The sequence below is a fragment of the Pseudoblastomonas marina genome, assembly GCF_014641655.1.
In the GTDB taxonomy this organism is placed as follows: domain Bacteria; phylum Pseudomonadota; class Alphaproteobacteria; order Sphingomonadales; family Sphingomonadaceae; genus Alteriqipengyuania_A; species Alteriqipengyuania_A marina.
Window position 1 is genome coordinate 2,520,163 of record NZ_BMID01000001.1, and the last position, 53,468, is coordinate 2,573,630.

At 66.1% G+C, this 53,468-nt stretch carries 63 protein-coding genes and 1 tRNA gene (2 of these 64 only partly in view); 27 read left to right on the forward strand and 37 right to left on the reverse strand.

The features are described from left to right. The 10 genes from IEW49_RS12410 to IEW49_RS12455 all read left to right on the forward strand — a co-directional run. Positions 1-1,753, forward strand: partial view of a DUF885 domain-containing protein gene (locus IEW49_RS12410; protein WP_188642955.1) — the 3' portion only. It extends 83 nt beyond the left edge of the window; 1,753 of the gene's 1,836 nt are visible here — the last part of the coding sequence; the start codon falls outside the window, past its left edge; its stop codon occupies positions 1,751-1,753. Between the two features lie 340 nt (positions 1,754-2,093). Next, positions 2,094-2,504 (forward strand): SUF system Fe-S cluster assembly regulator, encoded by a 411-nt coding sequence (locus tag IEW49_RS12415; protein ID WP_188642956.1) that lies wholly within the window; start codon positions 2,094-2,096, stop codon positions 2,502-2,504. Next, positions 2,501-3,997, forward strand: a complete 1,497-nt coding sequence (gene sufB, locus IEW49_RS12420; protein WP_188642957.1) for a Fe-S cluster assembly protein SufB — start codon at positions 2,501-2,503, stop codon at positions 3,995-3,997. Before IEW49_RS12415 ends, sufB begins: the two co-directional genes overlap by 4 nt. Further along, complete coding sequence (locus IEW49_RS12425; protein WP_188642958.1) at positions 3,994-4,539, forward strand: endonuclease domain-containing protein; 546 nt, start codon at positions 3,994-3,996, stop codon at positions 4,537-4,539. The genes sufB and IEW49_RS12425 overlap by 4 nt, the downstream gene beginning before the upstream one ends. Then, the gene (locus IEW49_RS12430; protein WP_188642959.1) at positions 4,536-4,868 is read left to right on the forward strand and encodes a hypothetical protein; all 333 of its coding nucleotides are present in this window, start codon (positions 4,536-4,538) and stop codon (positions 4,866-4,868) included. Before IEW49_RS12425 ends, IEW49_RS12430 begins: the two co-directional genes overlap by 4 nt. Positions 4,869-4,955: 87 nt before the next feature. Beyond that, a complete protein-coding gene (gene sufC, locus IEW49_RS12435) occupies positions 4,956-5,705 on the forward strand; it encodes a Fe-S cluster assembly ATPase SufC (RefSeq protein ID WP_188642960.1) in 750 nt (249 codons plus the stop codon). After that, positions 5,702-6,472: a SufD family Fe-S cluster assembly protein gene (locus tag IEW49_RS12440; protein ID WP_188642961.1), complete on the forward strand. Its 771-nt coding sequence runs from the start codon at positions 5,702-5,704 to the stop codon at positions 6,470-6,472. Before sufC ends, IEW49_RS12440 begins: the two co-directional genes overlap by 4 nt. Then, positions 6,469-7,686 carry a cysteine desulfurase gene (locus IEW49_RS12445; protein ID WP_188642962.1) on the forward strand — a complete coding sequence of 406 codons (1,218 nt, stop codon included), beginning with the start codon at positions 6,469-6,471 and terminating at the stop codon, positions 7,684-7,686. Before IEW49_RS12440 ends, IEW49_RS12445 begins: the two co-directional genes overlap by 4 nt. Next, a complete protein-coding gene (locus IEW49_RS12450; RefSeq protein WP_188642963.1) occupies positions 7,683-8,192 on the forward strand; it encodes an SUF system Fe-S cluster assembly protein in 510 nt (169 codons plus the stop codon). Before IEW49_RS12445 ends, IEW49_RS12450 begins: the two co-directional genes overlap by 4 nt. Before the next feature lie 9 nt (positions 8,193-8,201). After that, the gene (locus IEW49_RS12455) at positions 8,202-8,558 is read left to right on the forward strand and encodes a HesB/IscA family protein (RefSeq protein WP_188642964.1); all 357 of its coding nucleotides are present in this window, start codon (positions 8,202-8,204) and stop codon (positions 8,556-8,558) included. Between the two features lie 197 nt (positions 8,559-8,755). Here the strand turns inward: IEW49_RS12455 and IEW49_RS12460 are convergent, their stop codons facing one another. Then, entirely contained in the window at positions 8,756-9,142 is a 387-nt protein-coding gene (locus IEW49_RS12460; RefSeq protein ID WP_188642965.1) for a hypothetical protein, read from the reverse strand. Next, a complete protein-coding gene (locus IEW49_RS12465; RefSeq protein ID WP_188643212.1) occupies positions 9,139-9,819 on the reverse strand; it encodes an EI24 domain-containing protein in 681 nt (226 codons plus the stop codon). Before IEW49_RS12465 ends, IEW49_RS12460 begins: the two co-directional genes overlap by 4 nt. A gap of 104 nt (positions 9,820-9,923) precedes the next feature. Here IEW49_RS12465 and IEW49_RS12470 point away from each other — a divergent pair, with 104 nt between their 5' ends. After that, complete coding sequence (locus IEW49_RS12470; RefSeq protein ID WP_188642966.1) at positions 9,924-10,907, forward strand: adenosine kinase; 984 nt, start codon at positions 9,924-9,926, stop codon at positions 10,905-10,907. 43 nt (positions 10,908-10,950) lie between these two features. On the opposite strand, the gene IEW49_RS12475 is transcribed toward IEW49_RS12470, so the two are convergent. Both IEW49_RS12475 and purD read right to left on the reverse strand, forming a co-directional pair. Next, positions 10,951-11,463 carry a nuclear transport factor 2 family protein gene (locus tag IEW49_RS12475; RefSeq protein WP_188642967.1) on the reverse strand — a complete coding sequence of 171 codons (513 nt, stop codon included), beginning with the start codon at positions 11,461-11,463 and terminating at the stop codon, positions 10,951-10,953. A 94-nt stretch (positions 11,464-11,557) separates the two neighbouring features. Further along, entirely contained in the window at positions 11,558-12,844 is a 1,287-nt protein-coding gene (gene purD / locus IEW49_RS12480; RefSeq protein ID WP_188642968.1) for a phosphoribosylamine--glycine ligase, read from the reverse strand. Between purD and xseA the strand changes: the two genes are divergently transcribed. The 3 genes from xseA to IEW49_RS12495 are packed head-to-tail and all read left to right on the forward strand — an operon-like array spanning position 12,843 to position 15,452. Continuing rightward, on the forward strand, positions 12,843-14,315 hold the full coding sequence (xseA, locus tag IEW49_RS12485) for an exodeoxyribonuclease VII large subunit (protein ID WP_188642969.1): 1,473 nt from the start codon (positions 12,843-12,845) through the stop codon (positions 14,313-14,315). The genes purD and xseA overlap by 2 nt on opposite strands. A gap of 25 nt (positions 14,316-14,340) precedes the next feature. Further along, the gene (locus IEW49_RS12490; RefSeq protein ID WP_188642970.1) at positions 14,341-14,547 is read left to right on the forward strand and encodes a DUF2093 domain-containing protein; all 207 of its coding nucleotides are present in this window, start codon (positions 14,341-14,343) and stop codon (positions 14,545-14,547) included. Then, positions 14,544-15,452: a M23 family metallopeptidase gene (locus IEW49_RS12495; RefSeq protein ID WP_188642971.1), complete on the forward strand. Its 909-nt coding sequence runs from the start codon at positions 14,544-14,546 to the stop codon at positions 15,450-15,452. Before IEW49_RS12490 ends, IEW49_RS12495 begins: the two co-directional genes overlap by 4 nt. 18 nt (positions 15,453-15,470) lie before the next feature. Here the strand turns inward: IEW49_RS12495 and IEW49_RS12500 are convergent, their stop codons facing one another. Beyond that, positions 15,471-15,983 carry a hypothetical protein gene (locus tag IEW49_RS12500; protein ID WP_188642972.1) on the reverse strand — a complete coding sequence of 171 codons (513 nt, stop codon included), beginning with the start codon at positions 15,981-15,983 and terminating at the stop codon, positions 15,471-15,473. Between the two features lie 222 nt (positions 15,984-16,205). Here IEW49_RS12500 and IEW49_RS12505 point away from each other — a divergent pair, with 222 nt between their 5' ends. Continuing rightward, positions 16,206-19,139, forward strand: a complete 2,934-nt coding sequence (locus IEW49_RS12505) for a TonB-dependent receptor domain-containing protein (RefSeq protein ID WP_188642973.1) — start codon at positions 16,206-16,208, stop codon at positions 19,137-19,139. 105 nt (positions 19,140-19,244) lie between these two features. On the opposite strand, the gene IEW49_RS12510 is transcribed toward IEW49_RS12505, so the two are convergent. From IEW49_RS12510 to IEW49_RS12520, 3 genes are read right to left on the reverse strand one after another with little or no spacing between them, the layout of a single operon-like run. Next, entirely contained in the window at positions 19,245-20,147 is a 903-nt protein-coding gene (locus IEW49_RS12510; RefSeq protein ID WP_188642974.1) for a class I SAM-dependent methyltransferase, read from the reverse strand. Beyond that, complete coding sequence (locus tag IEW49_RS12515) at positions 20,144-21,820, reverse strand: 2OG-Fe(II) oxygenase family protein (RefSeq protein ID WP_188642975.1); 1,677 nt, start codon at positions 21,818-21,820, stop codon at positions 20,144-20,146. Before IEW49_RS12515 ends, IEW49_RS12510 begins: the two co-directional genes overlap by 4 nt. Then, positions 21,817-22,554 (reverse strand): 2OG-Fe(II) oxygenase, encoded by a 738-nt coding sequence (locus tag IEW49_RS12520; protein ID WP_188642976.1) that lies wholly within the window; start codon positions 22,552-22,554, stop codon positions 21,817-21,819. The genes IEW49_RS12515 and IEW49_RS12520 overlap by 4 nt, the downstream gene beginning before the upstream one ends. A gap of 85 nt (positions 22,555-22,639) precedes the next feature. Between IEW49_RS12520 and IEW49_RS12525 the strand changes: the two genes are divergently transcribed. Continuing rightward, positions 22,640-23,611, forward strand: coding sequence for an esterase-like activity of phytase family protein (locus tag IEW49_RS12525; protein WP_188642977.1), 972 nt, complete (start codon positions 22,640-22,642; stop codon positions 23,609-23,611). Between the two features lie 79 nt (positions 23,612-23,690). Here the strand turns inward: IEW49_RS12525 and rpmB are convergent, their stop codons facing one another. Next, positions 23,691-23,978, reverse strand: a complete 288-nt coding sequence (rpmB, locus tag IEW49_RS12530; RefSeq protein ID WP_188642978.1) for a 50S ribosomal protein L28 — start codon at positions 23,976-23,978, stop codon at positions 23,691-23,693. Between the two features lie 156 nt (positions 23,979-24,134). Between rpmB and IEW49_RS12535 the strand changes: the two genes are divergently transcribed. Both IEW49_RS12535 and IEW49_RS12540 read left to right on the forward strand, forming a co-directional pair. After that, positions 24,135-24,380 carry a lipoprotein gene (locus IEW49_RS12535; RefSeq protein ID WP_188642979.1) on the forward strand — a complete coding sequence of 82 codons (246 nt, stop codon included), beginning with the start codon at positions 24,135-24,137 and terminating at the stop codon, positions 24,378-24,380. Positions 24,381-24,461: 81 nt separating this feature from the next. Further along, a complete protein-coding gene (locus tag IEW49_RS12540; RefSeq protein WP_188642980.1) occupies positions 24,462-24,917 on the forward strand; it encodes a nucleoside deaminase in 456 nt (151 codons plus the stop codon). 10 nt (positions 24,918-24,927) lie between these two features. Here the strand turns inward: IEW49_RS12540 and IEW49_RS12545 are convergent, their stop codons facing one another. The 5 genes from IEW49_RS12545 to IEW49_RS12565 form a co-directional block, all read right to left on the reverse strand. Next, positions 24,928-25,653 carry a T2 family ribonuclease gene (locus IEW49_RS12545; protein WP_188642981.1) on the reverse strand — a complete coding sequence of 242 codons (726 nt, stop codon included), beginning with the start codon at positions 25,651-25,653 and terminating at the stop codon, positions 24,928-24,930. Next, positions 25,650-26,111 (reverse strand): hypothetical protein, encoded by a 462-nt coding sequence (locus IEW49_RS12550; protein WP_188642982.1) that lies wholly within the window; start codon positions 26,109-26,111, stop codon positions 25,650-25,652. The genes IEW49_RS12545 and IEW49_RS12550 overlap by 4 nt, the downstream gene beginning before the upstream one ends. Before the next feature lie 64 nt (positions 26,112-26,175). Further along, on the reverse strand, positions 26,176-27,036 hold the full coding sequence (gene nadC / locus IEW49_RS12555; protein WP_188642983.1) for a carboxylating nicotinate-nucleotide diphosphorylase: 861 nt from the start codon (positions 27,034-27,036) through the stop codon (positions 26,176-26,178). A gap of 81 nt (positions 27,037-27,117) precedes the next feature. Next, a complete protein-coding gene (locus tag IEW49_RS12560; RefSeq protein WP_188642984.1) occupies positions 27,118-27,912 on the reverse strand; it encodes a LytR/AlgR family response regulator transcription factor in 795 nt (264 codons plus the stop codon). Beyond that, entirely contained in the window at positions 27,909-29,123 is a 1,215-nt protein-coding gene (locus IEW49_RS12565; protein WP_188642985.1) for a sensor histidine kinase, read from the reverse strand. The genes IEW49_RS12560 and IEW49_RS12565 overlap by 4 nt, the downstream gene beginning before the upstream one ends. 96 nt (positions 29,124-29,219) lie before the next feature. Here IEW49_RS12565 and IEW49_RS12570 point away from each other — a divergent pair, with 96 nt between their 5' ends. Continuing rightward, the gene (locus IEW49_RS12570) at positions 29,220-29,843 is read left to right on the forward strand and encodes an HD domain-containing protein (protein ID WP_188642986.1); all 624 of its coding nucleotides are present in this window, start codon (positions 29,220-29,222) and stop codon (positions 29,841-29,843) included. On the opposite strand, the gene IEW49_RS12575 is transcribed toward IEW49_RS12570, so the two are convergent. The 10 genes from IEW49_RS12575 to IEW49_RS12620 form a co-directional block, all read right to left on the reverse strand. Beyond that, complete coding sequence (locus tag IEW49_RS12575; protein WP_188642987.1) at positions 29,818-30,786, reverse strand: M48 family metallopeptidase; 969 nt, start codon at positions 30,784-30,786, stop codon at positions 29,818-29,820. The two genes, IEW49_RS12570 and IEW49_RS12575, sit on opposite strands and share 26 nt — an antisense overlap. A 4-nt stretch (positions 30,787-30,790) precedes the next feature. After that, positions 30,791-31,498: a DsbA family protein gene (locus tag IEW49_RS12580; RefSeq protein WP_188642988.1), complete on the reverse strand. Its 708-nt coding sequence runs from the start codon at positions 31,496-31,498 to the stop codon at positions 30,791-30,793. Positions 31,499-31,507: 9 nt separating this feature from the next. Continuing rightward, positions 31,508-32,881: a M48 family metalloprotease gene (locus tag IEW49_RS12585; RefSeq protein ID WP_188642989.1), complete on the reverse strand. Its 1,374-nt coding sequence runs from the start codon at positions 32,879-32,881 to the stop codon at positions 31,508-31,510. 44 nt (positions 32,882-32,925) lie between these two features. After that, positions 32,926-33,828: an alpha/beta hydrolase gene (locus IEW49_RS12590; RefSeq protein WP_188642990.1), complete on the reverse strand. Its 903-nt coding sequence runs from the start codon at positions 33,826-33,828 to the stop codon at positions 32,926-32,928. 17 nt (positions 33,829-33,845) lie between these two features. After that, complete coding sequence (locus tag IEW49_RS12595) at positions 33,846-34,937, reverse strand: phosphatase domain-containing protein (protein ID WP_188642991.1); 1,092 nt, start codon at positions 34,935-34,937, stop codon at positions 33,846-33,848. 49 nt (positions 34,938-34,986) lie between these two features. Continuing rightward, a complete protein-coding gene (locus IEW49_RS12600; protein ID WP_188642992.1) occupies positions 34,987-36,777 on the reverse strand; it encodes a PAS domain-containing protein in 1,791 nt (596 codons plus the stop codon). Between the two features lie 128 nt (positions 36,778-36,905). Further along, on the reverse strand, positions 36,906-37,355 hold the full coding sequence (locus tag IEW49_RS12605) for a DUF2141 domain-containing protein (RefSeq protein WP_229658196.1): 450 nt from the start codon (positions 37,353-37,355) through the stop codon (positions 36,906-36,908). Beyond that, complete coding sequence (locus IEW49_RS12610) at positions 37,322-38,002, reverse strand: sterol desaturase family protein (protein WP_188643213.1); 681 nt, start codon at positions 38,000-38,002, stop codon at positions 37,322-37,324. The genes IEW49_RS12605 and IEW49_RS12610 overlap by 34 nt, the downstream gene beginning before the upstream one ends. Before the next feature lie 71 nt (positions 38,003-38,073). Further along, positions 38,074-38,562 (reverse strand): MmcB family DNA repair protein, encoded by a 489-nt coding sequence (locus IEW49_RS12615; protein WP_188642994.1) that lies wholly within the window; start codon positions 38,560-38,562, stop codon positions 38,074-38,076. Between the two features lie 64 nt (positions 38,563-38,626). After that, entirely contained in the window at positions 38,627-39,010 is a 384-nt protein-coding gene (locus IEW49_RS12620) for a hypothetical protein (protein ID WP_188642995.1), read from the reverse strand. 105 nt (positions 39,011-39,115) lie between these two features. Between IEW49_RS12620 and IEW49_RS12625 the strand changes: the two genes are divergently transcribed. After that, positions 39,116-39,192: transfer RNA gene (locus IEW49_RS12625), tRNA-Arg, on the forward strand. A 7-nt stretch (positions 39,193-39,199) separates the two neighbouring features. On the opposite strand, the gene IEW49_RS12630 is transcribed toward IEW49_RS12625, so the two are convergent. The 13 genes from IEW49_RS12630 to flgB all read right to left on the reverse strand — a co-directional run bounded on the left by IEW49_RS12630 (position 39,200) and on the right by flgB (position 49,205). Further along, positions 39,200-40,069 carry a flagellar motor protein MotB gene (locus tag IEW49_RS12630; RefSeq protein WP_188642996.1) on the reverse strand — a complete coding sequence of 290 codons (870 nt, stop codon included), beginning with the start codon at positions 40,067-40,069 and terminating at the stop codon, positions 39,200-39,202. Between the two features lie 3 nt (positions 40,070-40,072). Continuing rightward, the gene (motA, locus tag IEW49_RS12635; RefSeq protein WP_188642997.1) at positions 40,073-40,936 is read right to left on the reverse strand and encodes a flagellar motor stator protein MotA; all 864 of its coding nucleotides are present in this window, start codon (positions 40,934-40,936) and stop codon (positions 40,073-40,075) included. A gap of 114 nt (positions 40,937-41,050) precedes the next feature. Then, the gene (locus IEW49_RS12640) at positions 41,051-41,896 is read right to left on the reverse strand and encodes a flagellin (RefSeq protein ID WP_188642998.1); all 846 of its coding nucleotides are present in this window, start codon (positions 41,894-41,896) and stop codon (positions 41,051-41,053) included. A 22-nt stretch (positions 41,897-41,918) separates the two neighbouring features. Beyond that, the gene (locus tag IEW49_RS12645) at positions 41,919-43,250 is read right to left on the reverse strand and encodes a flagellar hook-associated protein FlgK (RefSeq protein ID WP_188642999.1); all 1,332 of its coding nucleotides are present in this window, start codon (positions 43,248-43,250) and stop codon (positions 41,919-41,921) included. Beyond that, positions 43,247-43,546 carry a rod-binding protein gene (locus IEW49_RS13145; RefSeq protein ID WP_229658197.1) on the reverse strand — a complete coding sequence of 100 codons (300 nt, stop codon included), beginning with the start codon at positions 43,544-43,546 and terminating at the stop codon, positions 43,247-43,249. Before IEW49_RS13145 ends, IEW49_RS12645 begins: the two co-directional genes overlap by 4 nt. Further along, positions 43,543-44,643 (reverse strand): flagellar basal body P-ring protein FlgI, encoded by a 1,101-nt coding sequence (locus tag IEW49_RS12655; RefSeq protein WP_188643000.1) that lies wholly within the window; start codon positions 44,641-44,643, stop codon positions 43,543-43,545. The genes IEW49_RS13145 and IEW49_RS12655 overlap by 4 nt, the downstream gene beginning before the upstream one ends. Continuing rightward, positions 44,643-45,314 (reverse strand): flagellar basal body L-ring protein FlgH, encoded by a 672-nt coding sequence (locus IEW49_RS12660; RefSeq protein ID WP_188643001.1) that lies wholly within the window; start codon positions 45,312-45,314, stop codon positions 44,643-44,645. The genes IEW49_RS12655 and IEW49_RS12660 overlap by 1 nt, the downstream gene beginning before the upstream one ends. Positions 45,315-45,331: 17 nt before the next feature. Then, positions 45,332-46,120, reverse strand: coding sequence for a flagellar basal-body rod protein FlgG (gene flgG, locus IEW49_RS12665; protein ID WP_188643002.1), 789 nt, complete (start codon positions 46,118-46,120; stop codon positions 45,332-45,334). A gap of 24 nt (positions 46,121-46,144) precedes the next feature. Then, entirely contained in the window at positions 46,145-46,888 is a 744-nt protein-coding gene (locus IEW49_RS12670; protein ID WP_188643003.1) for a flagellar basal body rod protein FlgF, read from the reverse strand. 56 nt (positions 46,889-46,944) lie between these two features. Continuing rightward, entirely contained in the window at positions 46,945-47,775 is an 831-nt protein-coding gene (locus IEW49_RS12675; RefSeq protein ID WP_188643004.1) for a flagellar hook-basal body complex protein, read from the reverse strand. 36 nt (positions 47,776-47,811) lie between these two features. Continuing rightward, a complete protein-coding gene (locus IEW49_RS12680) occupies positions 47,812-48,447 on the reverse strand; it encodes a flagellar hook assembly protein FlgD (protein ID WP_188643005.1) in 636 nt (211 codons plus the stop codon). Between the two features lie 2 nt (positions 48,448-48,449). Next, positions 48,450-48,854: a flagellar basal body rod protein FlgC gene (gene flgC / locus IEW49_RS12685; RefSeq protein ID WP_188643006.1), complete on the reverse strand. Its 405-nt coding sequence runs from the start codon at positions 48,852-48,854 to the stop codon at positions 48,450-48,452. Positions 48,855-48,857: 3 nt separating this feature from the next. Beyond that, positions 48,858-49,205: a flagellar basal body rod protein FlgB gene (flgB, locus tag IEW49_RS12690; RefSeq protein ID WP_188643007.1), complete on the reverse strand. Its 348-nt coding sequence runs from the start codon at positions 49,203-49,205 to the stop codon at positions 48,858-48,860. Between the two features lie 208 nt (positions 49,206-49,413). On the opposite strand from flgB, the gene IEW49_RS12695 reads away from it, so the two are divergent. From IEW49_RS12695 to flhA, 7 genes are all read left to right on the forward strand, one after another. After that, on the forward strand, positions 49,414-50,121 hold the full coding sequence (locus IEW49_RS12695; RefSeq protein ID WP_188643008.1) for a MotA/TolQ/ExbB proton channel family protein: 708 nt from the start codon (positions 49,414-49,416) through the stop codon (positions 50,119-50,121). Beyond that, positions 50,118-50,582, forward strand: a complete 465-nt coding sequence (locus IEW49_RS12700; RefSeq protein ID WP_188643009.1) for an OmpA family protein — start codon at positions 50,118-50,120, stop codon at positions 50,580-50,582. Before IEW49_RS12695 ends, IEW49_RS12700 begins: the two co-directional genes overlap by 4 nt. Before the next feature lie 63 nt (positions 50,583-50,645). Next, on the forward strand, positions 50,646-51,173 hold the full coding sequence (locus IEW49_RS12705) for a flagella basal body P-ring formation protein FlgA (protein WP_229658198.1): 528 nt from the start codon (positions 50,646-50,648) through the stop codon (positions 51,171-51,173). Positions 51,174-51,255: 82 nt separating this feature from the next. Beyond that, positions 51,256-51,534 (forward strand): flagellar biosynthesis anti-sigma factor FlgM, encoded by a 279-nt coding sequence (flgM, locus tag IEW49_RS12710; protein WP_188643010.1) that lies wholly within the window; start codon positions 51,256-51,258, stop codon positions 51,532-51,534. 2 nt (positions 51,535-51,536) lie between these two features. Then, positions 51,537-51,830: a hypothetical protein gene (locus IEW49_RS12715; RefSeq protein ID WP_188643011.1), complete on the forward strand. Its 294-nt coding sequence runs from the start codon at positions 51,537-51,539 to the stop codon at positions 51,828-51,830. 165 nt (positions 51,831-51,995) lie between these two features. Continuing rightward, the gene (locus IEW49_RS12720) at positions 51,996-52,796 is read left to right on the forward strand and encodes a transglycosylase SLT domain-containing protein (RefSeq protein ID WP_229658199.1); all 801 of its coding nucleotides are present in this window, start codon (positions 51,996-51,998) and stop codon (positions 52,794-52,796) included. Positions 52,797-52,804: 8 nt separating this feature from the next. Next, positions 52,805-53,468 carry the 5' end (the start) of a flagellar biosynthesis protein FlhA gene (gene flhA / locus IEW49_RS12725; RefSeq protein ID WP_188643012.1) on the forward strand. The gene runs 1,454 nt beyond the window's last position, so the window shows 664 of its 2,118 coding nt (coding positions 1-664); its start codon is at positions 52,805-52,807; the stop codon falls past the right edge of the window.

Consider the following 53,468-nt stretch of genomic DNA (forward strand, 5'->3'; position numbering starts at 1 on the left):
CACTGCGGATACCATCGCCGACGCCGTGGTCGATGCGATCGACGGCGACGAGGACGAGCAGAGCGAGGAACTCGCCGCGTTCTTCGAGGCCTATGACGAAGCGCAGCTCGAAATGTCGCCGATCTCGAAATCCTATCGCGGCATCATCGACGAGGATTACGGCAAGTGGGACGATGTGTCCGATGCCGCCGAGATCCGGGCCGAACGCCTGCAGCAGGATTACGCCGCGCGGCTGGCGCGCGAGTTCGACCTTACCGATCTCGAAGGGCAGGATGCGCTCAGCTATCGCCTGTTCCTCGCCCAGGCGGCGCGCTCGGCCTCGCTGTTCCCGTTCCGTGACAACGGCTACATCTTCAACCAGATGTTCGGCGCGCAGTCGCAGGGTCCGGCCTTCCTGATCAATATCCACCGGGTCGCGAACCGCGACCATGCCGAGGCCTATGTCAGCCGCATCGCGGAAATGGGCGACGCACTCGATACGTTGACCGCCGAATCGCGCGAGCGCGCGGCCAATGGCGTCATGCCGCCCAAATTCGTCTACGCCTACGTCATCAGCGATATCGAAAACCTGCTCGGGGCGGGCGACGACAACGCGATTCTCGAGGATTTCGCGGGCAAGGTCGACGCGCTCGAAATCTCCGCTGCAGACAAGGCCGAACTGAAGGCTCAGGCGCTTGCGGCTTGGCACAGCGAAGCGCACCCCGCCTATGAGCGCGTCCTCGCCGAAATGGAGCGCCAGCAGGCGATCGCGGGCACCGATGACGGTATCTGGCGGTTCGATGACGGCGCAGCCTATTACGATGCGCTGCTTGCCAGCTACACCACCACCAACCTCACCGCCGACCAGATCCACAATATCGGCCTGCGCGAAGTGGCCCGCATCCACGGCGAGATGCGCGACATCATGGACCAGGTCGGGTTCGAGGGCAGCCTCCAGGACTTCTTCGAATACACCCGTACCGACGACCGCTTTTTCTACGACACGCGCGAGGAATACCTGGCCGATGCGCGCGCCGCGGTCGATCGGCTGACCGAGAAGCTGCCCGAATATTTCGGCACGCTTCCCGAAGCCCCGTTCGTCATCAAGCCGGTCGAGGCGTTTCGCGAGAAGAGCGCGGGCAAGGCGTTCTACCAACGCCCGGCGCCCGACGGTTCGCGCCCCGGAACCTATTACGTGAACCTCTACAATCTGAAGGACATGAGCAAGAACGAGCTCGAGGCGCTCGCCTATCACGAGGCGATCCCCGGGCATCACCTCCAGCTCGCAATCCAGACCGAGCTCGAGGGCCTGCCCGCCTTCCGCCAGTTCGGCGGCGTGACCGCCTATTCGGAAGGCTGGGGCCTCTATTCGGAGGAACTGGGCAAGGACATGGGCTTCTACACCGACCCCTATTCGGACTTCGGTCGGCTGGGGATGGAACTGTGGAGAGCCTGTCGACTGGTGGTGGATACCGGCATCCACTCGAAGCGCTGGAGCCGCGAACGGGCGATCCAGTACCTCAAGGACAACACCCCCAATCCCGACGGCGACATTCGCAAGGCGATCGAGCGCTATATCGTCATGCCGGGCCAGGCGACCGCCTACATGATCGGCAAGCTCAAGATCATGGAACTGCGCGAACGTGCCCGCACCGAACTGGGCGCCGACTTCGACATTCGCGGATTCCACGACGTCGTGCTGACCAACGGCCCGGTGCCGCTGAGCATCCTCGAGGAGAATGTCGACGCGTGGATTGCGGAGCAGAAGCGCTAGAATCGTTTGTTTTGTCCCTCAGGCGCCGGGCGCGAGCCATCCGGCCCGCTTGGCTTCGCGGCATAAGCCGCGGCGTGCGGTCGCACGCGTGCGCGCTACCGCGCACAAATCGAGGGCGGATATTGCGGCCTGGCACCAAACGTACACGACCGAGACGGCCGTCCGCAGGGCGACCAGCGCAAGGCAAGGCCGACGGCCGCCCGCAGGTGCCTCGCAGCGCAGCGGAGGGGTCAGCACCGAGGATGCACGCGCGGATGCGCGGGCGGAGGACTAAACGCTAACGACTCGCAACAGGCGGGTTTTGGTTGAAATCGGACGGTTTCGCTCCGATTTGGGCTGCATGCGCCTCAGCAACCTTGCAGATTACGCCATCGTCACGATGAGCGCCGCGGCCCGCCATTGCGGCGGGGGGCGGACGTCTGCGGGCGAGCTGGCGGCGGAAACCGGGCTGCCGGTCCCCACGGTGCAGAAGCTCGTGAGCAAGCTTTCGTCCGCGGGATTGCTGCGATCGACGCGTGGCGCGGGCGGCGGGTTGCAGCTCGCGCGCCCGGCGGCGGCGATCACGATGGCCGATATCGTCGAGGCGGTCGAAGGCCCGATCGCGCTCACGGCCTGCGTCGAAGGCGAGGACTGCGCGGTCGACCACACTTGCTCCGTCCGCCCCCACTGGCCGCTGATCAACGAGGCCCTGCGCGGCGCGCTGGCCGATATTCCGCTGACGCAACTCGCGCAGCAGAGAGAAATTGCATGACCGAAGAAACCCAAGTCCAGGACCGCCCCGAGCAAGACCGGGAAGCGAAGGAAGCCGCCGCGAAGGCCGCCGAATACGAATTCGGCTGGCATTCGGACATCGATACCGAATTCGCGCCCAAGGGCCTCACCGAGGACACGGTGAAGTACATCTCCGCCAAGAAGAAAGAGCCCGAATGGATGCTCGAATGGCGGCTCAAGGCGTTCCGCCTGTGGCAGGAGATGGAAGAGCCCAACTGGGCCAAGCTCGGCTATCCTAAGATCGATTACCAAGACGCCTATTACTACGCCGAACCGAAGAAGAAGCCCGAGCTCGAATCGCTCGACGAGCTCGATCCGGACATCAAGTCGGTCTACGACAAGCTCGGCATCCCGCTTGCCGAACAGGAAGTGCTTGCCGGGGTGAAGGGCGCGCGCAAGGTCGCGGTCGATGCGGTATTCGACAGCGTCAGCGTCGCCACGACCTTCCGTGAGGAGCTGACCAAGGCCGGCGTGATCTTCATGTCGATCAGCGAGGCGATCCGCGAATATCCCGAGCTGGTGAAGAAGTGGCTCGGCAAGGTCGTGCCGCAACGCGACAACTACTTCGCCACCTTGAATTGCGCGGTCTTTTCCGACGGCACCTTCGTCTACGTTCCCGAGGGCGTGCGCTGCCCGATGGAGCTCTCCACCTATTTCCGCATCAATGCCGAGAATACCGGCCAGTTCGAACGCACGCTGATCGTCGCCGAGAAGGGCTCCTACGTGTCCTATCTCGAAGGCTGTACGGCCCCGATGCGCGACGAGAACCAGCTCCACGCCGCGGTGGTCGAGCTGGTCGCGATGGACGATGCCGAGATCAAGTATTCGACCGTGCAGAACTGGTATCCCGGCAATGCCGAGGGCGTCGGCGGGATCTACAATTTCGTCACCAAGCGCGGGCTGTGCCAGGGCGCGCGCAGCAAGATCAGCTGGACGCAGGTCGAAACCGGCAGCGCGGTGACGTGGAAATATCCCTCCTGCGTGCTCAACGGCGTCGACAGCGTCGGGGAATTCTATTCGGTCGCGGTGACCAACAACCACCAGCAGGCCGATACCGGGACCAAGATGATCCACAATGCCAGCGGTACGCGCAGCACGATCATTTCCAAGGGGATCAGCGCGGGCCAGTCGCAGAACACCTATCGCGGACGCGTGGCGGTGGCGGCCAATGCCGAGAACGTGCGCAACCGCACCGAATGCGATTCGCTGCTGATCGGCGACCGCTGCGGCGCGCACACCGTGCCCTATATCGAGGTCAAGAACCCCAGCGCCCAGATCGAGCACGAGGCCACCACCAGCAAGATCAGCGACGACCAGTTGTTCTACGCCATGCAGCGCGGGCTCGACGAGGAGCAGGCGATGGCGCTGATCGTCAACGGCTTCGCGAAGGAGGTGCTGAAGGAACTGCCGATGGAATTCGCGGTCGAGGCGCAGAAGCTGCTCGCGATCTCGCTGGAAGGGAGCGTAGGATGACCGACCGCAAAACGCTCCAGCTCCGCGATCCCTCCGAGCAGTCCGACGACACCCCCGCGATCAAGAAGAAAGGTCGCGGCTGGGAGATCTCGGAGAAGCGGCTCGATGCGCTGCATGAGCGGGCGCGCGAGATGCGGCGCTTCTCCAGCCCAGCGCACAAGGCGTTGGCGAAGCGCTTCGCCGAGGCGGACTTGGGGCCGTATACGTTCAAGCGGCACGCGGTGGTCGGCTCGGCGATCGTCGATTTCGCCTGCCACAAGCTCGGCATGGCGATCGATATCGACGAGGAAGGCGAGAACGAGACGCTCGCCAAGCGCCGCGACAAGAGCCTCGAAGCGGTCGGCATCCGCGTGATGCGGATCAAGGCCGAGGACATCCTCGAACGGATCGACGACGTGCTCCCGCGCATCACCGCCTGCATGCGCATGCGCATCGCCGACAAGCGCGAAGCCCGCGCCGCGCACCGGGCGCAAGGCAAGCGCGACCGCCCGGCACCCGAAAGTCCAACCCAAGCCACCGACGAGAGCGGGGGCGAGCAATGAAACGCCTTATGCTCTTGCTCTCTGCGGCTCTGGCGGCGAGCGTCGCCGTCCCCGCATCGGCGACCGACAATACGCGCGCAGAAGAGCGGTTGCGGGGTTGCCTCTCGGCCGGTTCGATCAATCATCCGCACACCGAGCTGCTCGCCGCCATCGTCGCGGTGCGAGCGCTGTGCGGGGTCGAAATCAAGCGCGTGCGCACCGAACGCGTGACCAGGGCGCGCAAGGGTCTGGTCGGCAGGCAGGCCGAACGCGCGGAACGCCAGGCGATCCGCAATCTCAACGACGAGATCGCCGTCGCGATCGCCAATTTTACCGGGCTGCGCGGATGACACCGAAGACCATCGCCATCGTCCTCCCACTCCTCGCCATCATCGCGACCACCGTCGCGATCGCGATGGCGCACAAGAAAGATTCCGATGCTCAAGATTGAAAACCTCCACGCCGAAATTGACGGCAAGGCCATCCTCAAGGGGCTGACGCTCGAAGTGCAGCCGGGCGAGGTCCATGCGATCATGGGCCCCAACGGCGCGGGCAAGTCGACGCTCGCCTATGTGCTGGGCGGCCGCCCGGGCTACGAAGTGACCGAGGGTTCGGTGACGTTCGGCGGCAAGGACCTGCTCGATCTCGAACCGCACGAGCGCGCCGCCGCCGGCCTGTTCCTCGGCTTCCAGTACCCGGTCGAGATTCCCGGCGTCTCCAACGTCCAGTTCCTGCGCGAGGCCTTGAACGCCCAGCGCGAGGAGCGCGGCGAGGAGAAGCTGACCGGCGGGGAGTTCCTCAAGCTCGCCAAGGAGAAGGCGGGGCTGCTCAAGCTCGACATGGACATGCTCAAGCGGCACGTGAACGTCGGCTTTTCGGGCGGCGAGAAGAAGCGCGCCGAGATGGTCCAGATGGGTATTCTCGACCCGCAATTCGCCGTTCTCGACGAGACCGATAGCGGGCTCGACATCGATGCGCTGCGCGTGGTGGGCGATGGGATCAACGCGATCATGCGCCAGCCCGACAAGGGCGTGCTGCTGATCACCCACTATCAGCGCCTGCTCGAAGTGGTGAAGCCCGACAAGGTCTCGATTCTAAGCGACGGGCGCATCGTGCGCACCGGCGGGCCCGAACTCGCCATGCAGCTCGAGGAAGAGGGCTACGATCGGGTCATGGAGACGGCATGACCGAAGCCCTGATTCTCCCCACCACTCGCGACGAGGCCTGGCGCTATTCCGATGTCGCCGCGCTCGAAGGGATGGACCTGTCCACCTTCGACGACTGGCGCGACATCGAGGTGCCCGCGGGCGAGAGCTTCCGCGACGTCATAGCGATCACTGACGAGAACACCGGTCCCGACGAGACCGTGCTGCATCGCCTTCGCGTGCGGCTCGGCGAAGGCGCGCGCTGCGAACTGTTCGGACTGATTGCGGCCGGGCGGCTTGGCCGCGTCGAAGTGGTCGTGACGCTGGCGCGAGGGAGCCATTTCGAGCTCGGCGGCGTGACCGTCGGCGGGCGCGAGACGACGCGCGAATTCGTCACCCGGATGGCGCATGAGGAACCCGAGGCGACCAGCAACCAGACCGTGCGTTCGGTCCACTGGGGCAAGGGCACGGGCAATTTCCTCGGCCGGATCGACGTCGTGCGCAATGCGCAGAAGACCGACGCCGCGCAAAGCTTCAAGGGCCTGCTGCTTGAAAAGGGCGCGAGCGTGAACTCGGTGCCGCAGCTCGAGATCTTCGCCGACGACGTCAAATGCGCCCACGGAGCCGCGATCGGCCAGCTCGACGAAAGCGCACGCTTCTACATGGCTTCGCGCGGGCTCTCGCCCGATCTTTCGCGGAGGCTGCTGGTGCAGGCCTTTATCGGCGACGCCTTCGTCGCGCTCGACGACGAGGAGCAACGCGAGGCGCTGATGCAGGCCGCGCTCGACAAGCTGGACCGGCACCTGTGAGCAACGCCCCCGTCCTCGACCGCAAGGCGGATTTTCCCGGCCTCGTCACCGCGGGCGGCAAGCCGTGGCACTATCTCGACACCGCCGCCTCGGCGCAGAAGCCGCTGGAGGTGATCGACGCGATGAGCCGGGCGCTGGGAAGCGATTACGCCACCGTCCATCGCGGGGTCTATAATCGCTCGGCGCAGATGACGCTGGGCTACGAAGCCGCGCGCAAGCGGGTGGCGGACTTCATCGGCGCCAAAAGCGAGAACGAGATCGTGTTCGTGCGCGGCGCGACCGAGGGGATCAACCTCGTCGGGCAGACGTGGGGTGCGGCCAATATCGGCGCGGGCGACCGGATCATGCTATCCACGCTCGAGCACCATTCGAACATCGTCCCGTGGCAGATGCTCGCCGAGCGCGTCGGCGCGCAAATCGACGTCTGCCCGCTGACCGAGGACGGGTTGATCGACCTCGATTGGCTCGAAGCCAATTTGACCGAGCGCCACAAGCTCGTCGCGCTCGCCCATGTCTCCAACGTGCTCGGTTCGGTGCTCGGCGCGAAGCGCGCGGCGAAGGCTGCGCATGCGGTCGGCGCGAAGCTGCTGCTCGACGGCTGCCAGGCCGCGCCGCGGATGCGGCTGGCAATGGATAAGCTCGACTGCGATTTCTACGTCTTTTCGGGCCACAAGCTCTACGGTCCGACCGGGATCGGCGTGCTCTGGGCGCGCGAGGAACTGCTCGACGCGATGCCGCCGTGGCACGGCGGCGGCGCGATGATCGACAAGGTCTCGTTCGAAAAGACCACCTATGCCCCGCCGCCGCAGCGGTTCGAGGCGGGTACGCCGATGATCACCGAGGCGATCGCGCTCCACGCGGCGATCGATTATGTCGACGCGCTCGGCATGGAACGCCTGTTCGAGCATGAAAGCGACCTTGCAACCAAGGCGCGCGCGGCGCTGCGCGACACCAACAAGGTGACGCTGTTCGGCCCCGAAAAGAGCGCCGGGATCGTAAGTTTCGCGCTCGATGGGGTTCACCCGCACGATCTGGGCACCATATTGGACGAGGAAGACGTCGCGATCCGTGCCGGCCATCATTGCGCGCAGCCGCTGATGGAACATCTCGGCGTCAGCGCCACCGCGCGCGCCAGTTTCGGCCTCTACAACGACGAAAGCGATATCGACGCGCTGATGCGCGGGATCGAGAGAACACTCAGGATTTTCGGATGAGCGACAACAAGGATTACGTCGCGGCGCCCTCGCCGCTCGACCAGGCGGACATGATGCCGCCCAAACCGCCGCGTGCACGCGTTTCGGATGCGGTCGACGACGCGCCCTCGGAGAGCGCGGGTGAGAAGCTCGAGCGCAAGCGCGATTACCTCGCCGGCTTCCTCGACAAGCAGCCCGAAGCCGCGCCGACCACAGGCGATGGCGGAGAGTTGCAGCAGAAGGTCGTGGACGCGCTCAAGGAAATCTACGACCCCGAAATCCCGGTCAACATCTACGATCTCGGCCTGATCTACGGTGTCGAAGTTTCGGACGAGTCGGACGTAAAGGTGATCATGACGCTCACCACGCCGAATTGCCCGGTCGCGGAGACGATGCCGGGCGAAGTCGAACTGCGCGCGGGCTCGGTCCCCGGTGTGCGCCATGCCGAGGTCGATCTCGTCTGGGATCCGCCTTGGGGCCCAGACAAGATGACCGACGAGGCGCGCCTCGAACTCGGTATGCTATAAGGTGCTGTCATGACCGACACGAAAACCCGTACCCGCCCTGCCGCCGTCATCCTGACGCCCGCCGCCGAACAGCGCGTCGCCGAGCTGATGGCGAAGGCGCCCGAAGACGCGATCGGGGTCAAGCTCTCGACCCCGCGCCGCGGCTGTTCGGGCCTCGCCTACTCGGTCGACTACGTGACCGAGGAGCAGGGCTTCGACGAGAAGATCGAGACCCCGGGCGGCACCTTCTACATCGACGGCGCGAGCGTGCTCTATCTCGTCGGCAGCACGATGGACTGGGTGGAAGACGATTTCACCGCCGGGTTCGTGTTCGAAAACCCCAACGCCAAGGGCGCGTGTGGGTGCGGCGAGAGTTTCATGGTCTAAGCTCACGCTGGGCCGACATCCGTGCCACGGCAGTACGATCCCCGGCGGATAAAGGCAGCCCTTGCCGGGCCTCACGGTTGGGTGCTCGAACAAATAGTGGGCCGTTCCGATCTCGATCGGACGGCCGTGCCCGCCGTTCCGCCCAATGGCCCGCGACCCAAGCAGGGCGGGGCCGAAGCGCCGCTCGATTTCGGCGACTAGCGACCCAGCGCCGCGATGCAGCCGGCGGGATCGACCGATTCACCGGCGGTATTGCGAGCATCGACCCAGGTCGCGCGGCGTTCGCCGCCCCCTGCGAGCGTGTAGAGATAGACGTCGAGCAGGCAGGCCTGGCCGGCGAATTGCAGCTTGCGCGCATCGCCTTCGGCGAGGTCGAGCCGCGGCTGGCCGAAGCGCGCCACTAGCTGTGCGGCGGTGGCGTCGACCACCCCTTCCAGCCCGCGACCCGTCATCCGGGTCGGCGTCGAAGGCGGCGGCGGGGTCGCGCTGCGCGTGACCGGTTGCGGCGGGATCCTCGGTGAAGTCGAGCCGCCGGCACATCCGGCGAGGGCCAGCGCAAGGAGCAGGGCGGCGTGGAATCTCATCGTGTCTTTCCGTGAACGAGGTGGGTTGCCATCGCGGCCCCCAGGAAGGGAGCCAGGAAGTTTACGCCCGGCACCGCAAACAGTGCCGCGACGATCCCGCCCATGACGAAGCGCTCGCCGCCACCGAGCGGCTTGGGCCCAAGTTCGACCTCGTGCCGCGCGGCGACCATCTCCATCAGCTCGCGCCCCAGCAGCAGGGCGTTGACCAGCCAGAATACCGCTGCCGCGCCGACTCCCGTCACTAGCAGGACGAGCGCGAAGGGCAGCGCGACGAGGTTGAACAGCAACGCGCGGCCCGCCCCCTTGAGCCCGCGCCGCGTCTCGCGCGCGAAACCGAGATCCCGGGCCTGCGCCGCGCGGTCGGGATAGAATTTCGCCTCGACCGCCTTGACCACTTCGTCGGCAAAGAACTGCAGCGCCGCCATCGCGACGATCCGCCACAGCAGCCATGCGCCGATCACCACGCCGAGCACCGACAGCGCCCCGCGCACGCCCTGCGCCCCGGCGAAGGCCCCGTCCTGAAGGCCTGCCGCGCCCAATCCCCAGTCGAGCGCGATCCAGCCCGCGGTGCCGAGCGCGACAAAGGCGACCAGCGCCAGCCCCACGCTCTTGAGCAACAGGGCGAGAACCCGCCGGTCGGCGAGCTGGCGGACGGCAAGGGCGAGCGCACGCAACATCGCCAGCACGAATCGGGCGCTACCTGCCCGCTGTCAACGCTTGGCAGGGCGCGGACGAACCGTTAGGCGCGCCCCCACACCATTTACGCCCTACAGGATTTTTCATGACCGAACCCCGCTACGACGTGATCGCGATCGGCAATGCCATCGTCGACGTGATGGCCCCGTGCTCCGACGAGCTGATCGACGAACTCCAATTGAACAAGGGCGGGATGACGCTTGTCGACGACGAGGGGGCCGCCATGCTCTACGACGCGATGGGACCGGCACGCGAAATCTCGGGCGGCTCGGCGGCAAACACGCTGGCCGGCATGGCCGCGCTCGGCGCGCAATGCGCGTTCATCGGCCAGGTCGCGAAGGACCAGCTCGGCGATGTCTTCAGCCACGATATCCGCGCCGTCGGCATCGATTACGACACGCCCGCGCGCGAGGGCGACCCGGCCACGGGGCGTTGCCTGATCTTCGTCACCCCCGATGGCGAGCGCACGATGAACACCTTCCTCGGCGCGAGCACTTACCTGCCCAAGGAAGCGCTCGACGAGGACCTGATCGCCAGCGCCGGCGTGCTCTATCTCGAAGGCTATCTGTGGGATCCCGAGGAACCGCGCCGCGCCATGCGTCGCGCGATCGAGGTCGCGCGTGCGGCCGGCCGCAAGGTCGCCTTCACCGCGTCGGAAAGCTTCGTAATCGATCGCCATGGCGACGATTTCCGAGCGCTGATCGAAGACGGCCTGGTCGACATCATGTTCGTCAACGAGAGCGAGCTCGCCACGCTGACCGGCGAGGACGATTTCGAAGCGGGCCTCAAGGCGCTCGACGGCAAGCTGCCGATCCTCGTCGCGACCCGCAGCGAAAAGGGCGCGGTCGCCATCGCCCACGGCACCCGCGCCGAAGTGCCCGCGGCCCCGGTCGACGAGGTGGTCGACACCACCGGGGCAGGCGACCTCTTCGCCGCCGGATTCCTCACCGGCCACGTGCGCGGCGAGAGCCTCGAGCGCTGCCTGGAAATGGGCGCGATCTGCGCCGCCGAGATCATCTCACACTACGGCGCGCGGCCCGAGGCGGACCTGCAGGAATTGGTGGGATAGGAAAACTCGCCGCCCCGGCCTGAGCGAGGTAAAGAAGGCGGTATCAATCCCCTTGGTCGGTCTCGAGCGGCGAATTGTGCTCGTGGACGATTTTCCAGCCCTCAGCCGTGTCGACGAACACGAGGGTCAGCTGCCGGTTGGCCGTCACCACGTCTTCGCCGAACACCAGCTCGACGTCCGGGTGTACCGTTGCAACCGCGACGTCACCGTAGACCGACACTTTCGGATCGTCATACTCGAAGCGATTCACGCTGGTGGCATTGCCGAAGAACGCGCGTTCGTTTGCCTCATTTTCCGATGCGCCGGTACGACGACCTCCTTCCTGAAAATCGCTGAATTTCGGACTATAGGCATGGTGCGCTATGAGGCGGTCGATATCGCCTTCACGGATTGCGAGCTCGATGTCGTCCAGCACAGCTTGGATTTCGCCGACCTTTTCTGGATATTCTGTCGCAATCAGATCCTTGCTTTGGCCGGTGTCAGCCTCGCTGGGTTCTTGAGCGCTGCAGCCCGAAAGCATCGCCAGCGCAGCAATCGGATAGATTAATCTATTCATGAATTCCCCCCATTCGCCGAAATGGAATGGGGGCATTCTTTCGTGCTGACCGCAATTCGGGCGCGCAAGCACGCTCGTCTGCAACGCCGATCGCTTACGAAGTACGCTCCCGCTCGAGTTCGCGCCAGCCGATATCGGTGCGGCAGAAGCCGGTATCGAAATCGAGGCTCATGATCGCCTCGTAGGCGAGGTTGCGCGCGGTGGTGACGTCGTCGGCGAGCGCGGTGACGTTGAGCACCCGGCCACCATTCGCGACCAGCTGTCCCTCCTCGTTGCGCTTCGTGCCCGCGTGAAAGATTTTCGCGCCCGTCTGCTCGGCCGCGCCGACCTTGCAGATCGTGCCGCCCTTTTCGGGCATGCCGGGATATCCCGCCGCCGCCATCACCACGGTCAGTGCGGCGGATTTCTTCATCGCGATTTCGTCCACCTCCGAGAGCGTGCCGTTGGCGCAGGCGAGCATCAGCTCGACCAGGTCCTCGTCGAGGCGCGCCATCAGCACCTGGCACTCGGGATCGCCGAAGCGGACGTTGTATTCGATCAGCTTGGGGCCCTCGCTGGTCAGCATGAGGCCTGCGTAGAGCACGCCCGAAAACGGCGTGCCGCGCGCTTTCATCGTCGCGACCGTCGGTTCGACGATCCGCTCCATCACCTCGCGCTGGAGATCGAGGGTCAGGATCGAGGCGGGACTGTAGGCGCCCATTCCCCCGGTATTGGGGCCGGTATCGCCATCGCCGACGCGCTTGTGGTCCTGCGCGGTGCCGAAGGCGCGGACGGTTTCGCCGTCGGTCAGCGCAAAGAAGCTCGCTTCCTCGCCGGTGAGGAATTCCTCGATCACGACTTCGGCGCCGGCCTCGCCGAACCTCCCGCCGAACATGTCGGCGAGCGCGCTGTCGGCCTCGGCGCGGTTGGCGGCGATCACCACGCCCTTGCCCGCCGCGAGGCCATCGGCCTTGAGTACGTAGGGCGGTTCGAAGCGGCCGAGCGCGGTGCGCGCCTCGTCGAGCGAGCTGGTGTGGGCGTAGCCGGCGGTGGGAATATCCGCCTCGTCGCACAGCCGCTTGGTGAAGGCCTTGCTGCCTTCGAGCTGGGCGGCTTCGGCCGAGGGGCCGAATACGGGGATGCCCGCCTCGCGCAGGCTGTCGGCAAGTCCGTCGACCAGCGGGGCCTCGGGCCCGATCACCACGAGCGCGATGTCGTTATCGCGGCAATGTGCGATCACGGCAGCATGGTCGCCGACGTCGAGCGCGACCGATTGTGCGCCGTCATCCTCCATCCCCGGATTGCCGGGAGCGGCCTGGAGATTGTCGCAACGCGGCGATTGCATCAGCTTCCACGCCAGCGCATGCTCGCGCCCGCCCGATCCGAGTAGAAGGATATTCATGCCCGCAAATCCGCCTTTCGATGACACTGAAGACAACAGTAACGCTCCCGGCCTCGTAGCGAGCGCTCGCGCGGGCGACAACGCCGAGCCGTTTTCGGTCAGCGAGATTTCCGCCCAGCTGAAGCGCACGGTCGAGGACCGGTTCGGGTTCGTCCGCATTCGCGGCGAGCTGTCGGGGGTGAAGCGGGCGGCGTCGGGGCATCTCTACGCCAGCCTCAAGGACGACAAGGCGCGGATCGATGCGGTGATGTGGCGCGGCAGCGTCGACCGGCTCGCCTTCCAGCCCGAGGACGGGCTCGAAGTGGTCGCGAGCGGCAAGCTGACGACCTATCCAGGGCGCTCGAACTACCAGATCGTGATCGAGCGGATGGAGGTCGCGGGTGAGGGCGCGCTGCTCGCGCTGCTCGAGAAGACCAAGCAGAGGCTCGGTGCCGAGGGGCTGTTCGATGCCGAGCGCAAGCGGCGCCTGCCACTATTGCCACGCACGATCGGCGTGGTCACCTCGCCCACCGGCTCGGTGATCCGCGACATCCTCCACCGCCTCGCCGATCGCTTCCCGAGCCACGTGATGGTCTGGCCGGTGATCGTCCAGGGCAAGGGTTCGGCCGAACAGGTCGCGGCGGCGGTGCGCGGGTTCGGGGCGATCGAACCCGGCGGCGCGCTGGCGCGACCCGACGTGCTGATCGTGGCGCGCGGTGGCGGGTCGATCGAGGATTTGTGGGGCTTCAACGAGGAAGTGGTCGCGCGCGCGATCGCCGAGAGCCCGATTCCCGTGATCAGCGCGGTCGGGCACGAGACCGACACCACGCTCGCCGACTTCGCCGCCGACACGCGCGCGCCCACCCCGACGGCGGCGGCCGAAATGGCGGTGCCGGTGCGGGCCGATCTGGCTGGCTGGATCTCCGAGCTCGGCCAGCGCCAGCGCGCCGCGACGGGGCGTACGATCGATCTCGGGAAAGAACGGCTCGCGGCGCGCGCCGAGCGACTGCCCGACAGCGAATCGCTGCTCCAGCCCTATGCCCAGCGGCTCGACGAATTGGCCGAAAGGCTGCGCCGCGGGCTGGTCGACCGGGCGCGAACCGGGCGTGAGCGGCTGGCGGGCCTGCGCCTCTCGCCGGCCGTGCTCGAGGGGCACCTGCGCCAGGCTCGGCACGCGCTGGCCGCGCAACGGCTGGCCCCGCAACTGGTGCTCGGCCCGCTGGCGCGGCGGCGCGAAAGCCTGGCCGCGCTCGCCCGGCTTGCCGAGCAGCTCCATCCCGACAAGCCGCTGGCGCGTGGTTATGTCCGCGTGATGGCGGGCGACGGCGCGACGCTCACCAGCGCTGCCGGCGCGCGCAAGGCCGACTTGCTGCGCCTCAAATTCGCCGACGGGATCGTCGATGCGGTGCCCCAGGGACGGTCGCCGCCGGCCGCGCACAGGCCGAAGCGTGCGAAACCATCGGCGGCGGGACAAGAAGATTTGTTCGGTTAATCTGCGCTGTGGTAAGGGTCGCCGCATGTTGATGAGTTCCAAAGGTCGCGCGGCGACGCTCCATTACGGCCCCAACGGATTTCGCGTGCTGCGCAGCGGCGACCATGTCGTCTGTGCGGTGACCGCGGTGCAGATCCCGCTCGAGGAATTGAGGTACTGGAGTGTCGACCGGCAGGAGCCTTACGCCAATGCGACCGTGGCGGCACAGCGGCTCGCCGGCATCGACGAATGATCGGCAAGTTCGCCACCGCCATCGTCGGCGCTGCGCTACTTGCCGGATGCGCCGCCGACCGCGATGTCGTGACCGAAGCGCCGCCGCAGCCGACCGTCACCTCGGCGCCAGTGGTGGGCAAGCCCGCGCCGACCCCGGCGGCGACCGACCCGGCCCCGAGCCTGCGGGTGACGGGGCAACTGACGCAGGGCGGCTTCATTCGCGGGACCGCCTCGCGCGGGGTCCGCAGCGTCACGCTCGACGGCGAGCCGCTGCGCGTCGCCGATGACGGCAGCTTCTTCGCCGCGTTCGACCGCGATGCCGACCTCGATCACACGCTCGTGGCGATTTTCGCGAACAAGCGGATCGAACGGCGCATCGCGATCACTGCGCGCGACTGGGACATCGAGCGCGTGAATGTCGCGCGCCGCCCGGGCGGGATGACCGATGCCTTCTGGCGTATCCGCGAGCCCGAATGGAAGCGGATCGTCGCCGCGCGCGCCGAGGACACCGGGGCGACCGGCTGGAAGCAGGAGTTCCTGTGGCCGGCGACCGGGCGGATTTCGGGCATGTTCGGATCGCAGCGGATCTACCAGGGCGAGCCGGGCAGCTATCACTCGGGGATCGACATCGCCGGTGGCGAGGGGACGACCTATGTCGCTCCCGCCGACGGGGTCGTGGTGCTCGCGACGCCCGAACCGTTCAGCCTCGAGGGCTACCTGCTGATCATCGACCACGGCAACGGGCTCAACAGCGCGTTCCTGCACAATTCGGCGATCCTCGTGCGCGAGGGCGAGACCGTGAAGCGCGGACAGCCGATCGGTCGCATCGGGGCGAGCGGGAGGGCGACCGGGCCGCACCTGCACTGGTCGATCAAGTGGCGCGACGCGCGGCTCGACCCGATCCTCTTCACCGGGCCGATGTAGTTCGGGCCAGCTTCCGAACTATTCGACGCGCTTGGCCTTGACCCCCAGCTGCGTCCGGACCTCGATGAAATAGCTGGTCAGCGCGCCGCGCTTGATCGTCACCTTGTCGCCCACGCGCGGCGCATTGAAACGCATCGGGGGATCGGTAATCCGCCACACGGCATTGCCGTCCTCGATCGTGATCAACCACCCGTCGCGGCCGACCCGGGCAACCCGGGTGATGGTCGATTCAATCTCCTCGACCCCCTCTCCCTCATCGAAGAACGGGACCTTGACACCGGAAAAGCCGAACAGGTCCTTGCGCGCCTTCTCCGCTTTCTCGCGGTCGACGATTTCGATCTCGCCGCTTTCTTCCGCGCTCAGCAAAAGCCGCGCCTGTCGGTCGTAACAGGCCAGCCGCGCATCGTTTTCGGCAATCCCGCTGCATTTGCGCAGCTCGGCCAGCGGATCCCGGCTATCTTCCTGAGCCGCGGCGGGAAAACCGGCAATCGCGGCGCCGAGCGCAATGTAAAGTACTCCGGAAACCCTCATCACATCCCTCCGTGTCTCGGGTCAGGATATATCCGCAACAACCGGAAAGCCACTGTAGCAAATTAGTCACAATCTATGAGCAATGCGGCCAGCGCCGCCGCTGCCGATTGCGCGCCTCCCCCCACTTTCGTTAGGCTTGCGCCAGTTCCGGGTCTTTTGGCTCGGGCTACAGCTATGGACCATAGAGCACGCCTCCGGGCCTGCTTCTTCAAGGGGACAATAATGTCGAATCGATTTAACAAGGCGGCGCTCCTTTCGGGCGGTGCGATTGCGGCGATGGCTCTTGCCACTCCCGCGCTCGCGCAGCAGACGATGGAAGATGACGCCACCGATCAGGAAACCGCGATCCAGACGAGCGAAGGGGCCGAAGAAGGCGCCACCACTCGCGTGACGATCACCGGTTCGCGCATCGTGCGCAACGACCTCGACACCGCCGCGCCGATCGCGGTCGTGCAGGACGAGGAATTCAAGCTTTCGGGCACCGTGAACGCCGAGCAGGTCATCAACACCCTGCCGCAGGTCATTCCGGGCACGACCGCTTTCTCGAACAACCCCGGCAACGGCACCACGGACCTCAACCTCCGCGGCCTCGGCCAGAACCGTAACCTCGTGCTGGTCAACGGCCGTCGTTACATGTTCTACGATCCGGGCCAGATCACCGACATCAACACGATCCCGACCTTCCTCGTCGGCAGTGTGGACGTCGTGACCGGCGGTGCCTCGGCCGTTTACGGTTCGGACGCGATCGCGGGCGTTACCAACTTCAAGCTGCGCTATGTCGACGGCATCGAAGCTGGTGGCCAGTACTCGATCACCGAACGCGGCGATGGCGCCCGTTACAACCTGTTCAGCGCCCTCGGCGCCGAATTCGACGATGGGCGTGGCCGTGCCACGGTCTACGCCGAATACTACAACCGTGAAGGCGTCTTCCAGGGCGACCGCGCGTTCTCGAACTTCGCTCTCGGTGCCGAAAGCTTCGGTGAGCCGATGCAGCAGTTCGGTTCGTCGACGCTCCCGAACGGCGTGATCCGCTACTTCGGCGACGGCAACCGCGCCGGCACCGAATTCGCGGCCAACCGTGCCGTCGTGTTCGACGACACGCCCGGCGAATTCCGCACCCGTACCGGCGACACCTACAACTACGCGCCGGTCAACTACCTGATGATCCCGCAGGAGCGGTACCTCATCGGTGGTCACGCGGAATACGACATCGGCAACGGCCACACCGTCTATTCGGAAATGAGCTACGCCAACAACCGCGTGCAGCAGGAACTCGCCGCGACCCCGGTCACCGGCGACTTCATCGTCAACCTCGCCGCGATCCAGCCGTTCCTGTCGGCGGGCGACTTTGCGCAGCTGCAGCAGCTCAACGCGACCGAAACCGACGGCGATCCGGACAACATCGAACTGTTCCTGCAGCGTCGTACGGTCGAAACCGGTTCGCGTAACTCGCTCGACGAGCGTAACGCGTTCCGCATCCTCACCGGCGTCAACGGCCCGCTCACGGATACGTTCAGCTACGACCTGTACTACCAGTACGCGCGTACGCGGAACGCCAACATCCAGGAAGGCAACATCTCGCGTTCGGCCTTCCAGGCCGGCCTCGACGGTAGCGCCACCCCGATCAACATCTTCGGCCCGGGCACGCTGACGCCCGACATGGTCGACCAGATCTCGATCCGTGCGCAGAACGGCGACATCTCGACCCTGCAGGTCGTCTCGGGCGTGATCTCGGGCACCTTCGGCAACCTCGGCATGGGTGCCGACGATCTCGGCATCGCGCTGGGTACCGAATACCGCAAGGTGGCCGCGCAGTTCATTCCGGATACGGCCCTGTCCTCGGGCGACGTGATCGGCTTCAACGCCGGTAACCCGACCGAAGGTAGCTACGACGTGACCGAAGTGTTCGGCGAACTCAACCTCCCGATCATCGACAACGGCAACGGCCTGACGCTCGATGTGACGGGTGCGGCGCGTTACTCGGACTACAGCCTCGAGAATGTCGGCGGCGTGTGGGCCTATGCCGGCGGCGTGACCTTCTCGCCGATCGACGACGTGACCTTCCGCGGCCAGTATCAGCGTGCGGTTCGTGCGCCGAATATCGGCGAGCTGTTCGGTGGTCAGTTCATCAACTTCCCGGGCGCGCAGGATCCCTGTGCCGATCCGGCGATCCTTGGTGATGCGACGGCCGTGGCCCTGTGCCAGGCGACCGGTGTCCCTGCTGGCAGCGTCGGTGACCCCGGCATCCAGCTCAACACCCAGATCCCGGCGCTCGGCGGTGGTAACCCCGATCTCCAGGAAGAAGTTTCGGACAGCTGGACGGCCGGTGTCGTCCTCAGCCCGAGCTTTGCCCCGGGCCTGAACATCACGGTGGACTGGTACAACATCCAGATCGAAGACGCGATTGCCACGCTCGGCGGCGGTTTCGCGAACGCGATCAACCTCTGCTATCGTGTGATCCAGGACATCAACAGCGCGTACTGTCAGCCGTTCAACGGCACGCGTGCCGCGAACGGTGCGATCACGGTCGCCAACCCGCCGCTCGTCAGCCTGGCCAACGCCTCGCTGTTCGAAGTGGAAGGTGTCGACTTCCAGGTCGATTACGGTACCCCGGTTCCGTTCTCGATCTTCAGCGCCGAAGAAGATGCTCGCCTGAACTTCTTCTTCCTCGGCACGCACACGATCAAGTCGAACTTCACCCCGGTCGATGCCCTCCCCGACGAGGTCGATCGTTGTGCCGGCAAGTTCGGTGTGGCGAAGTGCGGTGAGCCGACCCCGGAATGGAAGTGGACCTCGCGTTTGTCCTACATCGACGGTCCGGCGACGATCAGCCTCCGCTGGCGTCACATCGGTGAAGTCACCGATGACGACGACACGATCGACTACGCGGCCTTCGGTGGTCTCGAGACCCTCGAAGCGACCGACTACTTCGACCTGTCGTTCGCGTTCGACATCACCGAGAGCTTCACGCTTTCGGCCGGTGTGAACAACCTGTTCGACAAGCTTCCGGGTACGCCGCAGTTCAACGGCATCCTGGTCAGCAACGCGCCGAACAGCCTGCTGCTCGGCGACAACCAGGAACAGGCCAACACCTATCCGAGCACCTACGACGTGCTCGGCCGGGACTTCTTCATCTCGGCTCGCATGCAGTTCTGATCTGCATCGACCGACCGAAGAACGGTCAAAAGAAGGGGCGGCGAGCTTTGGCTCGCCGCCCTTTTCTTTTGTCTCCCATGAATTCCGCCGCTGGCGGCTAGTGCGTCAGCGCGTGAGGATGCGGAAATGTCCGAAGGGCGGGCGCCCGGGTTCGGCCAGTTCCGCGACATCGCGTTGCGCCAGCCCGGCCTCCGCAAAGGCCCGTTCCAACAGCGCGGCATCGTCGGCCGTATGGCAGGCGGCCTCGAGCGAGTCGATCCGCCCGACCTCGTTGCGCGCCTGTGCCGCGATCCGGTCGAGCGTGGCGCTGACATTGGCGGGATGGTCGCGCGCGCCCATCGCGAGCGTCTGGCGGACCGCCTCGGCGATCTCCCACGCCGCCGATCGTGGCCCGAACTTGCGCGCGCCTTCGCCCGGTGCTGCGGCGAGGGCGGGCGGCACGCCGACCTGCCCCAGCGCGCGCAGGGCTAAGCTCTTCTTGCCCTTCTCGACCAGCTCCTGCTCGTCGATCGCCCAGCGGATCGCATCGCGCCGGGCGATATTGTGCGCAAGGATCGGCCCGTCGCCGCGATGTGTGATCAGGCCGACCTTGCCGCCCGGTGCGAGCACGCGCGCGATCTCGGCCGCGACCCGCGCCGGATCGCCATATTCGAACGCGAACTGGGCGGTGACCGCATCGAAACTGTCGTCGTCAAAGGGCAGGTCTTCCATCGCGACCCCACCACGGGTCCGGATGCCCTGAGGTGGATCGGGCAGCTCGGGCGCAAGGTCGACGCCCTGCAACCTGAAACGCGGCGACACGGCCTTGAGCGTCGCGAGCACGCGCGCATCGCCGGTGCCCAGATCAAGGATCCGTGCCTTGTCCGGAAGGCCATCGGCAAAGCGGCGCCAGGCTTCGGCCTGGACCCGGTCGATGCCCTGCCACGCATCGGGCAGGCAGCCCCCGCCCTTGCGGCGCTCACCTGCCCAGAAGGCGCTCCATGCCTTGGCTTCCTGCTCGCGGTTCAACCGACATCCCCCGCGCTCACATCGAAAGCCACCGTCATTCTCTCCCCTTCGGCAAAATTCCGGGTCCCGTGGTACAAGGTACTCGGGAACAGTGCGAGCTTGCCGCGCTCGGGCTTGATCAACCGCAAGGGCTCGAGCTCCGTGCGCAGGTCCGGCGGCGGCCGTCCGATCTCGAGATGGCCCGGACAATCCTCGTCATCGACCGCCGGCGGGACGACGAGGTAGAGCGCCGAGGACAGCACCCCGAGCGGATGGATATGGCTGGTGTGGAAGCCAGCGCCCGGCAGGCGCACCGACCAGGAATGCGTGATCCGCCAAGGCTCGTCGCGATAACGCAGCACAGGGTGCGTCGCATCGTGCTCCGGCAATTCCTCGCGATATGCCTCGAGCGTGGCGACGATCGCTGCGCGAAGCCGAGCAAGCACCGGCTCTTCTCGCTGGAACAGCCGGCCGCGGGTCTGGGTGCCGCCACGCACGGACTGCCCGAGCGGCAGGGCGGAGCCGCGATGAAGCTCGCGCAGGAAGTCGGTCGCCTCGTCCAACACGCCTTGGTCGGCCAGAGCCACCGGTCGCACCAGCTCTTCGCGTCCGTGCAGCCATTCGTGGCGCGGGTCATCGACCAGGCGCCAGCAGACGTCGCGCAGCGCCCACAGATTGACCGCAGGGCCGCCCGCTTCGATCAGTCCGCCGAGCGCCGCTTCAGCCTGTTCGATCCGGCCCATCCGGATATCGTGCCGCGCACCGTGCTCCACCCAGTCGCGCGTATCGCGGCGAAATTGCGCGAAGATGCGCTCGGCTCGTTCGGCGTCCCCCGCCATGCCCGCATAGACCGCTTCAAGCAGCGCGAAGACCTCCGTCTGACGTGCGGCATTCCGGGCTCGAGCCGCGATCTCTACCGCTTCGGCGAAGAAATCGAGCCCGCCCAGCGTCTTCGCCCAGGCGAGGTAGATCGCGTCGGGAGGATCGGCTTGCTTCGTCGCATCGGCGAAATGGCTCGCAAAGTCCGTGTCGCCTCCGGCCAGGCGCAATTGGGCGAGCGTCTCAAGCCCCTCGATCCAGTGCGGTGCCTGGGCGATGACCTGGCGCATAAGCGCGACGGCCTCGTCATTTCGCCCGGCGACATCGAGCGCCAGCGCCTTCGCCTGCCACAAACCGGCATCCCCGGGTGCAGCCGAGATTGCCCGCTCGATCCGTTCGAGCGTATCGACCTGCCCGCGCTCGAGTGCGACACGCGCTCGCCCGTGGAGCGCGCGGACATGCCCCGGATCGCGTTGCAGGACCTCGTCGTAGCTCGCCTGCGCTGCGGCGAATTCATAGCACTGCCGCTCGGCGTTGCCGCGCGCCGACCAGTAGCGGGGCTCGTCGCGACCGATGTCCTCCGCCCCGGCCAACATCATCGCCGCCTCGCGATGCCGCCCCACCCGGCCCAGGGCGATGGCAAGGTTGATCGCGTAGTCGAGTGCGGCAGGATCGAGCTCCCGGGCCTTCGCAAACAGCTCCGCAGCGCGCGCGGGTTCTGCCATCCGCAAATGCGCGACCCCCACCGAATTGACGAGGCCGGCATCCTCCGGATCTGCATCGATCGCACGGGCGTACAGCGCCTGCGCCCGGGCACCGTCACCCGCTTTCTCGGCCGCCAGCGCGTGCTGGTGCAGTTGCGCGGCCTGGCTCATTTGTCGCGGAACCACCCGGTGATCGCGAAGCGCCCGGCCGGGGCGAAGGGCGGGACGAAGCTCACCAGGTGCGGTTGCGGCACTTTGAACATGTTGAGCGTGTTGAACCGCGGGCGATAGCCGGCGACGATATCGCCGTCCTGGTCGAGGAAATTGAGGTATCCGCCCCAGTCGGGGTGCCAGTCGTCGGGCGCGAAATTGAGGACGTAGGCGACCTGCCAGCCGTCTTCGACATGGCTGTCGATATGGCGGCCGAGGAAATGCCCCGGGGCGAACAGCGTGGCTTGCGCATCGGCCTTGACCAGTTCGGGAATCCCGGTGACCTCGCGCACGAGTTCGAGCGTTTCGGGCGTGTTGAGATATTCGACCAGCAGGTCGTGCGGACCGCCCTCGGCCCATTTTTCCCTGTATGCGTCGACCATCGGGTAGCGGCCGTAGCGAAAGGCGTAGTCGCCCTGCATCGCGGCCCTGTGCGTGCTTTCGGCGATCTCGCGGAGGATCGGCTGCGCGGTATTGTCCTGCAACTGCTCGCGCCGGGCACCCTGTGGCTGGCCGTCGATCCCGGCCTGCCAGCCCATTCCCCACGGCGTCGCCTGGGCGAGGATCGAGCGGATCTCGCGCGCGGTTTCGTCGGTCAACACGTTGCGGAGCTGAACCCTCGTGTCCCGCGCGAAGCGCTCTGCCGCGGCCCCGCGATCGATGCCGGGGTTGAGTTCGAAAAGTGCCTTGGCCATGCGGGAAGTCCGTTGCGGGTTACCGTCCGAGGTCCTAGTCCATCGCCGACGCGGGCGGCAAGGCAGGAAGGAAGGCGCAGGCGCGATGGTGCGGAAATCGCTGGCGCTCTTGCTGCTCCTGCTGGGCCTCGTCACCGTCTGGTGGCGTTCCGAGCCGCGCTCGGAGGACATCGAACCGACCGTCGAGCTGGTCGCGTTTCCTCAATTTGCGGGCCCCGCCGATCCGGACCTCGCGGTCGAAGGCGTATGGCAGCTACGCTCGCGGCAGTTTTCGTTCGGCGGGTTTTCGGCTCTGGTGCTGCGCGCCGACCAGCAGTTGCGCCTATTCAGCGACTACGGGACGGTGCTCGAACTCCCTCTCCCGCGCGGCGGCGACGCGACGATGCGGCTCCCGCTCCGCCGGGTCGGGGAGGATACCGCGCGCAAGTCGGGCCGCGATATCGAGGCGGCGACCGCGTTCGGCGGGCAGACCTGGCTCGCACTGGAGAACCGCAATGCGATCGTGCGGCTCGGCACAACGCTGCGAATCGAGCGTGAGGCGAGGCCGTCGGCGATAGGCGGCTGGCCCGCCAATGGCGGACCCGAATCGCTGGCCCGGCTCGCCGACGGTCGGTTCCTCGCCCTGCGCGAAGGCAAGGTCGTGGTGGGCGAGACCGATCCATTGGTCGGCGTGCTGTTCGACGGCGATCCCACCGAGGACCCGGCATCCCGCACGGTCGCGATCACAGGCGCGGACGGTTACCACCCAGTGGATGCAGCGACCGCACCCGACGGGCGGATCCTCGTCCTGCTGCGCCGACTGGGTTTTGCCTGGCCGTTCGAGTTTCACAGCCGGCTGGCTTGGCTCGATCCGGACGACCTCGCCGACGGAACGGCGCGCCTCTCGGCACCGATCGACCTGTCGTCGATCCTGCCGCGCGACAATTACGAGGGGATTGCGGTGCGCGGAGCGGGCCATCGCTGGGATATCTGGCTGGTGTCCGACGATAACGATTCGCACTTCCAGGCGAGCTGGCTCGCGCACCTCACCCTCGATCCCGGCAGATTGCCCGACTGAATCAGGTTCGGCGCACGCGAAGAAGCCGCGCTCCCTCGCGGGAGGCGGCTTCTGCAACCGGATCTACCGGTGGGAAAGGTTAGGCCGCGGCCTTCGCCTTGGCGATTTCGCGCTTCACCTTGCGCGCATTGTCGCTCAGCTTCTCGTCGGAAGTCTTGAGCAGCCAGTTGTCGAGCCCGCCATTATGTTCGACCGAGCGCAGGCCCTGCGTCGAAACGCGGAACTTGAAGCTCTTGTCGAGGCTTTCCGACATCAGCGTGACGTTCTGCAGGTTGGGCAGAAAGACTCGCTTCGTGCGGTTGTTGGCGTGGCTCACGTTGTTGCCGACCTGGCGTCCTTTGCCGGTCAGCTCGCAAATGCGGGACATGACACTTCTCGTATATGGAATCGGTTTGGCCGCACCATGGCGACGAAGGCGCGCGCATAGCGGGCATGTGCGAATTGGTCAACTTGAAAGCCCCCGTTGCCACGATTGGACCGCGGGCTTACCACTCACCTTCTTCACGATCGGAGGATCCATACCATGAAGAAATCGATTGCGCTCGTCGCTGCCACGACCCTCGCATTCGGCCTCGCCGGCTGCGATGTCGACCAGACCGAAGAAGGCGAACTGCCCGAAGTCGAGGTCGAAGGCGGCAACATGCCCGAATACGATGTCGAAGCGCCCGACGTGGAAGTCGGCACCGAGGAGGTCACGGTCGACGTTCCCACCGTCGATGTCGACACCGAAGATGCCGAAGGCGAGCCGGTTACCGGCGACGAGGAATAGATCTTACGAGGCGAGGCGCGCGACGGGCTGTAATCGCCCGGCCCGCGTCGCCCACCCGCGGCCGGAAGCGCGACAGAAACGATGACGCAATGGCCGCTGCCCGACCCGATGGCATTGGCGCTCGAGGAGGCGCAGGCCGCTGCGCATCAGGGCGAAGTCCCGGTCGGCGCGGTGGTGGTGTGCGACGGCGACGTGATCGCGCGCGCCCACAACAGCCCGCGGTGCCTGCACGATCCCACCGCCCATGCCGAAATGCTTGCGCTGCGCCGCGCGGCCAAAGCGCTCGGGCGAGAGCGGCTCGAGGACTGCGAGCTTTGGGTCACGCTCGAACCCTGCGCAATGTGCGCCGGCGCGATCGCCCATGCGCGCATCGCCAAGCTCTATTACGGGGCCTCTGACGAGAAGGGCGGGGCAATCGAGCACGGGCCACGCCTGTTCGAGCAGCCGACCATCATGCACCGGCCCGAAGTCTATTCGGGCATCGGCGAAGGTCCTGCCGCGGCCCTGTTGCGCGATTTCTTTCGCGCGCGACGCTAGCGGCGAGGGGTCACAAGCCGCGCCAGATCGACAGCGGGGCGGCATTGGCGGGGCCGTAGCGGCGCCTACCGCAGTCGGTCGGCATCCAATCGTTATCGTAACAGAGCCTGATTTCCTCGAGCCAACCGCGCTCGTTCCGGTCGATCCCGATGGAGCCGCGCGGGAAATGCGGGTTGGCCGCGATCCACGCATCGCGCAGGTCGCCCGCGGTGAGCCCGTCCTTGCGCGAGAGCCGGTCGAGATCGGGCTTGTCGTAGGAATCCCACAGGATCTGCTGGACGCGGTAATAGGTCGAGGGTCGACGGACCATGCAGCTGCCGTGCTTGGCCCATTGGCGGGCGAGCAACGCCGCGCTCGGGCTCATGCAGAGACGGCGCGCCAGCATTTCGCCCGACGGGCGATAGCGCGTACGGCACCATTGCGGCCAGCGACCGCCCGGGCCCTCGGGCCACAGACCGTGGACGATCAGCCCGAACCAGCCATTGCGGCGGTTGCATTGGCGCAGGCGTCCCGCGCGGCTCCCCGCGTCGCGGCAATGCTCGGGCGACCAGCTCAGCGCGAAGGTATAGCCCGTGACGCGCAGTTCGCGCCGCTCTCCGTCGGGCGCGATGCGCGGCACCGAGACCCGTTCGGGGACGCGGCACTGATAGGCTTGCGCGAGGGCGGGCGGGCCGGAGGCGAGGAGTGCTGCGGCACCCAGTGCGAGACCGGCCCTGACGGGGCCCGCGCCGGTCATTCGCCGTCGAGGTGTCCGTCGTCGTCCTCGTCAACCACCCGCTTGCCCTTGAGCCAGATCGTCGATTCGGCCTTGAACAGGTAGAACACCGCGATCAGCTGAAGCGCGAGGACAAACAGCGCAACCAGCGGAGCGATGGCCGGCAATGCGGCGAAGATCGTCGGGAGGCCCAGCAGATTGATCGCGACGACCCCGACCACGAGGTAGCGCACAAGGCCGATCCGGCGGCGCGAGACGAGATACCACAGCAGCAATTGCAGCGCCGCCAGCAGCGCGATGAGGATGATCGCGACCGTATCGGACGAGCCTTCGACTAGCCCGCGCGAGCCCTGCCCGCCCGCGAACCGGTTGGCGACGACCGCAGCGATCGAAGCGCGGTCGAGGAAATTTGCGATGAGCTCGATCGTGACCGCTCCGAGATAGAACAGGTCGAATTTCTTGATGCTGTCGGGCCGCATGGGCGTCCTCCCCCTTGGATTGCGCTGGCTACATTAGCGCTTTGCGGTGCGCGTGCAATCGCCCTCAGATCGGGGTGAAATCGAGCCCGATGTCGGCGGCGGGCGCGCTCTGCGTCAAACGTCCGACCGACACGTAATCGACCCCGGTGGCGGCCTTGGCGGCGATCGTATCGAGATTGATCCCGCCCGAGGCCTCCGTCGGTACGCGCCCGGTCACCAATGCTACCGCTTCGCGCAGCGTGTCGGGGTCCATGTTGTCCAGCAGCAGCCGGGTCGCACCGGCCTCGAGTGCGGGTTCGATCTGGTCGAGCCGGTCTACCTCGCAGATGATCTCCTTCACCCCGGCATCGACTGCGCGGCGCACGGCCTCGCCCACGCTGCCGGCGACGAGCACGTGGTTGTCCTTGATCATCGCCGCGTCCCACAGCCCCATGCGGTGGTTCTGCCCGCCACCCATCCGCACTGCGTATTTTTCGAGGAACCGCAGCCCGGGGATCGTCTTGCGGGTGTCGAGCAGCACGGCATTGGTGTCACCCATCGCTTCGACATATTGCCGCACCAGCGTGGCGATGCCCGAGAGGTGCTGCACGGTGTTGAGCGCCGCGCGTTCGGCGGTAAGCATGGCGCGGGCATTGCCTTCGAGCCGCATCAGGTCGGTTCCCGGTTCGACGCGATCGCCATCTTCGACCAGCCGCTCGATCGCCATGTCGGGATCGAGCCGCCGGAAGAACGCTTCGGCCACCGGCAGGCCCGCCACGGTGATCGGATCGCGCGAATCCATCACGCCGGAGAACCGAGCCCCGGCGGGAATGACGCTTTCGGACGTCACATCGCGTCCGCCACCTTCGAGACCCGCGCCAAGGTCCTCGGCAAGGGTCTCGGAGACGAATTTTTCGAGATCGAAGCCGGTCAGCGAGAAACTCATCACTTCTCCGTTCGTGCTGCGCTTGCCCAAGCACGCCCGTGCCGACGCCCTTCGACAGGCTCAGGGCGAGCGGTTGTAAGGTTAGTGGACGAACCGCGCGACCACGTCGCGATAGCTGCGGCTGACCTTCACCTCGGCTCCCGAATCCAGCACCAGGAAGCATTCGCCGTTGGTGTGCGGCTTGACCTGCCGGACCAGGTTCAAATTGACGATGGTCGAGCGGTGGACTCGCTGGAAGGTGCGCGGATCGAGCCGGCGTTCGAGGTCCTTCATCGTCTCGCGCAGGATCAGCGAATTGTCGGCCGTGCGGATGCACATGTAGTCGCCCGCCGCCTCGATATGCTCGATCGTGTCGACATCGACTCGGAAGATCTGGCCGCGATCCTTGACGTTGAGCAGCTTTTCGTAACGCTCGCTGCTCTCGCCCGTGCCTTCGAGGTCGTCGACCCGGTCGGGCGCGACTTCGGCGAGCACGTTCTTGAGCTTTTCCGCCTCCTCGGCCGACTTGCGCTCGGACAGGCGGTTGCGCACGCGTTCGATCGTGTCGGCAAGCTTGTCCTCCTCGACCGGTTTCATCAAATAGCTGACGGCGTTGGCTTCGAAGGCGCGGATCGCGTGCTCTTCATAGGCGGTGACGAAGACGAACAGCGGCGGATCGATGTCCATCACGCCGTTGACCACGGAAAATCCGTCGAAACCCGGCATCTGGATGTCGAGGAAGACGAGATCGGGCTTCTCGGTCTTGATCTTGCGGATCGCCTCGCGCCCATTGGCGCAGGTGTCGATGATCTCGACGTCGTCGAACGGCTCGAGACGGACCTGCAAGCCCTGGATCGCGAGCTTTTCGTCGTCGACGATGATGGTGCGGATGGTCATGTGCTCTGGCTACTCCCTTGAGCAAAGCGGGGCGGGACCAGTTCGGTTCCCTCCGGTGATCCCTGTTTTTCGGTCGCCACGCGCGGTTGCGCGGTGGTTTCGGTTGCGAATTCGGCCGGTATCTCGATGATGACACCGAAGCCGCCCTCGGCCGGTTCGCGGATCTCGAAGCGGTGTTCCCCTTCATACGCCTGTGCGAGGCGATTGCGAATATTGTCGAGCCCGACCCCGGTCGACACCGCTTCGCCGCCATCGAAAGTCTTGCCCGACATGCGCTTGTCGGTCGCGCTGTCCTTCAGCCCGGGGCCGGTGTCCGACACCATGATTCGCAGCGTCGGCCCGATCAGGCGGACGTCGACGCGGATCTCGGCGCCGCTTTCCTGCGGGCTGACGGCGTATTTGATCGAGTTCTCGACCAGCGGCTGGAGCAGGAGCGAGGGCATCAGCGCATCGCAGGCCTCGTCGTCGATCATGAAACTGGTGCGCAAGCGATCCTCGAACCGCATCCGCTCGATATCGAGGTACAATTTCAGCGTGTCGATTTCCTGCTCGACCGTCACCCGCCCGCCGGGTTCGTGGATCAGCGTGTAGCGCAGGAAGGACGACAGGCGCGAAAGCATCGCATTGGCCTGAGTCGTCTGCTTGAGCAGGACGAGCGTGCTGATCGAATTGAGCGTGTTGAACAGGAAGTGCGGGTTGAGCTGGTAGCGCAGCATGGCGAGCTGGGCGCTGGTCGCCTGTCCTTCGAGCGCGAGCAGGCGGTCCTGCTGCTCCTCGACCTGGAGAAAGAAATTGATCGCGTAATAGAGCGCCGACCAGGCGCCCAGCAGCACCAGGTCGTATCCGTAGACGCCGACCAGCCGCTGGACGAAGCCCGATTCGGTGTCGGGTCGGTAGAGCCCTACGATCCAGGTATCGATGATCGCGTGGATGCCGACCGCGAACAGCAGAACGATCAGGCTGACGCCCCAGGTCACCAACGGCGGACGGGTGATCAGCTGGCGGTACACCACCGACAGGATCAAGCTGATCGAGAACCCGGTCACGGTGAAGACGAGCAGGACGAGGAAGAACGACCACGGCTGGTCGTTCGCCAGCGCCGACATGATGCGCAGCGCCAGCACGCCGCCCCACCCGGCCAGCTGGAGCCGCCAGAAAGCCTGGTTCTTGTTCGCGAAGAACGGCGTGGGTTGGACGGGAAGCACGGCCATCAGGCCATTGCCTTTAGCCCGGAAATCGCGCTCGCGGGAAAATTTTGCAGCCCTGTTCGCCATCGCGTATGCTGCGATCGATTAGGGAGCGAAGCGATGGATGTGGATAGCAAGGCAGTTCACGGCGCGACGGAACGCGCGAATTTTGCGGCGATGACCGAAGGCACGCGCGAGGATTGGCAACTGATCGCGCGCGAATTCGGCGAACACGCCCGGGGAACGCCCGATCGCGTGCTCGAACATCTCAAGCTGCTCGAAGGCGACCATGGCGGCTTCCCGGTCTGCCGGCTCGAACATTCGTTGCAATGCGCCACCCGTGCGCATCGCGACGGGCGCGACGAGCCCTATGTCGTGATGGCGCTGCTGCACGATATCGGCGACACGCTCGGGGCCTACAACCATCCTGATATCGCGGCGGCGATCATCAAGCCGTTCGTGAGCGAGGAACTGCACTGGATCTGCCAGCATCATGGCGCCTTCCAGGGGTATTACTATTTCCACCATCTTGGCATGGATCGCGATGCGCGCGAGCAGTTCCGCGACAGTCCGTATTTCGACGCCTGTGCGGAATTCTGCGAGAAGTACGACCAATCGGCCTTCGATCCGGACTACGATTCGGAAAGCCTCGAATTCTTCGAACCGATGGTGCGCCGGGTGATGGCGACGCCGGTCAATTCTCCGATCGCGGCGGCCGTCAGCGAGAAACCGGCGGCGGCATGACGTCGCGCGCGGCCGCGAGTTCCGCCGCGAAATAGGGTGTCCAGTCGAGCGTCCCTGCCGCGGTGATCGCCTCGATTTCGCGCGCGATCGCGTCCCGGCGGGATTTCCACCCGTCGTGCGACGTCCCGAGATAGAGGAACCCGTCCTGCCCCGGGCCGTGCTTCTCGAGGAAGGCGACCGCGCCCGCCGGATCGTAGCCCGCACGCGCCATCAGCCACGTGGCGAGCCGGTCGGCCTCGCGTTCGACATCACGCGACGAGGGGCGCTTGCGCCGCGGCAATTCGCGGCGCAGGCGGTGCTTGAGGATGTTGTGCGCCAGTTCGTGCGCGACGAGGAAAGCGAGGCCGTCGTCGGCGATATCGCCCGCAAGCCATCGGTCGCCGATTCGCACGCGCAGGCCGGTGCTCGCCGCCCTGTCCGAATCCTGGATGACTTCGAAACGGGCATAACAGGCGGGCTCGCCTGCGATCCGCCGTTCGTCTTCGCCGCTGCGCGCGATAGCGACAGCGCCAGAACTGCGCAGCCTCGCCTCGATTGTCTCGTTGACGTCATAAAGCCGCTTCCAGTCGCGGTTATCCTCGGCCGGAAGCGTGTTGGGATCGCGCCCCTCGAGACTTGCGATCTCGTCGCCGGCAGCGATGCCGGCGCGCATTGCGGGACTGTTGCTGGCCACCGCCTGCACCGCGAAATCGCGCTTCTGCCCGAAGGCCTCGCGCACCGCGTCGGGGTCCGCCCAGCCGCGCACGTCGCGTAGCATCAGCCCGATGGCGGGGCGTGCATCGGGACAGAGGTCCGCTGACGCCCTTGCCAGTTTCCAGCCGACATCGAGCAGGCGGCGGTCGGCCCAGGCCTGACGCTCGAGCGGCGTCGGCTCGGCCTGCTGCGCGATCGCCGGAGCAGCGGTCAGGGCGAGCAGAAGGAGAGTGCATCGCAACGCGCGCATCGGTCTATTCGCGCGCGGATTCGATCGCTTCTGCGAGCGTATCCTTGCCGACCGCGCCCGCCAGCACGGTATCGCCCACGACCCATGCGGGCGTGCCGTCGAAACCCATCCGGCGAGCCAGCGCGCTGCTCTTTTGGAGCTCGTCGTCCAAGGCCGGGTCGGCAATGTCCTTCCTGGCCTGCGCCATGTCGAGCCCCGCGCGCCCGGCCGCGATCTCGATCGCCTCTTCCGCAGGGGCGTCGACCTCATACATTGCACGGTGGAATTCGCCGTATTTGCCTTGCCGCGCGGCGGCGAGCCCCATGCGCGCGGCAGCGACGCTGGCGTCGGACAGGATCGGCCATTCGCGGATCACGACCCGCAGGTCGGGATTGGCTTCGATCAGCGCCTGCACATTGGCGAGGCTCGCGCGGCAATAGGTGCAGGAATAGTCGGTGAACTCGACCAGCGTCACGGTCCCGCTCGGATTGCCGAGCACGGCACCGGGAAACGGGGTTTCGAGGTCGGTACGGATGTCGGCGAGCTGGGCGCGCGCCTCCTGCGTCTGCAACGCCTGCACCATTTCGGGCAGGATATCGGGGTTTTCGAGGAGGTAGTCGCGGTGGCTGTCGTCGGAGATCGCGCGATCGATCAGAAATCCCGCGCCGGTGCCGATCGCCAGTGCTGCCGCTACGGCCAGCGTGAAGCGGCCTGCCGAAATTCCTTCACTCATGAAACGCCCCTATCGCCCTTCGCGCTCACGCTCCAGCGCGGCGCGCGCCTGCATCGAGATATCCTGCGCGCGCAACCAGTCGGGCGAACCCACCGGAAGTGCGTTCTCGGCCGCCTCGGCGCTTTGCAGCGCGCGCTGCATCTGTCGGCTCAGCACTTGCTGTTCGGCGCTGGCGAGGCGCGCGCGGGCCATGTCGCCGCGAGCGGCATAGACCACGCCGAGCTGGTACCAGGCGAACGGATTGTAGCGATCGCGCTGGACCGCGGCGCGCAAGACCCGCTCGGCTTCCTCGTAATTGTCCTCGTCCTCGGTCGCGATAAGCGCGTGGCCGAACATCGTCGCGATCAGCGGCTGGGCGCGCGTAATCTCGGTCGCACGGCGCAGCGGCGGCAGGGCTTCTTCGGGGCGCCCCGATTCGAGCAGTACCTGACCCTTGACCTCGAGCAGGTAGGGATCGTCCGGGTAACGTTCGAGCAGCGCCTCGATTTCCTCGCTGGCACGATCGACCTGCGCATCCTTGTGGAAGGCATAGGCGCGCGCGATTCGCGCGGCGTCACCGGTCATGCTGGCCGGATACCGGGTAAGCACCTGCTTCGGCTCGGCGAGATAGCCGTAGAGCTTGGCCTGCATCCGCTGGAAGCGCGCTTCCAGCTCGGGATCGGTTTGCTTTTCCCATGCGGGGTCGATCGCGTAGGTCTCGCGCAGGGTCGCCACGCGATCGCCCGCCATCGGGTGGGTGCGGTAATATTCGTCGTCGCCGCGCGCGCTCGGGCGAAACCCGCGGCGGAATTCCATCTGCTGCAGCCGCTTGAAGAATTCGAGGCTGCCCTTGCCCGAAACGCCCGCATCCGAGAGGTATTGCGCACCCGCGGCATCCGCCGAGCTTTCCTGCGCCCGGCTAAAGGCTAGGAATTTGCCCATCGCGGCCCGCTGCCCGGCCATGATCGCACCCATCGCGGCCTCGCCCGCACCGGCGAGCGCAGCGCCGACGCCGATCAGCAGCGACAGCAGCGAAATGCCCGACGCCTCGCGAATCCCGTCGCCGAAGCGCAGGATATGGCCGCCGGTAATGTGACCGAGCTCGTGTGCGATCACGCCCTGCACTTCGTTGGCGTTCTCCGCCGCGTTGATCAGGCCGCTATGGATATAGACGATCTGTCCGCCCGCGACGAAGGCGTTGACTGAAGGATCGTTGACGAGAACGATCTCGACATTCTCCGGCTCCAGCCCGGCGGCCTCGATCAGCGGAGCCGACATATCCTGCAATACCGCCTCGCTCTCGGCATCGCGCAGGATAGACTGGGCCAATGCCGGGCGCGCGGTGAAGACCGTTAGCGCGGCAAGCGCCATGACGAGGGCAAGCAGGCGGTTCAGGGATCGCATCGTGCCAGCCTAGCGCATTTGCAGTTGAACGGGGACTGAAGAATTCAGTCGGTCGGCGCGACGTCTGCGAGGAAAGCCAGCACGCGGGTACGCACGCGATTGTCGCGCCACCACGGGCTGGCGAGCTTCAGGAGCACGTCATTGTGACCCATTTCCGGATAAAAGGCGGTGTCGACCCGGCCCCCGAGGCCCGCCACCGCGCGTGCGAGCGCTTCGGAATTGCGGATCCGGACCACCGTGTCCGCGCCGCCATGTACGAGCAGCAGCGGCGGGGCATCGGCGCGCGCGAAATTGACCGGCTGAGTCGCCTGCGGATCGGGTGCCTGGCCGAAGCTGTTGATCGAGCTTTCCTTGTCGAACGGGTAGAAATCGGCCGGTCCCGCCAGGCTGACCACGCCCGCTAACCGATCGGCATCGAGCCCTTCGTCGGCCACCCATTGGCGGTCGAGCCCGAGCATCAGCGAATTGTAAGCGCCCGCCGAATGACCCATCAGCACTATCCGTCCCGGGTCGCCGCCGAAGCGGGCGATGTTGGCATCGGTCCACGCCACCGCCGTCGCGAGATCCTCGAGCATGGCGGGAAAGCGCGCCTGCGGGAACAGGCGGTAACCGGTCAGTACGACGACATAGCCCTCGCTCGCCAGGCTGCGCGCGATGAAACCGTAATCGTCCGGATCGCCCCAGTTCCATCCGCCACCATGGGTGAATACGATCACCGGTCGCGGAGCATCGCCTTTGCCGAGCGGCTGCGCGTAGACCGCAGCGGTCACCGCGGGATCGTCGCCCAGCTGGACGTTTGCGAGCTGCGCAACCTCGCGCGACCCGGCGCTCGCGCGGTCGATCCAGTCGACCAGCCGCGGCCCGCCATGGCCGCTCGCCGTGTTCCAGACGACGAGGGCCAGCCCCAGAAGCAGCGCAAGCGAAATGCCGCCGATCCACCATCCCATACGCTTCCGCCTCGGGCTCATTCGCCGCCTTCCTGTTCGGTCGCTTCGACCACGGTTTTGGCGTCTTCGCTACCGCCGAGACCGGCTTCCGCCAGGAATTCGTGCCCCTCGTCCCAGCTCTGGCCGATATAGAGCGGCACGCCGGTCGCCTCGACCGCCTGTTTCGCCGCCTCTTCCTCGGGGGTGAAGGGCTCGCCGACCTTGCGGATGAATATTCCGGAAACTTGCGCCGGATGCCGTTCGAGGACCTTTGCATAGGCGGTCAGGTCACCCTGCGAATCGTCGCCGACGAGCGCGAAGCGTCGCTCGGGATAAAGCGACAGGATGGCGTCGATCGCATCGGTCTTGTGCGACCCGTGCGAGGACTTGCCGAAGGTCCTGCGATCGAACCCCCAGTCGCGCAGCCGGAGCGGGCCGATCGGCATCCCGCGCGAACGCATATATGCGACGAGATAGGGATAAAGGTTCCAAGGCGAGGACGAGACGTAGAAGAACGGACGGCGACTGGCGGGCATGGCGTCGCCGGCTTCGTCGCCCTTCTCATCGACCCCTCCGCCGAGCGCCTCGTAGAACAGTTCGGCACCAGAGACCGGCTCGCGCGCCGAAGGCATGGTGGCGAACAGGCGCCGCCAGTTCCTGAGCACCGAGCGCACGCCGCCGGTGACGCCGGTCTCGACGATCGTATCGTCGATGTCGGAAATCACCCCTGCTGCATCGTCCGCGCCCGGCGCGAGCACGTGACCGGCCACGCAATGGTCGCCGCGCGCATCGGACCAGCGAAACGTCACCGCTTCCCATGCGCTGGATTCGGGCAGGGGCCGTGCAGGAGCGAGGTCGATCTCGAAATGGCAGTAGCCTTCCTTGCCGCTGACCAATTCGTGGGACTGCCGCGATCCGTCGGGCGCTTCGACTTCGAGGGTGACCGGATGCTCCGCGACTTCGTGCGAGTTGTAGAGTCGCAGCATGGTGCGAAAGGTGCGCCAGCCGCCCGAGAGGTCGAATTTGGGTGGAGACCCGCGCAGGACGCGGGCGTCGACGATCAGCCGTTGCGCATTGCGAAATCCGAAATAGGGCTGGACGCGAATATCGCGCGGGGGAATCAGCGGCATGGAGCCGCGTTAGCGGGCTCGAACGACGGGCGCAAAAAATCCCGGGGAATCAGTCGAGCAGCTTGCGCGCGGCCTTTTCGACCAACCCGATATCTTCGGGCACCTCGCCGAGCAGCACGATCGTTCCGTCGGCCTGGCGGCGCACCATCAGCAGCGCGAATTCGGCGCCATCACGGGCGACATCCTCGAAACCCTGCGGATCGAGCGCACGGAGCTTGTCCGCGATCTCTTCGCGCACGCCATCGGTCACTTCGACCGCCTTGCCCTGTTCGGCCTTCCGGAGCTTGCGCTCTTCTCGGACGATGGCCTTCAACCCGCCCCTGGCATCGGACAGGACCTGGGCGAGTTCGCCGCGCTCGACGCCCAACCGGTGCGCATGGCTCAGTGCGGCGGCGTATTCGGTGACTCGGGTCTTGTCGTAATCCGCTCCGAAGACGAGCTTCACGATCGGGGTCATCGGCGCGCGATCCTGCACCGTAAGACCGGCTTCTTCGATCAGCTGTTCGAAATCCTCCGGCGCTTCCTGCGCCGCGATCGAGAAATCGTAGGCCCGTCCGATCGCGTGATAGAGCGCGAAGCGGGTGCGCTCCTCCGAACCCTTGGCCGCCTGCGCGAGCTCACGCGCGGAGGCGAGCCAGTCGGCCAGCCCCATGTCTTCGGGCGCGAGCTCGGTCAGTCCATCGGCGACGTCCGCTTCGGCCACGGCCGGCAGGGTGGCCGCGTCGGTGACGGGCTCGCTCTCGGGTTCGTAGGGAGTGGGGACCGCGGCTTCGCCTTCGGGGTCGGCCCAATCCTCCTCGTCGTCGTCCTCCGCGAGCGCCTCGACATGCGCGCCGGCAAGTGAGGCGTAGACCGAATCGTTGCCGGTCTCGTTTTCCTCGGTGTCGCCGTAATCGGGGGCATAGGACGCCGGATCGATCGGCTCGTCGTCGTCCTCGGCATAGCCGTCGAGATCGAGCGGTTCACTTGCATCGACCACCGGCGGCACGATCATGTCGACCGTGCGCTTCAGACCGAAGCTCGGTTCGGGCAGGTCGCGGGCGTGATCTTCCGAGCCCGGGAGCGGGGCGTCTTCGCCGGGGAGGTCGGCGACCGAATCGCCAGTGCCCGGCCCGGTTTCCGCGCCTTCGGAGGCAGGGCCGTCGGCCCACCCATCGACCTGCGTATCGTCGAAATCGGGAGCTGGAGGGAAACGGTCGATTTCGACCTCTTCGTCCTCGTCCTCGATCGCCTCGGCCAGCGATAGTTCGAGCGACTGGTCGACCTCGAGCATCAGGGCGTCGGTGGTGTCCTGGTCGGCGAGTTCCTTCCAGTTGATCACGCCGTAGATGAAATCGATTGTCTCGTCGTCGCTCGAAAAGGGCAGCAGGATTCCGCGATAGAGTACGGTATTCCCGGCCTGGTTGACGAATTCCGCCTCGAACCCGATCGGCGCCTGGTTGGCGATGATCTGCATGTAGTGATCGGTGATCCGGCTCAGCAAGGAGCGGCTGGGGACGTCTTCGAGACAGGCGATTTCGGATGCGGTCCCATCGCATTCCTCGGCCAGCAGATCCCCCAAGAAGGGGATCGCCGGGTTGTCGATGCCAGTCGAAAAATCGAGCAGCACCGAGTGCGGACCGAAATCGGGCAGGGCGGTCGGGTCGAGATCCTCGATCGACGGATAATTGCGGTTTTCGAGCAGGCTGGCCCAGAAATTATACGCCCGGACCTGCATCCGGCGCTCGTCCTGGCCGACGGGAGCCGGCGGCACCTCGTCGAACTGATCGTGATCGTCGTCGGAATCGCTCGCGTACGGATCGAGATCCGCATCGTAGAAATTGCCGCGAAGACTATCCATCACGTACCCCCGGTGCCGCACGCCCATTCGTGCCCATGGTTCCGTGGGTTTGTGCCTTTCCGTGGTAAATTAAGCGTTAAATACGGCGCGACTTTCTGACGCCGCCGGGAGCCCGCGGTGCAATGACGTCAGAGCAGGTAGCGCATCGTGATGCGCTGCTTCTCGTGCGCCGAATCGAGCTCGAACGCCGCGCTTTCGAAGCTCGGCGGTCCCATCCGGATCTTGGCATCGCGCGAGAAGCCGAAGCCTTCGCGTGGGAGCATCAAAGTCTTGTCGACCTTACCGTTGCCGTTCTCGTCATGCAGCAGCGCGATCGCGTAGCGACCCGGCTTCAGATTGGTGAAGCGCAGTTTGACCGTCGCGGCGGCCGGCACCGTCGCGGTGTAGGCGGAAGCATCGTCTTCGCATTCGGGGAAATGATCCGGCTTGCTGGTCATGCACAGGTGGACGAGCCCCTCCGACGAGCGCAGCGAATGGACTTCGACGTCGAGCCGGCAATCGGGCGGCGCGGCGCCACCGAGCAGCGCTGCCGCGCTGGCCGCGGCTAGAACGCGCCCAGCCCGCGATCCGTGCCGCACAGGCGGTCCCAGAAGCGGAAGTAGAGTCCGTAATTGCATCGATATCGCTCGTGATGTCGCTGATGGTGGCTAGCGGTTATCACCCAATCGCCGAACTTGGAATGAACGAAGCGCTGCGGAAACATCTCCCACCCCATGTGATTGGTCACCCCCATCACCGTCATGATCGCGAGCACGCAGCCTAGCATGGCGACATGGATCGGGATCAGGAACACCAGCGCGGGGATCACGACCGCACCGGTCAGCGCTTCGATCGGATGGAAGCTCATCGCCGCCCACGCGGTCGGCGGGCGGCTGTCGTGATGCACGGCATGCGCGATCCGGAACCAGCGCGGCCGATGCATCAGTCGGTGGGTCCAGTAGAACCAGGTGTCGTGCGCGAAAAGGTAGGCGAGCACCGAGACCGGCAGGTACCACAGCGGTAGCGTGCTCCAATCGGTGTAGATGCGCGTCCAGCCATGCTCCTGCCAGCCCCAGGCAATCACCCCGGCTGGGACGCCGTAGATCAGCGCGGACCACAGCGACCAGCGGATTTCGCGCCCGATCTGAGGGCGGAGTGCAGCATAATGGCCGGGGCGCACGCGTTCGGTCAGCCAGGCGAACCCGCCGCTCGTTGCCGCATAACGCGCGGCGACGATCCCGCTCATCGCGAGCGCCGAAAGGATGATGGGCCAGGTCGCGTCCACGCGCCCCTTATGCCGCGTCGACGCAGGTGAAGCTAGCCGTCGATCCGGCCCCAGCCCTGGGTGGCCTCGTCGCCCGCCCAGGTGAAACGCCGCATTGCCGCGCGGGCGAGCGCCTCGACCTCGACCTTGCGCCGCGCCGCGGCAAGCGCGCGCAGCGGTGCGGGGCGCAGGATTTCCGCATCATACCCGTCGGCGACGATCACGCCGCAGCAATCGGGGCGGTGCGAATCCTGTTCGAGCATGGCGCGGTCGAGATGCGGTGGGACGCCCCAGAAGAAACGGTCGCAATGGTCGAGATAGTCGGGCCACTTGCCGTCACCGGCGAGGTCGGCGCGTGCGACCTTGATTTCGACGATGATGACCTTGCCCTTGGCGTCGATCCCCATCAGGTCCGCGCGCCGGCCACCGCGCAACGGCATTTCGGGCACGCACCAGATATCGTTGCGTGCGAACAGGCGCTGGATTCCGCGAGCAACCTCGCGCGCGTTGGCTAGTTCGGGCATGGAGGCAGCAGGCGGCATGCATACCGCATAGGAACGAAAGGTGAACTTGGCAAGCCGTGGGTGCGACCTGCCGCGCGCGGGATCAGTCGCCGCGGTCGGCTGCCAATGCCAGCAGCGCGACGCGCGAGGCGGTGAATTCGCGCCACAGCGCAAGCGCGGGCGCGCGCGCGTCGCCGCCGTTCTCGCAAACATAGAGCAGCGCCGCGAGGCCGGGCTCGATCATCGCGGAGAGATCTTCGACCCCTTGCACCGCCAGACGGTGCCGATCGTCGGCGATCGCCTCGATGCGGGCAGCGAAGTTGGGTTCGGGCGGCGGTTCGGCCTCGCCGGCGAGCGCGGCGATCACGCGCCCGGCATCGTCGAGCGACTGCCAGCGTGTTGCCAGTGACGGGCCTGCGTCATCGGCGTTCCGGCGGAGGAGGTCGAAGGCCAGGGCCCCGTCGAACGAGTCTGTCTGGTGCTGCATCACGCCTGCGACATTAGGACGCGGATGGTTGCGAAATCGCTAATCGCGTCGCCCCAGCAAAAGCGCTGGCATGCGCGCCGTGAGCTTGCTAATCGCCCGCTGTCAGCACCCGTAGCTCAGCTGGATAGAGCGCTGCCCTCCGAAGGCAGAGGCCACAGGTTCGAATCCTGTCGGGTGCGCCAGCTTTTCCTACTCGGCCCGCAGCGACTTGAGCGTGATCGACATCCGGCGGTTGCGCGGATCGCGCGAATCGTCGGCGTTGAAGGGCTGCTTGTCGGCGACTCCCTCGATCTTGTCGAAACGGCCCTCCGCCACGCCGCCGGCGAGCAGCGCTTCGCGGGTCGCTTCGGCGCGCGAGGCGGACAGCAGCCAGTTGTTCATCCGCTTGCCGGCAGCATAGGGCAGGCTGTCGGTGTGACCGCGCACGGCGATCTTGTTGGGCATGTCCGTGATCGTCTGCGCGACCTCGATGAGCAATTTTCTCGCGCGCGGGACGAGCCGGGTGTCGGACAGCTCGAACATCGCGAAATCGGCGGCGTCGATCACTTCGATCCGCAGGCCTTCCTCGGTCTGGGTGAAGCGAAGGTTTTCCTCGAGACCCCTCAGCTGCGCCTCGTTCTTGATGCGCTGGCGGATCTCGCGTTCGATCGCCTCGAACTGGCGCTTGTCCTCGGCGCTAAGGTCGGCGTCGCGTCCGTCCCTGCTGCCGGTGGCGTCCTTCGGGATCGTCATCGTCTTCGTGCCCGTCTGGCCCTGCGCATGCGGATAGCTGTCCTGCGCCACGATGGCATCGCCGCCGAACACGCCGTCCGAACCGGCGCTGCCCTGCTTTGTCTCGACCAGCGTCGGCGAGAAATAATCCGCAAGCCCCTTGCGCTGCGCCTCATCGGTCGCGCCGAGCAACCACATCAGCAGGAAGAACGCCATCATCGCAGTCACGAAGTCGGCATAGGCGACCTTCCAAGCGCCGCCGTGATGCGCGCCGTGATCGCCGCCGACGATCTTCTTGATGATGATCGGGCGCTGGTTGGAGCCCGTACCGGCTGCGCGGCTGGCCATGGCTCAGCGCGCCCGCATGCCGTCGAAGACGTCGGCGAAGCTCGGCTGGTTGGCATGGCCCAGGCTCGAGCGGGCGGCTTCGATCACCAGCGGCTGCGGATGCCCGTGCAGCGTCGCGACGATGATCTGCTTGGCAACCTCGTAGATCATGCAATCCTCTTCGATGATCGCCTTCACGCGGTTGGCCATCGGGCCGACCAGCCCGTAGGCGAGCAGCACGCCCAGGAAGGTCCCGACCAGCGCCGAACCGATCATCCCGCCGAGGACTGCGGGCGGCTGGTCGATCGAACCCATCGTCTTGACCACGCCGAGCACCGCGGCGACGATGCCGAGCGCGGGCAGCGCATCGGCCAGCCACTGCAGGTTGTTGGCCGGGCCCATCGCTTCCTTGTGATGGGTCTTGAGATGCTGGTCGACGACCTCCTCGACCGAATAGGGATCGAGGTCGCCCGAGCTCACTACCACCAGCCGCAGGCTGTCGCAGATCAGCGAGACGAGCGTCTTGTCGGCCAGGAGGCGCGGAAATTCGGCGAAGATCGCGCTGTTTTCGGGTTCTTCGACATGCGGTTCGAGCGCGACCGGACCTTCGGTCTTGAGCAACTTCATCAGCTTGCCGCAAAGGAAGATGCAGTCGAGATAGTCCTGGCGCTTGTACTTGGGGCCCTTGAACGCTTTCGCGAACCCACCGCCCACAGCCTTGAGCTGGCTGCCATTGTTGCCGATCGTCAGGGCCGCCACGCCGGCACCGCCGATGATCATCATCTCGAGCGGGAGGGCCTTGAGGACGGCACCCATGTCGCCCCCCGAAATGATGAAGCCACCGAACACCATGGCGATCAGGATGACGAAGCCGATTGCGGGCATCATGAGTGTGGATTCCTTCGTTGCAGCTTCCCCGCCATCGGTCGATCCAAGGCGGGCATTTCGGGTAACGGGTTAACGGCGCGATGCTGCACCGTTTAAGGCAATTTGCACCGTCGCTCAGCGCAGGTAGTCGAGCAGCGAACGCTGGGTGATCTTGGCGTAGACCGCCTGCGCGGCCTCGAGCGAGATATCGAGCGCCTGGAGCTTGGTGATCGCCTCGCTGACATTGGTGTCCTCGATCTCCTGGCGCCGCTCGGCGAGCACCACCCGGCTTTCGATGAACTGGTTGCGCGCGCTTTCGAGCCGGCCGCGGGCGACGCCCTGCTGGGTCAGCATCGCGGTCATGTAGTCGATCGCACCGTCGAGCGGGGTCAGGCGCGAATTGCGATCGGCCTGGGTACCGTTGCGGACCGCATCGATCGTCTCGAGCAACAGGTCCTCGATCATGGAGACCCCGGGCGCAGAGCCGGGAGCCTTGCCGAACAATTGCTGCGCCGTCGGCGAGGCGATCACGTGGCGGGTGCCGCCGATCGGCACCTCGATCGCGATCTCGGCAAACAACTTGCCGCCGAACGGATCGTCCTGCGTCATGATGTCGCGGATATTGGCGAGGATGCCCTCGAGTTCGATCGCGATCCCCTCGCGGTTGACCGCGTTGATCGAATCGTTGTTCGACTGGAGCACAAGTTCCTTCGCCCGGATCAATCCCGAGGTGATCTCGCTCATGCTCGATTCGGCCTGCACGGCGCGGGTTTCGGCGCGCCCGATATTGGCGACCCAGGCCTCCTCGTTGCCCTGCTGGCGGGCGATGACCGAGACTTCGAGCCAGCCCTGCGGGTCGTCCGACGGCTTGATCAGCCGCTTGCCGGTCGAAATCGCCTTCTGCTGGTCGCCGATCGACTTCATCAGGTCGAGCTGGTTCTGGACGGCGTCGGGCGGGCGGTTGCGGTTGATCGAGAGCATGGTGGGTTCAGCCTTTCTCGGCCTAGAAGATGTTGAGGATCGACTGGGTTGTCTCGCGCGCGACCTGAATCACGCGGCTCGCGGCTTCGTAGGCCTGCTGCAACCGGATGAGGTCGGCGGTCTCGCGGTCGAGGTCGACCCGCGAAACCGCGTCGCGCGCGCTGCGGGCGTTGCGATCGAGCGCCTGCGCGGCCGATTGCTCGTTGCGCGCGGCGATCACGAGATTCGAATGGACCGAGATGATCTGGTTCCAGTTGCGCTCGATATTGCCCGAAGCGCGCAGGTCGGCGAGCCCGAGGAGGTTGCCGTTGGGCTTGCCGTCGGCCGATGCGACCGCGAGTTCCGCTGCCATGGCCGGGATCGCGGACAGCCCTGCTGCACCTGCGCCGGTGGTAAGCAGCGCCTTGCCGGGGATTCCCGTATCGGTGCGCCCGTTGGCGTGCCAGTCATTGACCTGCGTGGCGAAATCTTCGGCCAGCTGGTCGAGCTGGGCGAGGTCGGAGGCGGCGACGTTGCGCGCCCGGCTCATGCCGGCGAGCATGCCGTCGCTCGGGACCTTGCCGCCCTGGCCGTTGACCTGCACCAGCAGGCTGCCGTCGGCGTTCTCGACGAGGCTCAGTTGGCCGACGACGCCGATCGCGGAGATCGTTTCGCCGGCATAACGGACCGTCGCCACGCCGTTTTCGCCGAGGCTGATCTCGGCATCGAGCCGCTCGCTGATGACGGCCAGCGCCGCATCGCGCGTGTCGAGCAGGCCGGCATGCGCCTGGGTGCCCGGCTGGGTGCGGCGCAGGTCGAAATTGGTGCGCGAAAGATCGGCCAGGGTCTGGTTGAGACCGATCAGTTCGGAACCGGCGCGCGCGGAAATCTGGTCGATCGCGAGATTGAGGTTGGCCGAGGTGCGGCGGAAGGTTTCCGCAGTCGCGTTGATCTCGTTGATGAAGGTCGTGCGCAGCGCGTTGTCGAATGGCACCGCGGCCAGTTCCTCGGCGCGGGAATAGAAATCGGTGAGGCGCTGGCCGACGTCCTCGCCGGCATTGTCGAGCCCGGTCTCGATCGAGCCGAGCCACCCGGTCAGCGTTTCGGAGCGCACCAATGCCGCGCCGCTGAGGCGCACCGACGCTTCCATGAACTCGTCGCCCGAACGTGCGATCTTGTTGATGCGCGTGCCACTCAGGCCGCTCTGGACCGAATAGAGCGGGTTGAGCGAGCCGGTGATGGTGGCATCGCCCATCAGCACGTCGCGGCGTACATAGTCGCCGTTCTCGACGTTGGCGATGTTCTGCGACACCGTCTCCATCGCCGTGCTGTAGCCGCGCAGGGCGGAACGCCCGATGGTCAGCAATCCGCTCATATCCTGCCCTCGAACTGTTTCAGTAGAAGCTCGGCGATGCCGAATTCGGTGCTGTCGGCCATGGCATCTGCCATCCGCGCGTCCTGCATGTCGCGGAACTGCTCGGTGCCCTGGTTGCCAAAGATGTCCTCGGCGAGCGACGCGCTGCGCATCGAGCCGATCATCTGCCGCAGGAACACCGCCTCGAACGCCTCCGCCGCGGCGCGCAGTTCTTCCTTGCGCGCCGCGGTAGCGGAATCGGTCGTGGCGGTCGTACCGGCGGCCAGGTTGGCCGAAAAGGCGGTGGGATCGATCACTGGATGATCAACTCCGCCTTGAGCGCACCGGCCTGCTTGAGCGCATCGAGGATCGCCGCGAGGTCGCTCGGGCTGGCCCCGATCGCGTTGATCGATTCGACGATCTCCGACAGCGATGCGCCCTGAGTGATGAAGGCCGAAGCCGGTTCCTGCTCGATCGCGATATCGCTGCGCTGTTCGACCGCGGTCTGGCCACGGCTGAACGGCGCGGGCTGGACGATCTCGGGGCTCTCGGTGACCCGAACGGTCAGCGATCCGTGGCTCACCGCCGCGGGGCTGATCTTGACCGCGCCGTTGATCACCACCGTGCCGGTGCGGGCGTTGACGATCACGCGCGCCGGGGCTTCGCCCGGATTGACGTCCATGTTCTCGATCGCGCCCATCAGCAGCACGCGCTGGGTCGGGTCGGCCGGAGCCTGGATGCGGATCGAGACCGCGTCGGTCGCGACCGCGAGGTCCTGGCCCGAAAGCTCGTTGATCTGGTCCGCCACGCGCAGGGCGGTGGTGATGTCGGCCTGGGCGAGGTTGAAGGTGAGGTAGGGGCTCTGCTCGAACCCGGTCGCGACCAGCCGTTCGACGGTCGCCCCGCCGGCGATCCGGCCGACCGACGGGATATTGACCGTGGTGGTCGATCCGTCGCGGCCCTCGACGCCCAGACCGCCGACGGCGAGGTTGCCCTGCGCCATCGCGTAGATCTGGCCGTCCGCACCCATCAGCGGCATCATCACCAGCGTCCCGCCCCGCAACGACTTCGCCTTGCCGATGGCCGAGACGGTCACGTCGATGCGCTGGCCGGGCTTGGCCATCGCGGGAAGCTCGGCGGTGACGAGCACCGCGGCGGCGTTCTTGGTCGCCGGGTTGACGCCCGGGGGCAGGGTCAGCCCGAACCGGTTGGCGACGCCCTTCATCGCGACGGTCGCGTATTCGAGGCTGTCGTCGCCGGTGCCGGGCAGGCCGACCACGATCCCGTAGCCGGTCAACTGGTTGCTGCGCAGGCCCTGGAAGGTGCCGAGATCCTTGATGCGCTCGGCGCGCACCGGGCTCGTCGCACCGATCAGGATGGCGAAGCAGGCGAACAGGGAGATGATCCGTTTCATCAGAAAGGACTCACCTTGTTGAAGAAGCGCTGGAGCCAGCCTTGCTTGCTGCCCTCGGCGATTTCGCCAGCGCCACCGTAGTTGATCCGCGCGTCGGCGACGCGCGAGGAGGCGACCACATTGTCCGGACTGATGTCGGTCGAGCGAACGAGGCCGCTGAAGCGAATGTATTCGTCGCCGCGGTTGAGCATGATCAGCTTCTCGCCGCGTACCAGCATGGTACCGTTGGGATAGACTTCGGCCACGGTGACCGCGATCTCGCCGCGCAGCGAATTGCTCTGCTGTGCGCTGGCGCCGCCCGAGAAATCGGTGCCGCCGCCGATCGAGACGTCGCTCGGCTTGAACACAGCGAGCGGGCCGGTGGTCGGCGGGGTGATGCCGAAATTGCCCGAGCGATCGAGATCGGCGCTGTTCGACTTGACCGCCTGGGTCCGTTCGATCAGCGCGATGGTCAGCAGGTCGCCGACGCGCGCGGCGCGCGCGCCCGAGGTGAGCGGGGCATAGCCCTGCGAAGCCTGGAAGATCGAGCCGTCGTTGGTCGGCACGACCTGCTGCGGCGGGGCCGGCGGGGGCAGGGTCGCGGCAAAGCGCGGATCGGGCGCTGCGGCGTTCGAGCCCATGCAGGCTGCGAGCAGCGGTGCGGCGGCGAAGGCGATGATGATGTTCTTCATGCTTTATCCCTCCCCGATCAGAGCTGCTGGTTGGCGAACTGGAGCATTTCGTCGGTCGCCTGGATCATCTTGGAATTCACCTCGTAGGCGCGTTGGGTTTCGATCATGTCAACGAGCTCTTCGACGATGTTGACGTTCGATCCCTCGAGCGCGCCCTGGCGCATCAGGCCGCGGCCTTCCTCGCCGCCGGCACCCACGATCGGGGCCCCGCTGGCGGCGGTTTCCTTCAGCAGGTTGTTGCCAATCGACTGGAGACCGGCCCCGTTGACGAAATTGGCGAGTTCGATGCGGCCGAGTTCGCTCGGTTCGGCCTGGCCGGCGAGCGTGGCCGAAACCGTTCCGTCGGCGCCGATGGTGATCGCGGTGGCGCCCTCGGGCACCTGGATCTGCGGTTCGAGCGGGAGGCCGTCGGAGGTCACCATCGTGCCGTCCGCGGTGAGGTTGAAATTGCCCGAGCGGGTGTAGGCCATCGAGCCGTCCGGCTGCGAGACCTGGAAATAGCCCGCGCCTTCGATCGCGAGGTCGAGCGCATTGCCGGTGGTCTGCACCGAGCCCTGCGTCTCGATCCGCGCGGTGCCCGAGATCGCCACGCCGGTACCGAGCGAAAGCCCGGTGGCGAAGCGGTTCTGCTGGTCGGCCTGCGCACCCTGCTGGACGACCTGCTGGTAGGCCAGCGTTTCGAACTGCGCTCGGTCGCGCTTGAAGCCGGTGGTGTTCACGTTCGCCAGGTTGTTGGCGATCACGCGCATCTTGGTGTTCTGTGCGTCGAGCCCGGTGCGGGCGACCTGCAAGGCGGAATTGCTCATGTTCTATCTCCTGGATATCTGGGATCAGCGCGGAAGCTGCATGACGCTGGCACCGCCATCGTCCATTTCCTTCGCGGTCGTCAGAAGCTTGACCTGGGTTTCGTAAGCGCGGCTTGTTTCGATCATGTCGACCAGCGCTTCGGTCATGTTCACGTTCGATCCCTCCAGGGCTCCACTGCGAAGCCTTGCATCGGGATTTGACGGCAGCACGCCGCCATTCTTAACCCGGAAGAGGGTATCCTCGCCCTTCACCACCTCGCTGCCGGCGGTGCTGACGATGCGCAGCCGGTCGACCTGCTGCGGCTGGTTGGGGTTGCCGCCGGCCGGGACGATCCACACACCGCCATCCTCGGCAATGCGCACGCTGTCGGCCGGGGGCAGTGTCAGCGGCCCGCCTTCGCCGAGCACGGGGTGCCCGTCGCCGGTGGTGACGAGACCGCTTTCGGTCATCATCAGGTCGCCGCGACGGGTGTAACCCTCGTCTCCATTGGGGGCCTGCACGGCAAGCATGCCCTGACCCCCGATCGCGATGTCGAGCGGACGCCCCGTTTCCTTGACTGCACCGGGGTTGAGATCCGCGGTCAGCACGTATTCGTTCACCGTCGCACGGCTCTGGAGGCCTTTGCCTTCCAGGTATTTCGCCTGTGCGGTGACGATCTCCGCCTTGAAGCCGGTGGTGTCGGCATTGGCCATGTTGTGCGCGATCGCCGTCTGGCGGTTCAGCACGCCCTGCATGGCGCGAAGGTTGAGATGGATCATGCGGTCCATGGGAATGTCCCTCGATGAGTCGGTGAAACGGGGTCGTCAGCTCGCGGAGGCGATCATCAGACCTGCAGGTTGACGATCGTCTGCGTCATGTTGTTGGCGGTCTCGATCGCCTGCGCGTTGGCCTGGAAGTTGCGCTGCGCCGCGATCAGCGACACCAGCTCTTCGGTGATGTCGATATTGGCGGTTTCGAGCGAACCCGAACGGACCGAACCCATCGGGCCGGAGCCGGCCTGGACGAGCTGGGCGAGGCCCGACTGGCCGGTGGCCTGCCAGTGCGCGTCGCCGACCGGGCGCAGGCCCTCGACCGCAACGAAGCTCGCCATGGCAAGGCTGCCCAGCGCCTGCTGGTTGCCGTTCGAATAGGTCGCGACGATCGTGCCGTTGGTGTCGACGTTGATATTGGCGAGCACGGCGGCGGGATCGCTCGGATCGTTGGAGGGCAGGACCAGGTTGGTCATGTCGGCCGGATCGGTCGAGGTGATCACGCCGTTGGCATCGACCGGCAGGAGCTGGACGATGTTGCCGGTGCTGTCGACCACTTCGCGGTCGTTGTTGACGCTGAACGCGCCGTTGCGGGTGTAGGTGATCGATGCCGTCGCATCGGGACTCTTGACGGTGAAGAAACCTTCGCCGGCGACCGCGAGGTCGAGCGTGCGATCGGTGCTCTGCAAGGTGCCCTGGGTGAACTGCTGGGTGATGCCCTGCAGCTGGACGCCCTGGCCGGCGATCTTCTTGGTCGCCTGCGTCGGCGAGGCCGCGAACAGGTCACCGAAAGAGGCGCGGCTCTTCTTGAAGCCGGTCGAGTTGCCGTTGGCGATGTTGTTCGAGACCACCGAGAGGTCGGTCTGCGCGGCCTTCAGGCCCGAAAGGGAAGTGAGAAAGGACATTGCTTGGTTCTCCTGTTGAGACTTGGGTCCCGGCGGTCAGCTGACGCCGCGAATGGTGTTGATGTCGATCGGTCCGGCGGGGGTGGTAAGCGTCGTGCCCGCGCTGGAACTGTTGACCGCCGAGACCGGCAGCCAGGCGGCGGTCGAGCTGGCGACGCCGCCCGATACGCGGACGCGCAGCGGCCCGAGATCGACCGGCTGGCCGTTCTCGTCGACGCTGGCGAAACCGAACGGAACGGGGCCCGCCTGGGCCGGGCCTGTGGCGCTGCGCACGACGTTGCCCTTCTGGTCGACCAGTTCGATGGTGAGGTTGTCGCTCGGCCCGGCAAGCGTGACTTCGCCGCGGTACACACCGCCGCGATCCATTGCCGCGGTCTTGCTCTCGGCGAGCACCGACTTGCCGATATAATTGCTCGCTTCGGACAGGCGCGAGGCGCTGAAGGCCTCGGAAATGCCTTTCAGCGAGGCGTTCATCTCGGCGATGCCGGCGACCTGGCTGAATTGCGCCATCTGCGCGACCATGGCCGTATTGTCGACCGGATCGAACGGATCCTGGAACTTGAGCTGGGCAGTCATCAGCTGGAGGAACTGGGCCTGGCCCATGTCCTCGCCGCCCTTGGCGTTCTTGGGCTGGGCGACGGTGAGACCCGCGGGGAGCGTGCTGGAAATCATGATCAGCGTCCCATCTTCACGGTGTCGAGGATGAGCGATTTCGCCGTCTGCAGCACCTGGACGTTGTTCTGGTACTGGCGGGCGGTCTCGATCATGTCGATCAGCTCGGCCGCCTCGTCGACGCCCGCATCCCACACATTGCCGTCTGCGTCGGCGAGCGGGTTGTTCGGATCGTGGCGCATGCGCGGTTCGATGTTCGATTTGACGACCTGCTCGACATCGACGGTGGCGATACCGTCGCCGCCCTCGACCGAGCGGAAGACCGGCTTGAGCGCGCGATAGGCTTCCTCGGCGCTGCTGTAGGTCGTGCGCGCATTGGCGAGGTTCGACGCGGTGGTGTTCATCCGGGTCAGCTGCGCGGACATCGCGCGCCCCGAAATGTCGAAGATGTTCAGGTTACCGGGCATGGATCATTCCCCTTTCAAGGCGCGGGTCAGCGTCGCCACGCGGCCTTCGAGGAAGGACAGCGTGGTCGAATAGCCCACCGCGTTTTCGGCGAAGAGCGTCTGTTCGGTGGAAAGCTCGACTGTGTTGCCATCGAGCGAGGGATTGAGCGGGATGCGATAGCCGGCATTGCCCTTGGCCGCGCGGTCGGCATCGCTGCCGCCGCGCACTTCCTGCATGGCGCGCTCGAAATCGAGGTCCTTCGCCTTGTAGCCGGGCGTCGCGCTGTTCGCGATGTTGGAGGCGAGCATGGAGAGGCGCTGCGAGCGAAGCCGCAATGCATCCCCGTGAATGCCGAAAATCTTGTCTGCCATCACTCGAATTCCTGCTTAAGTCTGCTCGCCTTTTGCCGTGAAGGGCGTTGGACGAATGGATTGCCCCGGGGATTAAGCAAACCCCGTGCCAAATGGCTTCCTGCGCTCGAAACCAAGCGTTTCTGCGGGTTGCGACAAGCCTTCGCCCCGAGCGGCAAGATCTTGCCGCCCGGCAAGCTTTTGCCGTTCTGGCGAGGAGATAGGCCGCGTGATCGAAGCACCGATGGACTGGACCCTGCTGATCGATCCCGCCGCGCTGGCAATCGTCGGGCTCGGCAGTCTCGCGATCGCGTGGATCCAGAACGGCTTCGGTGCGATCCGCGAGGCAATCGGCGGCCTTCGGCGCCTGCTCACCGTTTCGCGCGATGGCGAGCGCAGCCGGCTCGCCCGCCTGATCGTCGAGGATATCGTCGATCGCCGCGGCGTCGCTTGCGCCGACCGCGGGCCGCAGACCTGTCCCTTCACCCACGAAGCCAGCCGGCTGATGTCCGACGAAACCAGCTATGCCGGCTTCTCCCGCGCGATCAGCAATCTGCTCGACCGCCATATCGCGCAGCGCCAGCGCACGGTGCGCGTGTGGAACGACATCGCCGATGCGGCACCCGCGCTGGGCATGCTCGGCACCGTGGTCGGCCTGGTGCAAATGTTCGCGGTCATGCAGAGCTCGCAGGGGATCGGGCTCGCGATGGCGCTGTGCCTGCTCACAAGCCTCTACGGCCTCGTCCTCGCGCACCTGGTCGCGGGCCCGCTCGCGCGCAGGCTCGAACTGGTCTCCGCGATCGAGGCTGAATGGCAGGAACAGACCGCCAGCCGCATGCTGGCGCTCGCCCGGCGCGAATATCCGGACGGTACCGATCACGGCCGCGTACTCGATCTGAAGAAAGGCGCGCTCGCGGGCGTCGCGCAGGCGTCGTGAAGAACACGCGCTCGCTCGTCGGCTTCGTCGACCTCACGCTGATCCTGCTGGGCTCGCTTGCGCTGGTCGGGGATCTCGAGCGGCGCGACGAGGAGTCCGCCGCCGGGCCGGCTCTCGAACCCGTCGCCGAACCGGGCTCCGAGTACGTCCTCCGCCGTCCGATCGTACAGGTCTTCGAGCCGGGCGAGGCGCGGCTGGCGCCGGAAGGGCGTGCCTGGCTCGCGCGCCTGGTCGAGGACGCGCGCATTGGTGTCGTCCGCGTCAGCGTCGCGCCCGATGCATCGGACGGAGCCGGGCGCCTCGACGAGTGGGAGATCGCGGCCGCGCGGACCGCGTCGATCCTCTACGCACTCAAGCAGGCGGGCGTGAGCGACGAACGGATCGATCCGCAACTGCCGCGAGACGGAAGCGAAGCGGGTCTCGTCACCATAACGATCGCGGCGGGCGCGCCGCGCGACTGATCTGGCACGCGCCTTGCTAGAGCCACGGGAGAATTGAACCGCAGCAAAGAAAAGGTGCGTCCCATGATCCGCAAGCCAGCCGCCTTGTCGGCGATCGCCGTCCTCGCCATGGCGAGCGTGCCCGCCCTGGCGTCCGATTTCCAGGATCTCGACGCGCTCGACGTCGCCGTCGCCGCGAGCATGGGGGCCGAGATCGGCGAACCCGGCGGTGCGCGTGCACCGGTCGACCGTCGCCTGAAGCTCAAGGCCTGTCCCGAATTCCCGACCGTATCGGGTCCGGTCCTCGGCGCCGCCGTGGTCCGCTGCCAGTCGGTCGGCTGGTCGATCCGCGTGCCGCTGCTGCTCGAATCGGGAACGCAGGGCTCATCCGTAACCGCCGCGTCCGAGCGCGAGCAGCGCGATGCGGTGACGCGAGGCCAGGCCGTGCGCCTGACCGTCGAAGGCAATGGATATTCGCTCTCGCGCACGATGATCGCCGATCGTTCGGGACGCGTGGGCGACATGATCTCGGTCCGCGCAGACCGTCGCTCCAAGCCGATCCTTGCCCGTGTCACGGGCGTGGGCGAAGTCACCGTGCCGTCGGATCGGTAAAAAGACGAACCCGCGAAAAATTTTTTCTTAAGAACCCGAATGCGCCGCCGTTACCGGTGTCGAGAACTAGAAGAGGTACACCATGAAACTCGATCGACCGTCCGGTTACGGCCCCGTATCAGCCACCGGCCTGCGCAGCGCCGGCGCGAAATCGGTGTCGGCCGCTTCCGAAGCGCGTCCCGTGCGCGATGAATCCTCGGTGCGTGAATCCGACGCGGCCGCGATTGCCAAGCTCGGCGCGCCGGTCGACCAGTCGCGGATCGACGAACTGCGCTCCGCGATCTCGGAAGGACGCTATCTCGTCGATCCGGGCAAGCTCGCCCAGAAGATGATCGCGCTCGATATCTTCGGCGACGCCTGACCGTGCAGGTTGCAAAGATCCAGCAAGCCCAGGAACGCCTGATCGCCGCACTGGATGCGTGCGATGCGCATGCCATCCTCGAAGCGTCGGGAGACCTTTCGGGCCTGATCGATGAGATCGAGGACATTTCCGCGCTCTATGCGGATGCCGAAACCCGCGAGGCGCTCGAGCATGTCGAACGCCTGTCGCACGCCGCCGCGCACCGGCTGCGCGTGTTGACCGACCAAACGCGCGAGCGGCTGCAGATGCTCGGCGTGGACGAGGGTCCGCTCCTCTACGGGCCGCGCGCCGCCTGACGAAGGCCTTCATTCTAACGACCTGCCTCACCCAACCTCTTCATAACCAGGTCCCCAACTGCCGCCCCGGTCCTGAAACCGGGGCGGTTTTTCTTTTCCACGCGCAAATCCTGCAGAAATTGGCACGGCTCTTGCTGATGGTCCTTCGAACAAAGGAGCCATCACGTGCCATCGACCATCGACACCTCCGTTCGGGGAGGGACTGACCGCATCACTCGCGCCATCGCGCAGTCCGCCCGCCGGACCGGCGTCGATTTCGATTATCTGATGGGCCAGGCCCGCATCGAAAGCGGGATGAATCCCAACGCCAAGGCGCCCACCAGCTCGGCCACCGGGCTTTACCAGTTCATCAGCCAGAGCTGGCTTGCGACCGTCTACGAGCACGGCAGCAAGCACGGGCTCGACTGGGCTGCAGGCGCGATCCGGCGCGACGGCAGCGGGGGCTTTCACGTGCCCGATGCGGCGATGCGGCAGAAGATCCTCGACCTGCGCAAGAACCCCGAGGCCGCAGCGGTGATGGCGGGCGAATTCGCCGCCGACAATCGCGACTATCTCGAACGCCGGCTCGGTCGCGAGATGGCACCGGTCGATCTCTACCTCGCCCATTTCCTCGGGGCCGGCGGCGCGCACAAGTTCCTCTCTGCCCATTCCGCCAATCCCGATGCCGCCGCCGCGCCGCTGTTCGGCAGTGCCGCGCGCGCCAACCGCAACGTCTTCTATGCCTCGAACGGGCGCGCGCGCAGTCTCGACGAAATCCGCGACCGCTTCGCCGCCAAGCTCGGCGCCGATGCCAAGGTGCCGGCGGCAGGCGGCAAGGATCGGCCGGGCGGCAACGACCTGCCGTTCGTGCAGCCGGCCGACTACCTTCGCCTCGCCAGCCAGCGCGCCAAGCCGAGCGACATCGACCTCAACAATAACGACAATGCGCGGATGGCCTACATGCTGCTCGCGTCGATGGGAGCCTGAGACCTTTCATGACCACCAAATCCTCCTCGCTGTCGTCTCTCTTCGATATCCGCGCCGGGCTCCTCCCCGCCGCCACGCTGCTGCTTGTCGTGTTCCTGGTGCTCCCGGTGCCCGCGTTCATTCTCGACGTCGGCTTCATCACCAACATCATGATCTCGCTCGCGGTGCTGATGGTCGCGCTCAATGCGTCGAAGCCACTCGACTTCTCGAGCTTCCCGACCGTGCTGCTGTTCGCCACCCTGCTGCGTCTCGGCCTCAACGTCGCCTCGACCCGCGTCGTGCTGGTCAACGGGCATGAAGGCGGCGACGCGGCGGGTGACGTAATCGAGGCCTTTGGCACGATGCTGATCGGCGGCGACTATGTCGTCGGCCTGTTCGTCTTCGCGATCCTGATGATCATCAACCTGGTCGTGATCACCAAGGGTGCCGGCCGCGTGTCCGAAGTCAGCGCGCGATTCACCCTCGACGCGCTGCCCGGCAAGCAGATGGCGATCGACGCCGATCTCGGTGCCGGCCTGATCACGCCCGAAGAAGCCAAGCAGCGCCGCGTCGACGTCGCCACCGAAGCCGATTTCTACGGATCAATGGACGGTGCCAGCAAGTTCGTGAAGGGCGATGCCATCGCCGGCGTCCTGATCCTCGTGATCAACATCATCGGCGGGATCATCCTTG

Excerpts from the sequence above, each read along its gene's own strand:
- sufB (WP_188642957.1), top strand. The coding sequence starts at position 2,501 with ATGACCGAAGAAACCCAAGTCCAGGACCGCCCCGAGCAAGACCGGGAA.
- IEW49_RS12515 (WP_188642975.1), bottom strand. The coding sequence starts at position 21,820 with ATGAGCCAGGCCGCGCAACTGCACCAGCACGCGCTGGCGGCCGAGAAA.
- IEW49_RS12675 (WP_188643004.1), bottom strand. The coding sequence starts at position 47,775 with ATGTCCTTTCTCACTTCCCTTTCGGGCCTGAAGGCCGCGCAGACCGAC.
- IEW49_RS12615 (WP_188642994.1), bottom strand. The coding sequence starts at position 38,562 with ATGCCGCCTGCTGCCTCCATGCCCGAACTAGCCAACGCGCGCGAGGTT.
- IEW49_RS12475 (WP_188642967.1), bottom strand. The coding sequence starts at position 11,463 with ATGAATAGATTAATCTATCCGATTGCTGCGCTGGCGATGCTTTCGGGC.
- IEW49_RS12550 (WP_188642982.1), bottom strand. The coding sequence starts at position 26,111 with ATGCGGCCCGACAGCATCAAGAAATTCGACCTGTTCTATCTCGGAGCG.
- IEW49_RS12565 (WP_188642985.1), bottom strand. The coding sequence starts at position 29,123 with ATGGCCGTGCTTCCCGTCCAACCCACGCCGTTCTTCGCGAACAAGAAC.
- IEW49_RS12545 (WP_188642981.1), bottom strand. The coding sequence starts at position 25,653 with ATGACCGGCGCGGGCCCCGTCAGGGCCGGTCTCGCACTGGGTGCCGCA.
- IEW49_RS12560 (WP_188642984.1), bottom strand. The coding sequence starts at position 27,912 with ATGACCATCCGCACCATCATCGTCGACGACGAAAAGCTCGCGATCCAG.
- flgC (WP_188643006.1), bottom strand. The coding sequence starts at position 48,854 with ATGCCCGGTAACCTGAACATCTTCGACATTTCGGGGCGCGCGATGTCC.
- IEW49_RS12540 (WP_188642980.1), top strand. The coding sequence starts at position 24,462 with ATGACGCAATGGCCGCTGCCCGACCCGATGGCATTGGCGCTCGAGGAG.
- IEW49_RS12505 (WP_188642973.1), top strand. The coding sequence starts at position 16,206 with ATGTCGAATCGATTTAACAAGGCGGCGCTCCTTTCGGGCGGTGCGATT.
- IEW49_RS12610 (WP_188643213.1), bottom strand. The coding sequence starts at position 38,002 with ATGAGCGGGATCGTCGCCGCGCGTTATGCGGCAACGAGCGGCGGGTTC.
- IEW49_RS12620 (WP_188642995.1), bottom strand. The coding sequence starts at position 39,010 with ATGCAGCACCAGACAGACTCGTTCGACGGGGCCCTGGCCTTCGACCTC.
- IEW49_RS12415 (WP_188642956.1), top strand. The coding sequence starts at position 2,094 with ATGCGCCTCAGCAACCTTGCAGATTACGCCATCGTCACGATGAGCGCC.
- IEW49_RS12655 (WP_188643000.1), bottom strand. The coding sequence starts at position 44,643 with ATGAAACGGATCATCTCCCTGTTCGCCTGCTTCGCCATCCTGATCGGT.
- IEW49_RS12600 (WP_188642992.1), bottom strand. The coding sequence starts at position 36,777 with ATGGATAGTCTTCGCGGCAATTTCTACGATGCGGATCTCGATCCGTAC.
- IEW49_RS12495 (WP_188642971.1), top strand. The coding sequence starts at position 14,544 with ATGATCGGCAAGTTCGCCACCGCCATCGTCGGCGCTGCGCTACTTGCC.
- IEW49_RS12640 (WP_188642998.1), bottom strand. The coding sequence starts at position 41,896 with ATGCTCTCGATCAACCGCAACCGCCCGCCCGACGCCGTCCAGAACCAG.
- IEW49_RS12490 (WP_188642970.1), top strand. The coding sequence starts at position 14,341 with ATGTTGATGAGTTCCAAAGGTCGCGCGGCGACGCTCCATTACGGCCCC.
- flgG (WP_188643002.1), bottom strand. The coding sequence starts at position 46,120 with ATGAGCAATTCCGCCTTGCAGGTCGCCCGCACCGGGCTCGACGCACAG.
- IEW49_RS12575 (WP_188642987.1), bottom strand. The coding sequence starts at position 30,786 with ATGCGCGCGTTGCGATGCACTCTCCTTCTGCTCGCCCTGACCGCTGCT.
- IEW49_RS12425 (WP_188642958.1), top strand. The coding sequence starts at position 3,994 with ATGACCGACCGCAAAACGCTCCAGCTCCGCGATCCCTCCGAGCAGTCC.
- IEW49_RS12705 (WP_229658198.1), top strand. The coding sequence starts at position 50,646 with ATGATCCGCAAGCCAGCCGCCTTGTCGGCGATCGCCGTCCTCGCCATG.
- IEW49_RS12680 (WP_188643005.1), bottom strand. The coding sequence starts at position 48,447 with ATGATTTCCAGCACGCTCCCCGCGGGTCTCACCGTCGCCCAGCCCAAG.
- IEW49_RS12535 (WP_188642979.1), top strand. The coding sequence starts at position 24,135 with ATGAAGAAATCGATTGCGCTCGTCGCTGCCACGACCCTCGCATTCGGC.
- IEW49_RS12450 (WP_188642963.1), top strand. The coding sequence starts at position 7,683 with ATGAGCGACAACAAGGATTACGTCGCGGCGCCCTCGCCGCTCGACCAG.
- IEW49_RS12470 (WP_188642966.1), top strand. The coding sequence starts at position 9,924 with ATGACCGAACCCCGCTACGACGTGATCGCGATCGGCAATGCCATCGTC.
- IEW49_RS12520 (WP_188642976.1), bottom strand. The coding sequence starts at position 22,554 with ATGGCCAAGGCACTTTTCGAACTCAACCCCGGCATCGATCGCGGGGCC.
- motA (WP_188642997.1), bottom strand. The coding sequence starts at position 40,936 with ATGATGCCCGCAATCGGCTTCGTCATCCTGATCGCCATGGTGTTCGGT.
- IEW49_RS12525 (WP_188642977.1), top strand. The coding sequence starts at position 22,640 with ATGGTGCGGAAATCGCTGGCGCTCTTGCTGCTCCTGCTGGGCCTCGTC.
- IEW49_RS12580 (WP_188642988.1), bottom strand. The coding sequence starts at position 31,498 with ATGAGTGAAGGAATTTCGGCAGGCCGCTTCACGCTGGCCGTAGCGGCA.
- xseA (WP_188642969.1), top strand. The coding sequence starts at position 12,843 with ATGCCCGCAAATCCGCCTTTCGATGACACTGAAGACAACAGTAACGCT.
- flgB (WP_188643007.1), bottom strand. The coding sequence starts at position 49,205 with ATGGCAGACAAGATTTTCGGCATTCACGGGGATGCATTGCGGCTTCGC.
- IEW49_RS12440 (WP_188642961.1), top strand. The coding sequence starts at position 5,702 with ATGACCGAAGCCCTGATTCTCCCCACCACTCGCGACGAGGCCTGGCGC.
- IEW49_RS12590 (WP_188642990.1), bottom strand. The coding sequence starts at position 33,828 with ATGGGATGGTGGATCGGCGGCATTTCGCTTGCGCTGCTTCTGGGGCTG.
- rpmB (WP_188642978.1), bottom strand. The coding sequence starts at position 23,978 with ATGTCCCGCATTTGCGAGCTGACCGGCAAAGGACGCCAGGTCGGCAAC.
- IEW49_RS12570 (WP_188642986.1), top strand. The coding sequence starts at position 29,220 with ATGGATGTGGATAGCAAGGCAGTTCACGGCGCGACGGAACGCGCGAAT.
- IEW49_RS12465 (WP_188643212.1), bottom strand. The coding sequence starts at position 9,819 with ATGTTGCGTGCGCTCGCCCTTGCCGTCCGCCAGCTCGCCGACCGGCGG.
- sufC (WP_188642960.1), top strand. The coding sequence starts at position 4,956 with ATGCTCAAGATTGAAAACCTCCACGCCGAAATTGACGGCAAGGCCATC.
- IEW49_RS12455 (WP_188642964.1), top strand. The coding sequence starts at position 8,202 with ATGACCGACACGAAAACCCGTACCCGCCCTGCCGCCGTCATCCTGACG.
- IEW49_RS12630 (WP_188642996.1), bottom strand. The coding sequence starts at position 40,069 with ATGGCCAGCCGCGCAGCCGGTACGGGCTCCAACCAGCGCCCGATCATC.
- nadC (WP_188642983.1), bottom strand. The coding sequence starts at position 27,036 with ATGAGTTTCTCGCTGACCGGCTTCGATCTCGAAAAATTCGTCTCCGAG.
- IEW49_RS12645 (WP_188642999.1), bottom strand. The coding sequence starts at position 43,250 with ATGAGCGGATTGCTGACCATCGGGCGTTCCGCCCTGCGCGGCTACAGC.
- IEW49_RS12660 (WP_188643001.1), bottom strand. The coding sequence starts at position 45,314 with ATGAAGAACATCATCATCGCCTTCGCCGCCGCACCGCTGCTCGCAGCC.
- IEW49_RS12500 (WP_188642972.1), bottom strand. The coding sequence starts at position 15,983 with ATGAGGGTTTCCGGAGTACTTTACATTGCGCTCGGCGCCGCGATTGCC.
- IEW49_RS12460 (WP_188642965.1), bottom strand. The coding sequence starts at position 9,142 with ATGAGATTCCACGCCGCCCTGCTCCTTGCGCTGGCCCTCGCCGGATGT.
- IEW49_RS12430 (WP_188642959.1), top strand. The coding sequence starts at position 4,536 with ATGAAACGCCTTATGCTCTTGCTCTCTGCGGCTCTGGCGGCGAGCGTC.
- IEW49_RS12670 (WP_188643003.1), bottom strand. The coding sequence starts at position 46,888 with ATGGACCGCATGATCCATCTCAACCTTCGCGCCATGCAGGGCGTGCTG.
- IEW49_RS12585 (WP_188642989.1), bottom strand. The coding sequence starts at position 32,881 with ATGCGATCCCTGAACCGCCTGCTTGCCCTCGTCATGGCGCTTGCCGCG.
- flgM (WP_188643010.1), top strand. The coding sequence starts at position 51,256 with ATGAAACTCGATCGACCGTCCGGTTACGGCCCCGTATCAGCCACCGGC.
- IEW49_RS12595 (WP_188642991.1), bottom strand. The coding sequence starts at position 34,937 with ATGCCGCTGATTCCCCCGCGCGATATTCGCGTCCAGCCCTATTTCGGA.
- purD (WP_188642968.1), bottom strand. The coding sequence starts at position 12,844 with ATGAATATCCTTCTACTCGGATCGGGCGGGCGCGAGCATGCGCTGGCG.